At 58.6% G+C, this 56305-nt stretch carries 57 protein-coding genes (2 of these 57 only partly in view); 20 read left to right on the top strand and 37 right to left on the bottom strand.

Going from position 1 to position 56305, the window contains the following annotated elements; translation table 11 throughout:
* The 4 genes from HNR03_RS10835 to HNR03_RS10820 all read right to left on the bottom strand — a co-directional run.
* Positions 1-383, bottom strand: the start of a protein-coding gene (locus HNR03_RS10835) for an ATP-binding protein (RefSeq protein WP_259153460.1). The gene continues 1390 nt to the left of window position 1, outside the view; 383 of the gene's 1773 nt are visible here — the first part of the coding sequence; its start codon is at positions 381-383; its stop codon lies beyond the left edge, outside the window.
* A gap of 151 nt (positions 384-534) precedes the next feature.
* Positions 535-1413: a carboxylesterase gene (locus tag HNR03_RS10830; protein WP_259153379.1), complete on the bottom strand. Its 879-nt coding sequence runs from the start codon at positions 1411-1413 to the stop codon at positions 535-537.
* The gene (locus HNR03_RS10825) at positions 1410-2804 is read right to left on the bottom strand and encodes an aspartate aminotransferase family protein (protein ID WP_259153378.1); all 1395 of its coding nucleotides are present in this window, start codon (positions 2802-2804) and stop codon (positions 1410-1412) included. The genes HNR03_RS10830 and HNR03_RS10825 overlap by 4 nt, the downstream gene beginning before the upstream one ends.
* The gene (locus HNR03_RS10820; protein WP_259153377.1) at positions 2797-3519 is read right to left on the bottom strand and encodes an MtnX-like HAD-IB family phosphatase; all 723 of its coding nucleotides are present in this window, start codon (positions 3517-3519) and stop codon (positions 2797-2799) included. Before HNR03_RS10820 ends, HNR03_RS10825 begins: the two co-directional genes overlap by 8 nt.
* A gap of 217 nt (positions 3520-3736) precedes the next feature.
* Between HNR03_RS10820 and HNR03_RS10815 the strand changes: the two genes are divergently transcribed.
* The gene (locus tag HNR03_RS10815) at positions 3737-4489 is read left to right on the top strand and encodes a MipA/OmpV family protein (protein WP_259153376.1); all 753 of its coding nucleotides are present in this window, start codon (positions 3737-3739) and stop codon (positions 4487-4489) included.
* A 115-nt stretch (positions 4490-4604) separates the two neighbouring features.
* On the opposite strand, the gene HNR03_RS10810 is transcribed toward HNR03_RS10815, so the two are convergent.
* The 13 genes from HNR03_RS10810 to HNR03_RS10750 form a co-directional block, all read right to left on the bottom strand.
* Positions 4605-4988, bottom strand: a complete 384-nt coding sequence (locus HNR03_RS10810) for an EamA family transporter (RefSeq protein ID WP_259153375.1) — start codon at positions 4986-4988, stop codon at positions 4605-4607.
* A gap of 31 nt (positions 4989-5019) precedes the next feature.
* Positions 5020-5394, bottom strand: coding sequence for a transporter (locus tag HNR03_RS10805; protein WP_090188490.1), 375 nt, complete (start codon positions 5392-5394; stop codon positions 5020-5022).
* Positions 5395-5643: 249 nt separating this feature from the next.
* Entirely contained in the window at positions 5644-5982 is a 339-nt protein-coding gene (locus HNR03_RS10800; protein WP_222588274.1) for a GlpM family protein, read from the bottom strand.
* Entirely contained in the window at positions 5982-7310 is a 1329-nt protein-coding gene (locus tag HNR03_RS10795) for a sigma-54 dependent transcriptional regulator (RefSeq protein WP_259153374.1), read from the bottom strand. The genes HNR03_RS10800 and HNR03_RS10795 overlap by 1 nt, the downstream gene beginning before the upstream one ends.
* Positions 7307-9208, bottom strand: a complete 1902-nt coding sequence (locus tag HNR03_RS10790) for a sensor histidine kinase (RefSeq protein WP_259153373.1) — start codon at positions 9206-9208, stop codon at positions 7307-7309. Before HNR03_RS10790 ends, HNR03_RS10795 begins: the two co-directional genes overlap by 4 nt.
* 178 nt (positions 9209-9386) lie before the next feature.
* Positions 9387-10121: an amino acid ABC transporter ATP-binding protein gene (locus tag HNR03_RS10785; protein ID WP_090180665.1), complete on the bottom strand. Its 735-nt coding sequence runs from the start codon at positions 10119-10121 to the stop codon at positions 9387-9389.
* On the bottom strand, positions 10118-10789 hold the full coding sequence (locus HNR03_RS10780) for an amino acid ABC transporter permease (RefSeq protein WP_259153449.1): 672 nt from the start codon (positions 10787-10789) through the stop codon (positions 10118-10120). The genes HNR03_RS10785 and HNR03_RS10780 overlap by 4 nt, the downstream gene beginning before the upstream one ends.
* Positions 10789-11535 (bottom strand): amino acid ABC transporter permease, encoded by a 747-nt coding sequence (locus HNR03_RS10775; RefSeq protein WP_090180671.1) that lies wholly within the window; start codon positions 11533-11535, stop codon positions 10789-10791. Before HNR03_RS10775 ends, HNR03_RS10780 begins: the two co-directional genes overlap by 1 nt.
* Before the next feature lie 193 nt (positions 11536-11728).
* Positions 11729-12643, bottom strand: a complete 915-nt coding sequence (locus HNR03_RS10770; protein ID WP_259153372.1) for a glutamate/aspartate ABC transporter substrate-binding protein — start codon at positions 12641-12643, stop codon at positions 11729-11731.
* Between the two features lie 427 nt (positions 12644-13070).
* Entirely contained in the window at positions 13071-14609 is a 1539-nt protein-coding gene (glpD, locus tag HNR03_RS10765) for a glycerol-3-phosphate dehydrogenase (protein ID WP_259153370.1), read from the bottom strand.
* A 295-nt stretch (positions 14610-14904) separates the two neighbouring features.
* Positions 14905-15660: a DeoR/GlpR family transcriptional regulator gene (locus HNR03_RS10760; protein WP_208669689.1), complete on the bottom strand. Its 756-nt coding sequence runs from the start codon at positions 15658-15660 to the stop codon at positions 14905-14907.
* A 95-nt stretch (positions 15661-15755) separates the two neighbouring features.
* Positions 15756-17261: a glycerol kinase GlpK gene (gene glpK / locus HNR03_RS10755; RefSeq protein ID WP_259153369.1), complete on the bottom strand. Its 1506-nt coding sequence runs from the start codon at positions 17259-17261 to the stop codon at positions 15756-15758.
* A gap of 75 nt (positions 17262-17336) precedes the next feature.
* A complete protein-coding gene (locus HNR03_RS10750; RefSeq protein ID WP_090180680.1) occupies positions 17337-18188 on the bottom strand; it encodes an MIP/aquaporin family protein in 852 nt (283 codons plus the stop codon).
* A gap of 372 nt (positions 18189-18560) precedes the next feature.
* Between HNR03_RS10750 and ybaK the strand changes: the two genes are divergently transcribed.
* Positions 18561-19031, top strand: a complete 471-nt coding sequence (ybaK, locus tag HNR03_RS10745; protein WP_222588260.1) for a Cys-tRNA(Pro) deacylase — start codon at positions 18561-18563, stop codon at positions 19029-19031.
* A 90-nt stretch (positions 19032-19121) separates the two neighbouring features.
* Positions 19122-19904 carry a PhzF family phenazine biosynthesis protein gene (locus HNR03_RS10740; protein WP_259153368.1) on the top strand — a complete coding sequence of 261 codons (783 nt, stop codon included), beginning with the start codon at positions 19122-19124 and terminating at the stop codon, positions 19902-19904.
* A gap of 114 nt (positions 19905-20018) precedes the next feature.
* On the opposite strand, the gene HNR03_RS10735 is transcribed toward HNR03_RS10740, so the two are convergent.
* Together HNR03_RS10735 and argF are read right to left on the bottom strand one after the other, a co-directional pair.
* On the bottom strand, positions 20019-21128 hold the full coding sequence (locus tag HNR03_RS10735) for an ABC transporter ATP-binding protein (RefSeq protein ID WP_259153367.1): 1110 nt from the start codon (positions 21126-21128) through the stop codon (positions 20019-20021).
* Positions 21125-22045: an ornithine carbamoyltransferase gene (gene argF, locus HNR03_RS10730; RefSeq protein WP_222588257.1), complete on the bottom strand. Its 921-nt coding sequence runs from the start codon at positions 22043-22045 to the stop codon at positions 21125-21127. The genes HNR03_RS10735 and argF overlap by 4 nt, the downstream gene beginning before the upstream one ends.
* A 404-nt stretch (positions 22046-22449) precedes the next feature.
* On the opposite strand from argF, the gene HNR03_RS10725 reads away from it, so the two are divergent.
* The 3 genes from HNR03_RS10725 to grxD all read left to right on the top strand — a co-directional run bounded on the left by HNR03_RS10725 (position 22450) and on the right by grxD (position 25425).
* Positions 22450-22743, top strand: a complete 294-nt coding sequence (locus HNR03_RS10725) for a hypothetical protein (protein WP_222588256.1) — start codon at positions 22450-22452, stop codon at positions 22741-22743.
* Between the two features lie 134 nt (positions 22744-22877).
* Entirely contained in the window at positions 22878-24986 is a 2109-nt protein-coding gene (locus HNR03_RS10720) for a molybdopterin oxidoreductase family protein (RefSeq protein ID WP_259153366.1), read from the top strand.
* A gap of 97 nt (positions 24987-25083) precedes the next feature.
* The gene (grxD, locus tag HNR03_RS10715) at positions 25084-25425 is read left to right on the top strand and encodes a Grx4 family monothiol glutaredoxin (protein WP_090180701.1); all 342 of its coding nucleotides are present in this window, start codon (positions 25084-25086) and stop codon (positions 25423-25425) included.
* Positions 25426-25503: 78 nt separating this feature from the next.
* Here the strand turns inward: grxD and bfr are convergent, their stop codons facing one another.
* Together bfr and HNR03_RS10705 are read right to left on the bottom strand one after the other, a co-directional pair.
* Positions 25504-25980, bottom strand: a complete 477-nt coding sequence (bfr, locus tag HNR03_RS10710; protein ID WP_259153365.1) for a bacterioferritin — start codon at positions 25978-25980, stop codon at positions 25504-25506.
* 200 nt (positions 25981-26180) lie between these two features.
* Positions 26181-26399 (bottom strand): bacterioferritin-associated ferredoxin, encoded by a 219-nt coding sequence (locus HNR03_RS10705; RefSeq protein ID WP_090180756.1) that lies wholly within the window; start codon positions 26397-26399, stop codon positions 26181-26183.
* A gap of 314 nt (positions 26400-26713) precedes the next feature.
* Here HNR03_RS10705 and HNR03_RS10700 point away from each other — a divergent pair, with 314 nt between their 5' ends.
* Positions 26714-27316 carry a peroxiredoxin gene (locus HNR03_RS10700; RefSeq protein WP_222588254.1) on the top strand — a complete coding sequence of 201 codons (603 nt, stop codon included), beginning with the start codon at positions 26714-26716 and terminating at the stop codon, positions 27314-27316.
* 73 nt (positions 27317-27389) lie between these two features.
* Here HNR03_RS10700 and rnt read toward each other — a convergent pair whose 3' ends face one another.
* Entirely contained in the window at positions 27390-28067 is a 678-nt protein-coding gene (gene rnt / locus HNR03_RS10695) for a ribonuclease T (RefSeq protein ID WP_027922845.1), read from the bottom strand.
* Entirely contained in the window at positions 28064-29110 is a 1047-nt protein-coding gene (gene pyrC, locus HNR03_RS10690) for a dihydroorotase (protein ID WP_090180762.1), read from the bottom strand. The genes rnt and pyrC overlap by 4 nt, the downstream gene beginning before the upstream one ends.
* A gap of 158 nt (positions 29111-29268) precedes the next feature.
* Between pyrC and HNR03_RS10685 the strand changes: the two genes are divergently transcribed.
* Positions 29269-30177: an OmpA family protein gene (locus HNR03_RS10685; protein ID WP_222588253.1), complete on the top strand. Its 909-nt coding sequence runs from the start codon at positions 29269-29271 to the stop codon at positions 30175-30177.
* Between the two features lie 129 nt (positions 30178-30306).
* Complete coding sequence (locus HNR03_RS10680; protein ID WP_007898502.1) at positions 30307-31524, top strand: argininosuccinate synthase; 1218 nt, start codon at positions 30307-30309, stop codon at positions 31522-31524.
* A gap of 182 nt (positions 31525-31706) precedes the next feature.
* Here the strand turns inward: HNR03_RS10680 and HNR03_RS10675 are convergent, their stop codons facing one another.
* Positions 31707-32282, bottom strand: a complete 576-nt coding sequence (locus tag HNR03_RS10675) for a hypothetical protein (protein ID WP_259153364.1) — start codon at positions 32280-32282, stop codon at positions 31707-31709.
* Positions 32283-32871: 589 nt separating this feature from the next.
* Here HNR03_RS10675 and HNR03_RS10670 point away from each other — a divergent pair.
* Complete coding sequence (locus tag HNR03_RS10670) at positions 32872-33498, top strand: response regulator transcription factor (protein ID WP_007943575.1); 627 nt, start codon at positions 32872-32874, stop codon at positions 33496-33498.
* A 90-nt stretch (positions 33499-33588) separates the two neighbouring features.
* Here HNR03_RS10670 and HNR03_RS10665 read toward each other — a convergent pair whose 3' ends face one another.
* The 8 genes from HNR03_RS10665 to metG form a co-directional block, all read right to left on the bottom strand.
* Positions 33589-33768, bottom strand: coding sequence for a PA3496 family putative envelope integrity protein (locus tag HNR03_RS10665; RefSeq protein ID WP_007898493.1), 180 nt, complete (start codon positions 33766-33768; stop codon positions 33589-33591).
* A gap of 107 nt (positions 33769-33875) precedes the next feature.
* A complete protein-coding gene (gene nth, locus HNR03_RS10660; protein ID WP_090180771.1) occupies positions 33876-34514 on the bottom strand; it encodes an endonuclease III in 639 nt (212 codons plus the stop codon).
* Positions 34515-34539: 25 nt separating this feature from the next.
* Positions 34540-35049, bottom strand: coding sequence for an Rnf-Nqr domain containing protein (locus tag HNR03_RS10655; protein WP_222588250.1), 510 nt, complete (start codon positions 35047-35049; stop codon positions 34540-34542).
* The gene (locus tag HNR03_RS10650) at positions 35042-35653 is read right to left on the bottom strand and encodes an RnfABCDGE type electron transport complex subunit G (protein ID WP_259153351.1); all 612 of its coding nucleotides are present in this window, start codon (positions 35651-35653) and stop codon (positions 35042-35044) included. The genes HNR03_RS10655 and HNR03_RS10650 overlap by 8 nt, the downstream gene beginning before the upstream one ends.
* Complete coding sequence (locus HNR03_RS10645) at positions 35650-36639, bottom strand: RnfABCDGE type electron transport complex subunit D (RefSeq protein ID WP_259153349.1); 990 nt, start codon at positions 36637-36639, stop codon at positions 35650-35652. The genes HNR03_RS10650 and HNR03_RS10645 overlap by 4 nt, the downstream gene beginning before the upstream one ends.
* Positions 36626-37639 (bottom strand): electron transport complex subunit RsxB, encoded by a 1014-nt coding sequence (gene rsxB, locus HNR03_RS10640; protein ID WP_259153347.1) that lies wholly within the window; start codon positions 37637-37639, stop codon positions 36626-36628. The genes HNR03_RS10645 and rsxB overlap by 14 nt, the downstream gene beginning before the upstream one ends.
* Positions 37636-38205: an Rnf-Nqr domain containing protein gene (locus HNR03_RS10635; RefSeq protein WP_259153345.1), complete on the bottom strand. Its 570-nt coding sequence runs from the start codon at positions 38203-38205 to the stop codon at positions 37636-37638. Before HNR03_RS10635 ends, rsxB begins: the two co-directional genes overlap by 4 nt.
* A gap of 144 nt (positions 38206-38349) precedes the next feature.
* Positions 38350-40401 (bottom strand): methionine--tRNA ligase, encoded by a 2052-nt coding sequence (gene metG, locus HNR03_RS10630; RefSeq protein ID WP_259153343.1) that lies wholly within the window; start codon positions 40399-40401, stop codon positions 38350-38352.
* A 199-nt stretch (positions 40402-40600) separates the two neighbouring features.
* On the opposite strand from metG, the gene apbC reads away from it, so the two are divergent.
* On the top strand, positions 40601-41695 hold the full coding sequence (apbC, locus tag HNR03_RS10625; RefSeq protein ID WP_259153329.1) for an iron-sulfur cluster carrier protein ApbC: 1095 nt from the start codon (positions 40601-40603) through the stop codon (positions 41693-41695).
* Between the two features lie 131 nt (positions 41696-41826).
* Here the strand turns inward: apbC and HNR03_RS10620 are convergent, their stop codons facing one another.
* Positions 41827-42585 carry an SDR family oxidoreductase gene (locus tag HNR03_RS10620; RefSeq protein WP_222588243.1) on the bottom strand — a complete coding sequence of 253 codons (759 nt, stop codon included), beginning with the start codon at positions 42583-42585 and terminating at the stop codon, positions 41827-41829.
* A 165-nt stretch (positions 42586-42750) separates the two neighbouring features.
* Between HNR03_RS10620 and HNR03_RS10615 the strand changes: the two genes are divergently transcribed.
* The 4 genes from HNR03_RS10615 to groL all read left to right on the top strand — a co-directional run bounded on the left by HNR03_RS10615 (position 42751) and on the right by groL (position 46261).
* A complete protein-coding gene (locus tag HNR03_RS10615; RefSeq protein ID WP_259153326.1) occupies positions 42751-43482 on the top strand; it encodes a HugZ family protein in 732 nt (243 codons plus the stop codon).
* Between the two features lie 66 nt (positions 43483-43548).
* Complete coding sequence (locus HNR03_RS10610) at positions 43549-44025, top strand: FxsA family protein (protein WP_222588241.1); 477 nt, start codon at positions 43549-43551, stop codon at positions 44023-44025.
* Positions 44026-44273: 248 nt separating this feature from the next.
* Positions 44274-44567: a co-chaperone GroES gene (locus HNR03_RS10605; RefSeq protein ID WP_033057492.1), complete on the top strand. Its 294-nt coding sequence runs from the start codon at positions 44274-44276 to the stop codon at positions 44565-44567.
* Between the two features lie 50 nt (positions 44568-44617).
* Positions 44618-46261, top strand: coding sequence for a chaperonin GroEL (gene groL, locus HNR03_RS10600; protein WP_201120479.1), 1644 nt, complete (start codon positions 44618-44620; stop codon positions 46259-46261).
* Between the two features lie 132 nt (positions 46262-46393).
* Here groL and HNR03_RS10595 read toward each other — a convergent pair whose 3' ends face one another.
* Positions 46394-47137, bottom strand: a complete 744-nt coding sequence (locus tag HNR03_RS10595; protein ID WP_259153315.1) for a phosphatase PAP2 family protein — start codon at positions 47135-47137, stop codon at positions 46394-46396.
* A gap of 52 nt (positions 47138-47189) precedes the next feature.
* On the bottom strand, positions 47190-49139 hold the full coding sequence (locus tag HNR03_RS10590; RefSeq protein WP_259153314.1) for an LTA synthase family protein: 1950 nt from the start codon (positions 49137-49139) through the stop codon (positions 47190-47192).
* 205 nt (positions 49140-49344) lie between these two features.
* On the opposite strand from HNR03_RS10590, the gene colR reads away from it, so the two are divergent.
* The 5 genes from colR to HNR03_RS10565 all read left to right on the top strand — a co-directional run bounded on the left by colR (position 49345) and on the right by HNR03_RS10565 (position 53069).
* Positions 49345-50028: a two-component system response regulator ColR gene (colR, locus tag HNR03_RS10585; protein WP_090180812.1), complete on the top strand. Its 684-nt coding sequence runs from the start codon at positions 49345-49347 to the stop codon at positions 50026-50028.
* Complete coding sequence (locus HNR03_RS10580) at positions 50018-51292, top strand: HAMP domain-containing sensor histidine kinase (RefSeq protein WP_259153313.1); 1275 nt, start codon at positions 50018-50020, stop codon at positions 51290-51292. The genes colR and HNR03_RS10580 overlap by 11 nt, the downstream gene beginning before the upstream one ends.
* A 164-nt stretch (positions 51293-51456) precedes the next feature.
* Positions 51457-52122: a class I SAM-dependent methyltransferase gene (locus HNR03_RS10575; RefSeq protein WP_259153447.1), complete on the top strand. Its 666-nt coding sequence runs from the start codon at positions 51457-51459 to the stop codon at positions 52120-52122.
* Positions 52123-52125: 3 nt separating this feature from the next.
* Positions 52126-52839 (top strand): lipopolysaccharide kinase InaA family protein, encoded by a 714-nt coding sequence (locus HNR03_RS10570; RefSeq protein WP_259153312.1) that lies wholly within the window; start codon positions 52126-52128, stop codon positions 52837-52839.
* A gap of 2 nt (positions 52840-52841) precedes the next feature.
* Positions 52842-53069, top strand: coding sequence for a hypothetical protein (locus HNR03_RS10565; RefSeq protein WP_222588236.1), 228 nt, complete (start codon positions 52842-52844; stop codon positions 53067-53069).
* A gap of 95 nt (positions 53070-53164) precedes the next feature.
* On the opposite strand, the gene HNR03_RS10560 is transcribed toward HNR03_RS10565, so the two are convergent.
* Positions 53165-56200: a multidrug efflux RND transporter permease subunit gene (locus tag HNR03_RS10560; RefSeq protein ID WP_259153311.1), complete on the bottom strand. Its 3036-nt coding sequence runs from the start codon at positions 56198-56200 to the stop codon at positions 53165-53167.
* Positions 56201-56213: 13 nt separating this feature from the next.
* A protein-coding gene (locus tag HNR03_RS10555; protein WP_222588234.1) for an efflux RND transporter periplasmic adaptor subunit crosses the window boundary here: on the bottom strand, positions 56214-56305 show its final stretch. The gene runs 1057 nt beyond the window's last position; the window shows 92 of its 1149 coding nt (coding positions 1058-1149); its start codon lies off the right edge, out of view; the stop codon is at positions 56214-56216.

Here is a 56305-nt window from a genome sequence, read left to right as displayed (position 1 = left end):
GTGCTGAACACCACGGCATGGTCGCTGTTGCGCACCAGGGCAACCACGTCGATGCCCATGGAGTCTGCGATGTCGGTGGTCATGCGGTTGTGGCGCGACGAAAACCCACCAACCTGTGGGTGGGTGTAACGAAGAAACAACTGCGCAACCCTGGCGTTGTCTCGCAGGATTTCGCTGATTTCGTCTTCGACGATCTTGGTCGACTCTTTCAGCCAGATGCGCACGTTGCTGTCGAAGATCTGCGACAGGGTGGTGGCCGCGAGTTCGGCGGCGATCATGGTCGGGATCACGCTGACCAGCCAGAAGGCCAGGACCAGTTTGCGTTGCAGGCTCCAGCCGGAGAGGGCGAAGGGTCGGGCTTTGGCAGGTCGGTGTTTGGTCATCGGGTTTCGCTTGTCGAAAGCCATGGCGGTTCGGTTCGGTTCGAATCGATAAACAGATTCACTACAGGATATTGGGTATTACCTTGGTCAATACAGTAGCCGACATTGCCCCGCCAGTGGCGACCCGTCTACAACCGGGTTCGCCAGGCTGTCAGGCTAACTGCCGATACCCTTCTTGCAGGGGGGGCGGGGCGCAGCGTTGTTGCATGAAACGTTGTGCGATGAAGTCCACGCTCAGTTCGATTACCCGGCGGTATTGCAGGTCGACGGTGATCATGTGATAGCAGTCATCCAGCAACACTTTGACCACCGGCCCGCCGAGCTTGCGTTCGACGTAATCGGCGTTCCAGCGACTGGTGATGTCGTCTTCGATGGAGTGCACCACCAACGCAGGCGTGGTGATCGACGGCATGCGTTTCTTCACGACGGCGTTCAGACGATGCAATTCGCGCACTGTGACGCCTTCCATGGTCAGCAAACCGGCCTGGCTGCTTTCGCCTTCCTTCATCTGACGCTCGACGATCGCCCGCAGGCGTTCGTTCTTGATGCCGTATGGGGGTTTTTCTTCGAAGCTGCACAGGTTCACGCCGAATGGGATTCTCATCAGCAACGGGGTGAGGAACGCCAGTTTGTGGATGCTCCAGCCGTCATAGCGCAGGGTGGTCGAATACAGCATCAACCCTTCGATTTGCCCCGGATGCTCGGCGGCCATGTACATCGACATGACTGCGCCCATGGACAAGCCACCGACGAATACCCGCTCGTGCTTGCGCCGTACACCGACGAACGTGTTGCGGGCGCTCTCGTACCAGTCGCGCCAGCCAGTGGCTTGCAGGTCGGCGTTGCCACCGCAGTGCCCGGCCAGGGTGGGCACGTAGACCGTGTGCCCGGCTTTCGCCAGGCCCATGGCCACCCGACGGAGTTCCGTCGGGGTGCCGGTGAGGCCGTGGATCAACAGCACCGCGACCTCCCCTGTGCCGAGAACGAAACCGGCGTTGCCTTCGCCAAGATCGATCTCGTCGTGATTCATCGCTTCATGGCCCGGTGCAGCAGACGGTCGAGCAGGGCCAGGCCAAGGTCGATTTCCGGATAGCTGATTTCCAGCGACGGCGCCAAAGTGATCACGTTCTTGTAGTAACCGCCCACGTCGAGGATCAGGCCCAGGCGCTTGCCGTCGATTTCGATATCGCCCTTCATGCCTTCGTCGACCATGAAGTCCAGGGTGGCCTTGTCCGGAGTGAAACCATCCGGGCCACAAATTTCGCAGCGCAGCGCCAGGCCCAGGCCATCGACATCGCCGATGATCGGGTAGCGTTTTTGCAGATCTTTCAGGCCTTCCAGGAAGTATTTGCCCTTGGCCATCACCATCGCGCCGTAATCGACTTCGCTGGTCATCTTGAACATTTCCAGGCCCACCGCGGTGCCCAACGGGTTGGACGCGAAGGTGGAGTGAGTCGAACCTGGCGGGAAGATTTTCGGGTTGATCAATTCTTCTTTAGCCCAGATGCCGCCCAGTGGGTTCAGGCCGTTGGTCAGCGCTTTACCGAAGACGATCACGTCAGGTTTGACGTCGAAGTGCTCGATCGACCACAGCTTGCCGGTACGCCAGAAGCCCATCTGGATTTCATCGACGACCATCAAGATGCCGTGCTGATCCAGCACTTGCTTGAGTTCGCTGTAGAAGTTCATCGGCGGAATCACGTAGCCGCCGGTGCCCTGGATCGGCTCGACGTAGAACGCGGCATATTCGCTCTGGCCGACTTTCGGGTCCCAGACGCCGTTGTATTCGGTCTCGAACAAGCGGGCGAATTGCTGCACGCAATGGCTGCCGTACTCTTCCTTGGTCATGCCTTTCGGGCCGCGGAAGTGGTAAGGGAACGGAATGAAATTGGCACGCTCGCCGAAGTGGCCGTAGCGGCGGCGATAGCGGTAGCTGGAGGTGATCGACGAGGCGCCGAGGGTACGACCGTGGTAGCCGCCTTCAAAGGCGAACATCAGGCTTTTGCCGTTGGACGCGTTACGCACGACTTTCAGCGAGTCCTCGATGGACTGCGAACCGCCGACGTTGAAGTGCACGCGACCGTCGAGGCCGAACTTGTTCTTGGCATCGACAGCGATCATTTCCGACAGCTCGATTTTGCCTTTGTGCAGGTATTGGCTGGCGATCTGCGGCAGGGTGTCGATTTGCTGTTTCAGCGCGTTGTTCAGGCGCGGGTTGGCGTAACCGAAGTTAACGGCCGAGTACCACATTTGCAGGTCGAGGTAAGCCTGGTCTTCGGTGTCCCAGACGTAGGAACCTTCGCAACGGCTGAAAATACGCGGCGGATCGATGTAGTGAACGGTGTCGCCGTAGGAGCAGTACTTGGCTTCTTTATCCAGAAGCACCTGGTCTTCGGGAGTAGCAATTCGGATATCAGACATGATTGAAGAGTTCCTGATTGTTTGACGCGAAGTCAGAAGAGGTTTCAAGCGCGAAAGCGGTAGCGTTGGCTGCGCGGCCGGCCGGCAGTTGGGCCAGCAGGGCCGGAATCTCGGCGAAGCTGTCGAAGCGGGCGAAGGCAATGCCGTTACGCTCGCAGTGTTCGGCCAGGCGATCCTTGGCGAACACGAAGTCAGCGGAGGAGGCCACGCACATGTCGGACTGACCGTCGCCGATCACCAACACGCGTTTGGTCTTGGGCGTGGACTTGCACTTGCAGTTGCCGGAAGCGGCGCGGCAGGCGTCGCTGGAGTACGGAAAGTCGATGCGCCAGCTATCGTGATCGAGTTGACGCAAGCGGTTGGCGAGGATCGGCAACAGGGTCACGTAGTTGCGCGCGAGGATCCGCGCAATACCTTGTTCGATGCCGTCGCTGACCACTTCCAGGGACGCGCCGAGGCCGATCACGTGATCGACGAAGTCGGGGAAGTCCGGGTCGATTTCGATCGTGTCGAAAAAGGCGAGCAGTTCGGTCGGCGTGGCCTTGACCAGCGAGAGCTGGCGGCTGAGGCATTCACGAGAGCCAATGTCACCTTGCAGCCACTCATCTTCGATCGCTTCCCAACTGGGATCGGCGAAACGCTGGAGGATGCTGTCGATCACGTCGGTGCGGGTGATGGTCCCGTCGAAATCACAAACGATATGCCAATCATTCATCTGCATTACCTATTGAGCAGTGCGCGCTGTTTGCGCTTGCCAAGCGGGTAGAGCAGGGACTGTGCCAACCCTGTTCGGCCCAGTATTCGCGGGGGTGTGGTAGGGGAATGTGTCGGGCAAGCTACAATTTTTGTAGCTTGCTACAAACAACATGAGTGATTGCGCATAACGGCCAAACCGAGGATTGATGCGCGGATGTTCAGATAAGGAAAGCCTCATGGTGAGGATTACAGTTGTTCTATTCGCGGCGCTGACCAGCCTGTCGGCTCATGTGATGGCCGATGGCATCACGGGTGAAGCGGGTCTGGGCCTGAGTTATCAGCCTCACGACCCGACCGGCAGCCGCTATGAAACCCGGCCGGTGCCGTATCTGGATCTGGATTGGGGTGATGTCAGCCTCAGCACTGATGACGGGTTGACCTGGAGTGCCTTGAAAACCAATGGCTTCAGCGCCGGGCCATTCCTGAATTACCTGCCGGGGCGCACCGCCAACGGCGATTTGCAGGGCTTGCACGATGTGCCGGACATGGGCGTCGTCGGTGGGTTCGTGCAGTACGCGCCGGCTGATTTCTGGCGGGTGTTTGCCACGTTGGGCGAGGCCATTGGCGGGCCGGAGGGCGTGGTCGGGCGCTTGGGTGGCGAGATTGGTTATCCGCTCGGTGGCGGTGTGATCGGCAGCACTAATCTGACCGCGCACTATGCCGATGCCCAGCAGAATCAGGCGTTTTACGGTGTCGGCGCCCACGCGTCGCGGGCCTCGGGCATTGCCCGTTATAACGCCAGCGGCGGTTTTCAGAATGTCGCGCTGACCCAGAGCTTCGAGTTTCCTCTGACCCCGCGGTGGTCGCTGGTGACCAGCGCCAGCTGGATTCACCTGACCGGCTCGGCGGCGGACAGCAGCATCGTCAAAGCGGTCGGCGATACCAATCAGGGAGAGGTGCAGGCGGCGGTGGCTTACAAGTTCAAGTAGAAATTCGATGATCGTTCCCACGCTCTGCGTGGGAATGCCTATAGGGACGCTCCGCGTCCAGTGACGCAGAGCGTCACGGGCTGCATTCCCACGCGGAGCGTGGGAACGATCCGGGTCAGGTTTCTTCACCCTCGGCCAACAACGCAATCCCGCCAATAATCACCGCCACGCCCACCCAGTGCAGCAGGCTGATGTGTTCGCCCAGCCCCAGCCACGAACCCAACAACACCCCGACAAACACCAATGAGCTGAGCGGAAACGCCAGGGACAGACTGCTGCGGCGCAAAATCAGCATCCACACAAAGAACGCACCGATGCCGCAACCCACCGCAAACAGTACGCCTGGGTCGACCACGACCGACTGCAACCATTGCAAGGTGAAGGTCATTTGGCCGATTTGATCGCCGCCCACCTTGGTCGCGATTTGCCCGGCACTTTCCAGAAGAATCAACAGCGCCCAAAGCACTACAGTGCCGAATCGCCCGTGCAGCCAATCCATCGAAAGGTTCCTTTTGCTGATCAATTGAGCGTCAGGCATGGCCGGCACACACGAGCATCACGCCCACCGTAATCACCAGGGTCGCGAGCCAGCGTCGGCGGCTGACGGTTTCACCGAGCACCACTTTGCCCGCCAGCACCACGCCGCAATAGGCCAGGGCGCCAGCGGGGAACAACAGGCTCAGAGGCGCTCGGGATAAGGCTTCGAGCCAGACAAAAAACTCCAGCGCATAGGCGCCTATACCGGCCCACAGCAGCGGAGCGTTGAACACTTGGCCCCAGAATGCATTCAGCCGGAAACCGCCTTCCAGTTCCGGCAGTCGGTCCAGGCCGAGCTTGAAGCAAAGCTGGCCGATGACGTCCAGCACGATGGAAAAGGCGACCAGCAGCACGACGGTCAGCGTCAGGTCGGGATGTAGGAAGGTCACGGTCAGGATTCACCCTTTGGCGGGCGCTCTCAGACACCGGGGTTCATCACACATGAAGGCCGGCCGAGAGGGCTTTTGGGGTAAATGCAAGGGCCGGGCCAGCACCTGCTGCGCCGTCCCAGTGTGGGAGCGGGCTTGCTCGCGAAGAGGCCGGCACATTCAATATTGATGTCGACTGACACGACGCCTTCGCGAGCAAGCCCGCTCCCACAGGGGAATTGGCGTTGCTCAGGCGTGAAGGCGAACCCAAACCGAAACGAGCACGGTCGCGGCGATCAACCAACCTACGGCCGCTACCGCTAACGAAGCCTCCAGGCGCATGCGGTCGACCATCACGTACAGCGTCGCCAGATACACAAAGTATGGAATGATCGACCACATCCCGAACACGATGGTGGTCTTCAGGTCATCCAGCGAACGTCCCTTGCCGACGATGTAATGCGCGATCAGCGCAAAGGTTGGAAACAGCGGCACCAGGCCTGCGATGTAATAGTTTTTGGTCTTGGCCAGCGCCGCCAGAATAACCACGACCGCTGCACCCAGCGCGGCTTTGAGAAGCAGATCCATCAGTGGCTCAACCCGTATTTTTTAACTTTATCGAACAGTGTGGTCTTGGCCATTCCCAGTTCCAGGCTGGCTTGGGTCAGGTTGCCGCCGCTGCGCTGCAACGCGTCGCTGAGCAGATTACGTTCAAACGCTTCCACCGCTTCAGCGAAGCCCAGACCCTGATTGCTGCCGCTGGCACCTGACTTCTTGAAGGCTGGCAGGCCCAGGGCAAAGCGCTCGGCGACGTTGCGCAATTCCCGCACGTTGCCCGGCCAGTCGTGGCTCATCAGGTTCGACAGCGTCTGGTTGTCCAGCTCCGGCACCGCGCGGTCGAAGCGCAGGGACGATTGCTGCAGGAAGTGCTCGAACAGTTGCAGGATATCCTCGCGACGTTCGCGCAAGGGTGGCAGTTCGAGGGTCACCACGTTCAGGCGGTAATACAGGTCGCTGCGGAATTCGCCTGCCTTGCTTGATTGGTCCAGGTCGGACTTGGTCGCCGCGATCACCCGGCAATCCACCGCCACGCTCTGGTTCGAACCGAGGCGTTCGAGGGTACGTTCCTGCAACACCCGCAGCAGTTTGATCTGCAAGGGCAGGGGCATGCTTTCCACTTCGTCGAGGAACAGCGTGCCGCCGTCAGCGTGTTCGATCTTGCCGATCCGCCGTTTGCCGGCACCGGTGAAGGCGTTGGCTTCATGGCCGAAAATTTCGCTTTCGAACAGGTTCTCCGGCAAGCCGCCGCAATTGAGCGCGACGAACTGCTTGGTGTGGCGGCGACTGAAGTCATGCAGGCAGCGCGCAACCAGTTCCTTGCCGGTGCCGGTCTCGCCCTCGATCAACACGTTGGCCGACGTATCGGCGACGTTGGCGATCAGTTCGCGCAGGTTCTGCATGGCAGGCGAGCGGCCGATGATCCGGCCTTCGAGGGAATCGCGCTCCGCCAGTTGCCGACGCAACGACGTCACTTCCCGCGCCAGGCTGCGTTGCTCCAGTGCGCGGCGCACCACATCCACCAAACGTTCCGGGGAGAAGGGTTTCTCCATGAAGTCATAGGCGCCTTTCTGCATCGCGCCCACCGCCATCGAGATGTCGCCGTGGCCGGTGATCAGCACCACCGGCAGGCTGCGATCACGGGCCTTGAGCCGGGTCAGCAGTTCCAGGCCGTCGATGCCCGGCAGGCGGATGTCGCTGATGACGATGCCGGCAAAATCGTCGCCGACCCGTTCCAGCGCTTCTTCGGCGCTGCCCACGCCCACGCAGGGAATGTCTTCGAGGGTCAGCGCCTGTTGGCAGCCGAGCAGCACATGGGGGTCGTCTTCGACGATCAGCACACTAAGGTCGTTGTTCATATTGGCTCGGCGGGAGTGGGGCTTACCAACGGTAAACTGAGGACGAAGGTGGTACCACCGCTGGCCGGGTGTTCGACACCCAGGTGCCCGCCAGTGGCGGCGGCCAGGCTGGCGGACAGGGTCAGGCCGAGGCCCAGGCCCTGTTCACCAGGCTTGGTGGTAAAGAACGGTTCGAACAAATGCTTGCGCGCTTCGGCGTCGATACCGTGGCCGTTGTCGCGAACGCGCAGACGGTATTTACCATCGAATTCTTCGCCTTCCAGCCACAATTCCGGCAGCGGTTGGGCCTGCATGGCGTCGAGGGCGTTACCGACCAGGTTGACCAGAATCTGCTCCAGGCGCGTCTGGTCGATGCACACCTGCACATCGTCGAATTCGCGATGCACTTGCACAGGGGCACTTTCCATGCGGGCGCCGAGCAGTTGCAGCGCCGCGTCCACCGCTTTGCCCAGGCAAGCCTGGCCCTTGTCGTCGCCACGGCGGGCAAAGGAACGCAGGCTGGCGGTAATTCGGCCCATGCGGTCGATCAATTCGTTGATGGTCTTGAGGTTGGTGCTGGCGACGTCCAGTTGACCGCGTTCCAGAAAACGCACCGTGTTGCCGGACAACGTGCGCAGGGCCGCCAGTGGCTGATTCAATTCGTGGGCGATGCTGGTCGACATCTGGCCGATGGCCGCGAGTTTTCCAGCCTGCACCAGTTCATCCTGGGCGCGGCGCAACGTCTCTTCGGCCAGTCGCCGTTCGCGGATCTGGCTCTTGAGCCGTTCGTTGCTGGCGCGCAGGTCAGTGGTGCGTTCGGTAATCCGACGCTCCAGTTGATTGTTGGCTTCCTGCAAGGCTTCGCGGGCCGCGAGGCGGGTGGCGATGACCTTGCGCCGTTCGTTCCAGGCGATCAGCAGGAATGCCACGAGGGCAAATGCGACGGCCACCAGAATCCCCTGATTGATCGCTTCGCGACGCAAATCCTGGAGCGGCGTGAGCAGGGTGAAATTCCACGGGGTGTCACTCAAGGGGCGGGTTTGCGAGAGGTAGCTGATGTCCTCCTGGTCGGATTCCACTTCGCTGTTGGCGGGGAAGGTCAGTTTTTCCTCGCCTTCTGCCAGTTTTTCCCGGGCCAGCGGTTGCAGTTCGTTCAGCGGGAACCAGTAGTACTGAAGGCTGCGGGCGAGTTTTTCCTTGGTTTCGTCGCTCAACGGGACAACTGACTTCAGACGCCGTGCCGGATCGCTGGAGAGAATGATGATGCCGTTCTCGTCACTGACGAAGGCTTCCAGGCGTGCGCGCTGCCAGCGTTCTTCCATGGCTTCGAGGCGGACTTTGACTACCGCGACGCCGATGATCTTGCCGTGTTCTTCCAGGCCGTGAGCCAGGTAGTAACCGGGTTCGCCGCTGGTGCTGCCGATGCCGTAGAAGCGTCCCGGCTGACCGCGCACGGCGTTCTGGAAATAAGCGCGAAAGGACAGGTCTTCACCCAGGTAACTGTCGACATCGCGCCAGTTGCTGGTGGCCATCACGCGACCGGTGGTGTCCATCACATAGATAGCCCGACTGCGACTGCGCCGGTTCAGGCCTTCAAGGTAATCATTGACCGTTTGCCGGTGTTCCGGCGTTGGGTCGGCCAGCAGCGTTGAAACGCTGGATTCGAGTTCCAGCAGGCTGGGCAGGTAGGTGTATTTGCTGATCTCGCTCTCGACGGCGCGGGCGTGCAGTTCGAGCTGACGCTGACCGTTTTCGCTGAGGCTACGGATCCCGTAGTGCTCACTGACCCAGAAGCCGATGTAACCCAGTCCGATCATCAGGGCAATGATCAGCGGCGGCAGGAACAACTGGCGAATCAGACGGGGTTTCACGGCGAGTGATGGCGGCGCTGCGCGATAGAGAGTGGGGTCGCATTTCATCACAGATGCCTTGGGTCAACCACAACACTTGATCTCGAACCACCACCGTCCCCTGTGGGAGCGAGCTTGCTCGCGATAAGGTCAGTCCAGCCAACATTGATGTTGAATGTCAGTCCGCCATCGCGAGCAAGCTCGCTCCCACAGGTGATTTGTGTGGTATCGAGCGAGCGTCCGCTACTCAGTGCTGCAGAATCTTGTTGAGGAAATGCTGTGTACGTTCGGCCCGGGCGGTGATATCGCCGAAGAACTCTTCTTTCTTGCAGTCTTCGATGATTTTGCCTGCGTCCATGAAGATCACCCGGTCGGCCACTTTACGGGCGAAGCCCATTTCGTGGGTTACGCACATCATGGTCATGCCTTCGTGGGCCAGTTGCACCATCACGTCGAGCACTTCGTTGACCATTTCCGGGTCCAGCGCCGAGGTCGGTTCGTCGAACAGCATGACGATCGGGTCCATCGCCAGCGCACGGGCAATCGCCACACGCTGTTGCTGACCACCGGAAAGCTGGCCCGGATGCTTGTGCGCATGGGCAGACAGCCCGACGCGCTCAAGCAGTTGCAGGCCTTTCTTGGTGGCTTCTTCCTTGCTGCGGCCCAACACCTTGATCTGCGCGATGGTCAGGTTTTCGGTGATGGTCAGGTGCGGGAACAGTTCGAAATGCTGGAACACCATGCCCACGCGCGAACGCAGTTTCGGCAGGTTGGTCTTCGGGTCGGCGATGGAAGTGCCGTCGACCACGATGTCACCTTTCTGGAACGGTTCCAGGGCGTTGACGCATTTGATCAGCGTGGATTTACCGGAACCGGACGGCCCGCACACCACAATCACCTCGCCTTTTTTGACCTCGGTGCTGCAATCAGTCAGTACCTGGAAGTCCCCATACCACTTGTTGACGTTCTTGATAGAGATCATACGGCGAACCTTTTTTGCAGACGCTTGACCAGCTGCGAGGCGGCAAAGCTGATGATGAAGTATGTGAAACCGGCGAAGATCAGGAACTCATTGGAGCGGCCGATGATGTCGCCACTGGCGCGCGAAGCATTGAGGAAGTCCACCAGACCGACCGCATAGACCAGCGAAGTGTCCTGGAACAGGATGATGCTCTGTTGCAGCAGCAGCGGGGTCATCTTGCGGAACGCTTGCGGCAGGATGATCAGACGCATCATCTGGCCGTACGTCATGCCCAGCGCCTGGGCGGCACCCATCTGGCCCTTGGGAATCGACTGCACACCGGCCCGGACGATTTCGCAGAAGTACGCGGCTTCGAACATCATGAAGGCCACGATGCAGGACGCGAACGCGCCGATCGGGGTGTCTTCGCCGGTGATCCAGCGCAGCACGAACGGCACCGCCAGGTAGAACCAGGTGATGACCAGCAGCAGCGGGATGGAACGGAAGTAGTTGACGTAGGCGCCGGCAAGGTTCGACAGCAGTTTGCTGTGGGACAGACGGCACAGCGCCAGGATGGTGCCGAGGATGATCCCGCCGATCACGCCCAAGGCCATCAGCTGCAGGGTCATGACCATGCCGTTCCACAAACCCGGCAGGGACGGGATAATGCCCGAGAAGTCGAATTCCATCATTTACCCCCTACGGAGATCAGGCCCGGTACGGCGACTTTCTTCTCGACCAGGCGCATCAGCAGCATCAGGCTCATGTTCAGGGTGAAATAGATCAGGGTCGCCAGGGTGAACGCCTCGAACAGGTTGGCAGAGAACTCGGCAGTCTGTTTGGTCTGCGCGAGCAACTCCATCAGGCCGATCAGCGAGGCCACGGACGTGTTCTTGAACACGTTGAGGAATTCCGAGGTGAGCGGCGGAATGATGATCCGGTAGGCCTGGGGCAGCAGCACGTTCCAGTAGATCTGCGGCAGCTTGAAACCCATGGCACGAGCCGCGGATTCCTGGCCTTTGGGCAGGGCCTGGATACCGGTGCGCACTTGTTCACAAACGCGAGCGGTGGTGAACAGGCCCAGGCAGACGACGACGCTGAGGAAAGCCGAAGTGGTCGGGTTGAGGTCCTGTTTGTACCAGTCCTGCAGGTTTTGCGGCAGCAGGTCGGGCACCAGGAAGTACCAGATGAACAGCTGAACCAGCAGAGGCACGTTACGGAAGAGCTCGACGTAGCAGGTCGCGATGCCCGATACGATGCGGTTCGGCACGGTGCGCATGACGCCCAGAACCGAGCCCAGCGTCAGGGCAATGATCCAGGCCACGATGGCGATGGCAATGGTCCAGCCCAAACCGGAGATGTACCAGTCGAGATACGTCTCGCTGCCCACGCCGGTGGACTTGAAGAACACGCCCCAGTCCCAGTTGTAATTCATTAGGGTCTCCCCTCAGATCGATCGATGTACAAGTGCCCGCCTGGGGAAGCTCCGTTCCCGCCCTGATCGTGAAGATCGGGCACACACGAGCGGCTCGACAGCCACCGGTTCGAGTGTTTCCAAAAATGCCAGCAGGGAATGACAACCTCCCGAAAGGGCAGCGGCCCTTTCAGGAGATAAGGTTAGTCAGAAATCAGGACTTCTTGTCGTCAGCCGCTTTGTCGGTCGGGTTGGCAATCAGGGCCTTGAGCTCGTCGCTCATCGGGAAGTTCAGGTTCAGACCTTTTGGCGGAATTGGCTGCATGAACCACTTGTCGTAGATCTTGTTGATCTCGCCCGATTTGTAGGTCGCGATGATCGCGTCATCCACAGCCTTCTTGAACGGTGCGTCGCCCTTGCGGACCATGCAGCCGTAGATTTCGTAGGACTGTGGTGTACCGGTGACGGCCCAGTCATCGGCTTTCTTGGCCTTGGCTGCTTCGCCGGCCAGCAAGGCGTCATCCATCATGAACGCAACGGCACGACCCGATTCCAGCATCTGGAAGGACTCGCCGTGGTCTTTGGCGGAGATGACGTTCATGCCCATCTGCTTGTCGGCATTCATCGACTTGAGGATGCGCTCGGACGTGGTGCCCGCGGTGGTCACGACGTTCTTGCCCTTGAGGTCGTCGAAGTCCTTGTACGCGGAGCCTTTCTTGGTCAGCAGGCGGGTGCCGATTTCGAAGATGCCGACGGAGAAGTCAACTTGTTGCTGACGTTCCACGTTGTTGGTGGTGGAGCCACACTCGACGTCCACGGTGCCGTTCTGCACCAACGGGATACGGGTTTGCGAAGTCACCAGGTTGTATTTGACCTGGAGGTTGGGCATGTCCAGGTCTTTCTTGATGGCTTCGACGATTTTCATCTGTATATCGTGGGAGTAGCCCATCGGCTTGCCGGTGGCGTCCGCGATATAGGAAAACGGAATGGAAGCGTCACGATGCCCGAGGGTGATGGTGCCGGACTCTTTGATCTTCTTCAGTGTGCCGGTGAGCTCGGCAGCGAAAACTGGAGTGCTAATCAGAGCGGCAGCAATGGCTGCGCCCAGGAGATGGGGAACGATGCGCATCAAATTTTCCTCGACATTGTTTTTTTTATGGAGCCAGTTCATCGGCCCTTTTGTGCTTCGAATGACCGGCAGCTCTTGAAGAGCGGGGGCAACTGGCATTCGTCCAAGAGTGTAGAGCATGACTCGTGCCAGGCCAGGCGATATAGATCAAGCTATTGATTTATAGGGATAATAAATATTTATGGCAGGGTTTGTTCCGAAAGATAGTCCGGTTAACCGAATCGACTGGTGGGTCGCGTTCGGAAAACCGAATGCGATCTCGGGCCTATCCCAATCCCTGTAGGAGTGAGCCTGCTTGCAATGAGGTCGTCAGATCCAGTCGCTATCGCGAGCAGGCTCACCCCCACAAGAGAAGTGTTTGCCTGGGGGAATGCAAAAAGCCCCTGAATCGTGAGATTCAGGGGCTTGCGTTTAACCGGGCTACCGATCAGGCCGCTTCGATCTTGCTACGGTTCTGCTCGACCTTGCTCAGGTAATCCGCCAGTTTCTGCTGTTCTTCCGGTGTGGTGAACAAGCCCAGCTTGCTGCGGCGCCACAGAATGTCGTGCGCGGTCGTCGCCCATTCATCGCTGCACAGGTAGTCGACTTCACGGGTGTATAGACCACCACCGATGTGCTCGCCCAAATCGCTGAGGTTCTGCACACCTTCGAGCATGCGCCAGGTGCGGCTGCCGTAGGTGGTGGCCCAGCGGCGCGCTATCTCGGTCGGCACCCAGTCGTACTTGTCGCGAATCAAGGCGCACAAGGCCTGCGGGGTGGTCATGTCTTCACCGCCCGGCAGGGTGGCGGTGGCCGTCCAGCTTGGCTTGATGTGCTTGAAGTACGGCGCGAGTTGAGCCAGCGCCGACTCGGCCAGCTTGCGGTAAGTGGTCAGCTTGCCGCCGAACACTGACAGCAGCGGTGCTTCTTCGCCGGTACCCGACAGCGCCAGGGTGTAGTCGCGAGTGACAGCCGAGGGGTTGTCGGATTCGTCGTTGCACAGTGGGCGAACGCCGGAATAGCTGTGCAGGATATCGTCGCGGCTGATGCGTTTCTTGAAATGGGAGTTGACCACTTTCAACAAGTAATCAGTTTCGCCTTCTGTGATCGCCACTTTGGCCGGGTCGCCGGTGTACTCACGGTCGGTGGTGCCGATCAGGGTGAAGTGGTTCAGGTACGGAATCGTGAAGACGATGCGCTGATCTTCGTTTTGCAGAATGTGCGCGTGTTCACCTTCGTACAGCTTCGGCACGATCAGGTGGCTGCCCTGGATCAGGCGGATGCCATACGGCGATTCCATCTTCAGGTCGTCACGAATGAACTTGGCGACCCACGGGCCGGCCGCATTCACCAGTGCCTTGGCGCGAATCGAAAACAGGCTGCCATCGGCGCGTTCCAGGTGCAGGTGCCACAAACCCTTGGTACGACGAGCGCTGACGCAACGGGTCTGGGTGTGGACATGGGCGCCTTTCTCGCGGGCGGCCATGGCGTTCAACACCACCAGACGCGCGTCGTCGACCCAGCAGTCGGAATATTCGAAGCCCTTGGTGATTTCGCTTTTGAGCGGGCTGTCGGGACCGAACTTCAGGCTTTTCGAACCTTCCAGTTTTTCCCGCTTGCCGAGGTGGTCATACAGAAACAGGCCCGCGCGGATCATCCACGCCGGGCGCAAGTGCGGACGGTGCGGCAGCACGAAACGCATTTGCTTGACGATGTGCGGAGCCTTGGCCAGCAGCACTTCGCGCTCGGCCAGTGCTTCGCGCACCAGACGGAATTCGTAATGTTCCAGGTAGCGCAAGCCGCCATGGATCAGCTTGCTGCTGGCCGACGAGGTGTGGCTGGCCAGATCGTCCTTTTCACAAAGGAATACCGACAGACCGCGACCGGCGGCATCCGCTGCGATCCCCACGCCATTGATCCCGCCACCGATGACGGCAACGTCGTAGACCTCAGCGAGAGGGGGCGTAGGCAAGGTAGAAGTGGGCATCGGCAGGCCTCGGGCTTTTTTGATTTTCTGTATTGGAATTCGAACATTAATGTTCATTTGCGAAAATGGTAGCCCATAAAGCCGCCCACAGCCAGTCAACTTCGATTGAAAATACTGATCGAAGGGGCGTCAAAGGAAAATTTCCGAACATTTGTGTGCGCGAAAGGGCGCTAGAGGTGTGTCGCGCAGGTGACCGCCATCGCGAGCAAGCCCGCTCCCACAGGGGTTGCGCTGAACCTGTGGGAGCGGACTTGCCCGCGATGGCGTCGGTATGAGCGACGAGGATCTGAAGGGGTTAAACGACTTCCAGCCGAATCTTGTGCTGACTCAGCAACTGCGCCAGGGCTGGCGATGGTGGCTGATCGGTCACCAGGCAATCGATCAAGCTGATCGGCCCCAGGCGAATCATTGCGTTGCGCCCGAATTTGCTGGAGTCCGCGGCCAGAATGACCTGACGCGCATTGGCGATGATCGCCTGCGACACCCGCACTTCCTGATAATCGAAATCCAGCAGGCTGCCGTCTTCATCGATACCGCTGATGCCGACCAGCGCAAAGTCGACCTTGAACTGATTGATGAAATCGACACTCGCCTGACCGACGACACCACCGTCGCGCCGCACATTGCCGCCAGTGAGCAAGACGTCGAAGTCGTCCTTGGCGCTGAGCATCGAGGCGACGTGCAGGTTGTTGGTGATGATTTTCAGATGATTGTGATTGAGCAGCGCCCGGGCAATCGACTCGGTGGTGGTGCCGATGTTGATGAACAGCGAGGCGTGATCCGGGATCTGGGCCGCAATGGCTTCACCAATACGCTGCTTTTCATCGCGCATTTGATCGGCGCGCATGGCGTAGGCGGTGTTTTCGACACTGGAATCGTAGGCAGCGCCGCCATGGTAGCGACGCAGCAAATTGGCTTCCGCGAGCTGATTGATATCGCGGCGGATGGTCTGCGGTGTAACGACGAACAACGTAGCCATTTCCTCGATGCTGACGTAGCCGCGTTCACGGACCAGCTCGAGGATCTGTTGCTGACGGGGAGGCAGATTCATGGGGCTTCCTTTGGGCTGCCGTGCAAAATTTGCCCATGATGCCGCACGAATCCGCTCCCTGCCAGTTACATACTGATACGAGTCCTCAGCTTGGCTTATTCAGCACCCTCATGCGGTTCCCAGTCACGGGTGCGGCTGACGGCTTTTTTCCAGCCGGCGTAGAGTTTTTCCTTGGAGGTTTCGTCCAGGGTAGGTTCGAACTCGCGCTCGATGACCGCCTTGCCACGCAACTCGTCCAGGCTGCCCCAGAAGCCGCACGCCAGGCCGGCCAGGTAAGCAGCGCCGAGTGCCGTGGTCTCGCGCATTTGCGGGCGCTCGACTTGCGTGCCGAGGATGTCGGCCTGGAACTGCATCAGGAAGTTATTCGCTACCGCGCCGCCGTCCACGCGCAAGGATTTCAGGCGCTCGCCGGAATCCTGTTGCATGGCGTCCAGCACGTCGCGGGTCTGGTAGGCGATCGATTCCAGCGCTGCGCGAATGATGTGATCCACGCGTACACCGCGGGTCAGGCCGAACAACGCGCCGCGGGCATACGGGTCCCAGTACGGCGCGCCCAGACCGGTAAAGGCCGGCACGAGGTAAACGCCGTTGCTGTCCTTGACCTTGTTGGCGAAGTATTCAGTGTCGTGGGCATCGTTGATGATCTTCAGTTCATCACGCAGCCACTGCACGGTCGAACCACCGTTGAACACGGCGCCTTCGAGCGCGTAAGCCACTTCGCCACGTGGGCCGCAAGCGATGGTGGTCAGCATGCCGTGCTTGGATTTCACGGCCTTGTCGCCGGTGTTCATCAGCAGGAAGCAGCCGGTCCCGTAGGTGTTTTTCGCCTGGCCGGGCTCGACGCACATCTGGCCGAACAGGGCAGCTTGCTGGTCGCCGGCGATACCACCGATGGCGATGCCGCTTTTGGTGTGGCCATAGATTTCGGAGGAGGATTTAACTTCCGGCAGCATTTCGCGCGGAATATCCAGCACCTCCAGCATCTTCGTGTCCCACTCCAGGGTATGGATGTTGAAGAGCATGGTGCGCGAGGCGTTGGTGTAGTCGGTGACGTGCACCTTGCCGCCGGTAAATTTCCAGATCAGCCAGCTGTCGACGGTGCCGAACAGCAGTTCGCCATTGCGCGCACGCTCGCGGCTGCCTTCGACGTTGTCGAGGATCCACTTGAGCTTGGTGCCGGAGAAGTACGGGTCGGTGACCAGGCCTGTGGTGTCGCTGATGTATTGCTCGTGGCCGTCGCGCTTGAGCTGCTGGCAGATCTCGGTGCTGCGGCGGCACTGCCAGACGATCGCGTTGTAGATCGGGCGGCCAGTGGTTTTATCCCAGACCACGGTGGTTTCGCGTTGGTTGGTGATGCCGATGGCGGCAACCTGATCGTGATGCAGGCCGGCTTGAGCCAGGGCCTCGACCATCACGGCGCTTTGGGTGGCGAAGATTTCCATCGGGTCGTGTTCAACCCAGCCGGCTTGCGGATAGTGCTGTACGAACTCACGTTGGGCGGTGCAGACCACGTTCGCGTCGCGGTCGAAAATGATCGCGCGGGAGCTGGTCGTACCCTGATCGAGGGCAATGATGTAGTTCTTATTCTGAGTGTCGGTCATGTCGATTGCCTTGGACGAAAAAAGGGAGAGGGATCAGGCGCGCAATCAATTGGGCAGGATCACGCGCCTACGGTATCAAGAAGTTCTTGGTTTGCCGTCAATGGCCGGTGTTGCGTCCGTTGTAGCAGGGATGGCGCCGGGCAGATGACGGGCAATCAGCCCGCGATAAGCGGCAGCGCCGAGGCAGGCACCGACAATCGGTGCAAAAATCGGAATCAGGAAATACGGAATATCGCGGCCGCCAGTGAGGGAAATTTCACCCCAGCCGGTAAAGAAAGTCATTAGCTTGGGACCAAAATCCCGTGCCGGGTTCATGGCGAAACCGGTCAGCGGGCCCATCGAACTGCCGATCACTGCGATCAGCAGGCCGATCAGCAGCGGTGCCAGCGGGCCCTTTGGCAGACCGTTGTTGTCGTCGGTCAGGGACATGATCACGCCCATCAGGATCGCGGTGATGATCACCTCGACCAGGAACGCCTGCGCCGTAGACAGAGCCGGGTTAGGGAAGGTCGAAAACACCGACGCTAATTCAAGACTGGCCTGGGTGCCACGAACCATATGGTGAGTTTGTTCGAAATCGAAGAAGAGGTTGCTGTACAGCGTATAGACCAAAAAGGCCCCGCAGAACGCGCCGGCAATTTGGGAGAGGATGTAGAACGGCAGTTTGCGCTTTTCGAAATCGGCGAAAATGCTCAGTGCAATGCTGACGGCAGGATTGAGGTGAGCGCCGGAAACGCCGGCAGTCAGGTAAATCGCCATGCTCACGCCGACGCCCCAGATGATGCTGATTTCCCATAAGCCGAAGCTGGCGCCCGCGACCTTGAGCGCGGCAACACAACCGGTGCCAAAAAAGATCAGCAGCGCAGTGCCCAGAAATTCGGCCATGCATTGGCTGGAGAGCGACGGTTGTTGTAAAGCAGTAGTCATTGAAAACCTCGTTTTTTGTTGTTGTCTGGCGCTTCTTTCGTCATGGCCGAAGCGCGTTTTCCTCCGAGGCAGAATCCCCATTCTGTTCTCGGCCTGCTGCGGGTGCTGCTGTAAGACATTTGGTGCAGTATTCAGATTCGAAAAAATATAGACAAGAAACGCTGCTGTCAAAGGTCGAAAGTGAACCATCAGTCATATTTCAACTATTAGTCACGTGAATGATCGCAACGTTCATGTGGTGGACTGAGCGTGGACGAACGGCAAATCATGTGGCCAGCCCTATGAATGAGTGCCGCAATAGAGCCTTTTGCTGAGCGATGGCCTAGAATTCAGCGCAGTATTTTTCTACTGCCGCCCACGTCTGGAGTTGTCATGACCCCCGCATTGGATTTGTTGAAAAAAGTTCGAGCCGAACATCGCGTGCACAGTTACGAACATGATCCGAAGGCTGCGTCCTATGGACTGGAGGCCGCGGAAAAACTGGGATTGGACCCGGCACGGGTGTTCAAGACCTTGCTGGCCGCCAGTGAAAAAGGTGAATTGCTGGTGGCCGTGGTGCCGGTCGTCGGAAGTCTTGATCTCAAGCACCTGGCTCATGCGGCCGGCGTGAAAAAAACTGAAATGGCTGATCCTGCCGCGGCACAACGCGCGACGGGTTACCTGTTGGGCGGCATCAGTCCGCTGGGACAGAAAAAGCGCCTGCGCACCTTCATCGACAACTCGGCGCAGCCCTTCGACAGCATTTTTGTCAGCGCCGGTCGACGCGGGCTGGAAGTCGAGTTGGCGCCAACGGTGCTGGCTGAACATACCCAAGCGAAATTCGCCGACATTGGCCGAGCCTGAGCCGCTGTATGGCGAAAAATTGCCCGCTCTGTCACTGGTACGGATTGTCTGGCAACGACATGCTCGATGGCCGGACATAAGGAGAAGGTCATGCAGCTAGCGTTTCATCAGGTCGACGCGTTCAGCGATCGGCCATTCAGTGGCAACCCGGCGATGGTCTATCGGCTCGAAGCGTGGCTCGCCGATGAGTTGATGCAGAAGATCGCCGCTGAACACAATCTCGCCGAGACTGCCTTCGTGGTGCGCGAAGGGCAGGGCTGGCACATCCGCTGGTTCACTCCGACCACTGAAGTGCCGCTGTGCGGTCATGCGACCCTGGCGAGCGCTTATGTGTTGTTTGAGATCTACAAGGAGCCGGTCGAACGCCTGGACTTCATGTGCAAGTCCGGTCCGTTGAGTGTGAGTCGTGAAGGCGAGCGCTTGTGGCTGGATTTCCCGGCCATCGCGCCGTCAGAAGTGGGTGTGACCCTGGATGTCGAACGCGCCTTGGGCGTCGAAGTGGTCGATGTGTTGGGCTCCAATGAATTGTTCGTGGTGCTGGAGTCCGAGCAAGCTGTGCTCGATTGTCAGCCTGACATGGTCGCCCTGGCCAAACTGCCGTGGCCGGGCGCCATCGTTACTGCTAAGGGCAGTCGGCATGATTTCGTGTCCCGCTACTTTGCTCCGGCGATCGGTATCAACGAAGACCCGGTGACCGGTTCGACCCATTGCAGTCTGATTCCATACTGGTCGAAGCGGTTGGGCAAGACGAGTCTCACCGCCTACCAGTGCTCGAAGCGAGGCGGGGAGCTGTTCTGTCGGCTGGAAGGGGATCGAGTGAAGATTGGCGGGCAGGCAACGCTGGTTGCGAGCGGAACGCTCATTCTCGGTTGACCAAAACTTACTGTGGGAGCGAGCTTGCTCGCGATAGCTGTGGTTCAGTCAACATCTCTGTTGAATGTGAAATTGCTATCGCGAGCAAGCTCGCTCCCACAGGGATTGTGCTGGTCAGCTGGCGGTGCTGTAGCGGCGGACACCGGACTCTACAGTCGGAATCTGCGCGGCCGTGCTGCCGGACGCCTGGAACAACACCAGATGTTCAGCCGCGACACGAATGCCCACTTCTGCCCCGACCAGATGATCGGCGTGGCTGGGGAAAATCGACTCCAATTGCGCGCCGGTCGGCAGCTGCAAACGATAGAGTGTCGATGCACCCTGGAACGACTTGCCGACAATCCGCGCCTTCAATGCGCTGTCCGGCGCATAAACGATGTCGTCCGGGCGCAGCAATACGTCCACCGCGCCGCCCACCGGCCAGGTGTAGGCACGGTTGCCGCGCAACTCGCCCAACTCGGTCTGCACTGACTCCGGGCTGCTCAGCTGGCCGCGGATGAAATATCCCTGCCCGATGAAACTCGCCACATAGGGTGTCAGCGGTTCGTGATACAGGTTGTAGGGCGTGTCCCATTGCTCCAGGCGACCTTCCTTGAAAACCCCGACATGATCGCTGACCGCGAAGGCTTCTTCCTGATCGTGGGTCACCAGAATCGCACTGGTGCCACGGGCCTTGAGAATGTCGCGCACCTCATGGCTGAGCTTGCGTCGCAGTTCGCCATCGAGGTTGGAGAACGGCTCGTCGAGCAGCAACAATTGCGGTTCAGGCGCCAGTGCGCGGGCCAAGGCGACACGCTGCTGCTGACCGCCGGACAACTCGTGCGGGAAGCGTTTGCCAAGGTTTTTCAGGTTGACCAGTTCCAGCAATTCTTCGGTGACCCGTTCCTTTTGCGGATGCTTGCGGATCCCGAAGGCGATGTTCTCGGCCACGCTCAAATGCGGAAACAGCGCGTAGTCCTGGAACACCATGCCAATCCGGCGTTTTTCCGGGGCAAGGGTGAAACCGGGTTTGGACAGGGTCTCGCCCGCCAAGGTGATTTCACCTTCGTGCACCGGTTCGAAACCGGCAATCGCCCGCAGCGTGGTGGTCTTGCCGCAGCCCGAGGAACCGAGCAGGCAACCGATATCGCCGGCATTCAAATGCAGGTTGAGGTTCTGCACAACCCGCTGCTCTTGATAGCCGCAGGCGAGGTTGCGCAGGTTCAGCAGTAATGGATGGCTCATGCGTGATGGTACGAAGGCGGGACGAGAAACTCGAGCAAGGCCTTTTGTGCGTGAAGGCGGTTTTCTGCCTGATCCCAGGCGACCGAACGCTTGTCGTCGAGCAGGTCGAGGCTGATTTCCTCGCCACGGTGAGCCGGCAGGCAGTGCATGAACAGCACGTCTTCGGCGGCCAGGTCGAGCAGGGCGCGGGTGACCTGGTACGGCGCGAACAGCTTCAGGCGTTTGGCGGTTTCTTCTTCCTGGCCCATGGAGGTCCAGACGTCAGTGCTCACCAGGTGCGCGCCGCGCACGGCATCCTGCGGATCGCGGACGATGGTCACGCGATCGCCGGCCTTGGCCAGGAATTGCGCATTGGGTTCAAAACCTTCAGGGCAGGCAACGCGCAACTGGAAGTCGAACTGGATCGCCGCTTCTATATAGCTGTTGCACATGTTGTTGCCATCGCCGATCCAGGCCACGGTCTTGCCCTGGATCGAACCACGGTGCTCGAGGAACGTCTGCATGTCGGCCAGCAACTGGCACGGGTGCAGGTCATCGGACAGGCCGTTGATCAGCGGGACGCGCGAATTGGCGGCGAATTCGGTCAGCGTGCTATGGGAAAACGTGCGGATCATCACCGCATCGAGCATGCTCGACATGACAATGGCGGCGTCACCGATCGGTTCGCCACGGCCCAGCTGGGTGTCGCGCGGCGACAGGAAAATGGCCTGGCCGCCGAGCTGGATCATGCCCGCTTCGAAGGAAATACGGGTGCGGGTCGAGGATTTCTCGAAGATCATCCCCAGGACGCGGTTTTTCAGAGGCTCGAACAGTACGCCGCGGTTACGCAGGTCCTTGAGCTCAACGCCTCGACGGATCACGCTGACCAGCTCTTCGGGCGTGCAATCCATCAGGGAGAGAAAGTGCCTTGCGCTCATCATTGACTACCTTTTTGCAACAGACCGCAGATACTCAAAGCCTTGTTTAACTAAAAAAACGGGCGAGACCTGCGGCGTAAGCCGCACGGGGCGACGAAATAGGGGAAGGCGCGATCTTGACATTAAATGTCGCGTTTTTCCAATAGGCTACGGTGTTCGGGAATTTCAGAGGGGCTACGGGGTGACCGCAGTAGCGCATTTGAAGCCGGTTTCCTGACAGCAGCCCGTTATTTGTACACCGGGCTCGACGGGCTTGGCAATCAAGCGGGGCGGGGATGGCGCTCTTTCGGTCGCTTTTTGACCTGGCATTCGCTCGCTGCCGAGACATGTGTCTGCTCTGAAACATTTGCTAATGCAAGGTGCTGGGTTATAACTAAGTCACGAGCGACGCAGGAAGCATCGGAATGGAATCAAAAGAACAGTTGTTAATGGATTTACTGAGCCTCACGGCCCGCTCACTGACTCACCTCACAGCCTCCATGACGTCGATGTCCTTCGAATTGATGCGCAGTGACGACGAGGTGACCAAGGCTGCCGGTCGACGGATGATCGACCGCATGGCAACCATCAGCACCGGCCTTGATGAGCATTGGCGACTGATCGGCGAGCTCACGGGCGTGCATATCGCCCAGGAACAGATCGAAACCATTCAGGAGATCCAGTTGCAGGCGCCGCCCCCCGGGTTGCCGCCGAACTGATCGTGCGCGGCCATCGGCTGGCCTGATAGCCACCAATTCACGAGACGAACGTCGCTGGCGCAGGCGCGGGGCAGGCGCCATAGTTTTGTTCCCGCGGCCGACATTGCCCGCCCAGAACAAAACAGAGACTGGCCATGACCAAGACTCTCCATCACCGTGCTTGCCACCTGTGTGAAGCCATCTGCGGCCTGACCATCGAGACGTCCGAAATCGACGGCAACGGCGTGCAGATCACCTCGATCAAAGGCGATTCGCTGGACACGTTCAGCCGCGGGCACATCTGCCCCAAAGCGGTTGCCCTGCAAGACATTCAGAATGATCCGGATCGTCTGCGTCAGCCGATGCTGCGGGTCGGCAGCGAGTGGCAGCCCATCGAGTGGGAAGACGCGTTCAACCTGGTTGCCGAACGCCTCTCGGCGATTCAGGAGCGTCACGGGCAGAACGCGGTGGCGGTCTATCAAGGCAACCCCAGCGTACACAACTATGGGTTGATGACCCACAGCAACTACTTCCTGGGACTGCTGAAAACCCGTAACCGGTATTCCGCGACCTCGGTCGATCAGTTGCCTCATCACCTGACCAGCCATTTGATGTATGGCCACGGTTTGCTGTTGCCGATTCCGGACATCGATCACACCGATTTCATGCTGATCCTGGGCGGCAACCCGCTCGCGTCCAACGGCAGCATCATGACCGTGCCGGATGTGGAGAAGCGCCTGAAGGCGATTCAGGCCCGGGGCGGCAAAGTGGTGGTGGTCGATCCACGCCGCAGCGAAACGGCGGCGATTGCCGACCAGCATCTGTTCGTGCGCCCCGGTGGCGATGCGGCGTTGTTGTTCGGCTTGCTCAATACCTTGTTCACCGAAGGCCTGACCCGCGACAGTCATCTGCCGGTGGACGGCCTGGATGAAGTGCGTGAGGCGATTGCAACCTTCACCGCCGAAACCATGAGCCCCCTGTGCGCAGTGCCGGCGGAGCAGATCCGCCAACTGGCCCGGGATTTCGCGGCGGCACCGACAGCGGTCTGTTATGGCCGCATGGGTGTTTCGACCCAGGCCTTCGGCACGCTGTGCCATTGGCTGGTGCAACTGATCAACCTCGTCACCGGCAACCTCGACCGCATCGGTGGTGCACTGTGCACCGAGCCGGCGGTGGATCTGGTGGCTTCGACTTCGGGTGGGCATTTCAATCGATGGCAGAGCCGGGTGTCCGGGCGTCCGGAGTACAGCGGCGAGTTGCCGGTGTCGGCCTTGGCCGAAGAGATGCTTACCGGCGGAGAAGGGCAGGTCCGTGCGCTGATCACCGTGGCCGGCAATCCTGTCCTGTCCACGCCCAACGGCCGGCAATTGGAACAGGCGCTGGACGGGCTGGAGTTCATGGTCAGCGTTGACCTCTACATCAATGAAACCACGCGTTACGCCGACCTGATCCTGCCGTCGACTTCGGCGCTGGAAAACGATCACTACGACACCACGTTCAACATGTTCGCGGTGCGCAACGTGACGCGCTTCAACCGGGCGATCCTGGCCAAACCCGAAGGCGCGTTGCACGACTGGGAGATCTTCGTCGGCCTGGCCAAGGCGTTCGCGGCGAAGACTGGCAAGGAGTTGAAACCGACCATTGCTCCTGCGCAGATGATTGATCATGGCTTGCGGATGGGGCTTTACGGCGATGCCTCGCCACACAAGCTGTCGTTGGCGACGCTGTTCGATCACCCGCATGGCATCGATCTGGGCGCACTGAAATCCAACCTGGCGCCGCGTCTGAAAACCGCCAACCAGCGAGTTCAGGCGGCGCCTGACGTTATTCTTGCCGACCTGGCCCGCTTCGCCGCGCTGCAAGCACCCGCCGCCGACGAATTGCTGATGATTGGCCGTCGCCATGTGCGCAGCAACAATTCCTGGATGCACAACTATCATCGCTTGGTGAAGGGCAAGCCGCGCCATCAATTGTTGATGCACCCCGATGACCTGGCCAGTCGCGGGCTTGGCGACGGGCAGCGCGTACGGGTCTATTCGCGGGTCGGCGTGATCGAAGTTGAAGTGCTCGCCAGCCTGGATATGATGAAAGGCGTGGTCAGTCTTCCTCACGGTTGGGGCCATGCGCGCCCGGGCGTGCAAATGACGATCGCCAGCAGCCAGCCGGGTTCCAGCGCCAACGACCTGACGGACGAGTGCCAGCTTGACGAGTTGTCCGGCAATGCGGCGTTGAACGGCGTTCCGGTGACCGTGGTGGCGGCTTGATTGAGTCTGTCGGGGAGACCGAGCATGGCGCTCGGGTTTCCGTTACAATGCGCCACCGTGCCGACCTCTGAGTCGGAAAGTTCAGCCGAGGTGCTCCATGGATATCATCGAAACGATTAAAGAGCAGATTGCTAACAACACCATTCTGCTTTACATGAAAGGTTCGCCGAATGCCCCGCAGTGTGGCTTCTCCGCAAAAGCCGCGCAGGCCGTGATGGCATGTGGTGAAAAGTTTGCGTACGTGGACATCCTGCAGAACCCGGAAATCCGCGCGAACCTGCCAAAATACGCCAACTGGCCAACCTTCCCGCAATTGTGGGTCGGTGGTGAGCTGGTTGGCGGTAGCGACATCATGACTGAGATGGCTGCTGACGGTTCGCTGCAGAGCACGATCAAGGCCGCTGTTGAAAAAGCAGCTGCTGGCAAGACCGAAGCCTGAGCCCCGGTCATTAAAAAAGCCCCGCCTCTTTAAAAGAGCGCGGGGCTTTTTATTGTCTCGAGTTCAGCGGGCGCTAACTTACTCGTCTTCGCCCATCTGCGATTGCAGGTAGTTCTCAAGACCGACTTTATCGATCAGGCCCAGTTGGGTTTCCAGCCAGTCGATATGTTCTTCTTCGGATTCCAGAATGTCTTCGAGCAGTTCGCGGCTACCGTAGTCGCCAACGGTTTCGCAATGAGCGATAGCGACTTTAAGATCGGCATGGCCGGTGCGTTCGATGCGCAGGTCGCACTCAAGCATTTCCTGGGTGTGTTCACCGATCTGCAGCTTGCCAAGGTCCTGAACGTTCGGCAGGCCCTCGAGGAACAGGATGCGCTTGATCAGCTTGTCCGCGTGCTTCATCTCGTCGATGGATTCGTGGTACTCGTGCTTGCCGAGCTTATTCAGACCCCAATCTTCATACATGCGTGCATGCAGGAAGTATTGATTGATCGCGACCAGTTCATTGGCAAGGATCTTGTTGAGATGCTGGATGACTGTAACGTCGCCTTTCATGATGGGGTCCTGCCCTTTATTAGCTGTCTATAAGGCGGAGTTTGAGCCGCGCAACTAAGGGTGTCAAACCTAAGTAATTGAAACTTATATGAAAATTAATCGGAATAAGAATGTTTGTGTTCCGCGTCTTGCGTGTAAGCGATTGATTTTCAGCCATAAAAAAACCGGACATCAAGTCCGGTTCATTGAAATACGGGGTATCAGGCGGCGGTAAATTCTACTGGATAAGGAATCGCGGCCTGTGCCGATTGCAGTTTGCCCAGCGTTTCGCGAACGACTTCCTTGGCAAGGCAGGCGCATTTGCCGCATTGGCTGGCGACGCCGGTGGCGTTACGGACTTCCTTGTAGCTGCAGCAACCTTCATAGATTGCATCGCGGATTTGACCGTCGGTGACGCCAGTGCAGAGGCAGACATACATAAGTGAAAACCGTCGCTGGTTGAGACTCAATTGCGATGGATCTTAATGTTAACGAGAATGATTGTCAAAGTGCTTTCTGAAAGCTTCGCGTTATAAATCCGCATCACTGACGAACGGTTTCCAATAAGGCCATCGGCCAGTATCCAGGCAAGCGGCAATTTTTCCGTCACCTTGAAAAACCGTTAAGGACAGCTCAAATACGCCGTGTATGATGGTCGGTCCTTGCGAAGCGGGTTGTGTCACAGGGCTGTCGCCTGAGGGTGGCAGGCTGACGCGAACCCAGTTCTTCACGTTAATAGACCAGGAGATATTCAATGAGCGTACTCGTAGGCAAACAAGCCCCTGACTTCACCGTGCCGGCTGTACTGGGCAATGGCGAAATCGTAGACAGCTTCACCCTGTCCTCGGCCATCAAAGGCAAATACGGCCTGGTGTTCTTCTACCCACTGGACTTCACCTTCGTTTGCCCGTCCGAGCTGATCGCTCTGGACAACCGCATGGCTGACTTCAAGGAACGTAACGTTGAAGTGGTCGCGGTGTCGATCGATTCGCACTTCACCCACAACGCCTGGCGCAACACCCCGGTGAACAATGGCGGTATCGGCCAGGTTCGCTACACCATGGCTGCTGACATCAAGCAGGAAATCATGAAGGCTTATGACGTTCAGTCCGCTGACGGCGTAGCTTTCCGTGGTGCGTTCCTGATCGACGACAAAGGCGTTGTCCGCTCGCAGATCATCAACGACCTGCCACTGGGCCGTAACATGGAAGAGCTGATCCGTCTGGTTGACGCACTGCAATTCCACGAAGAGCACGGCGAAGTTTGCCCTGCCAACTGGAAAAAAGGCGACAAGGGCATGAACGCTTCGCCAGAAGGCGTTGCTGCTTACCTGACCGAGCACGCTGCTGCTTTGTAAGCGCGTTTGAGGCATAAAAAAACCGGCCGTTGAGGCCGGTTTTTTTATGGGCGGGATAAACCGGCGACAAGGATCAGTCGTTGAAGTCTTCCCAACCGCCCATTTGTTTCCAGCGATTGACGATGCCGCAGAACAGCTCGGCGGTCTTTTCGGTGTCGTAGCGAGCCGAGTGAGCCTCGCGACCGTCGAAGTCGATGTCGGCTGCCTGACAGGCCTTGGCCAGCACGGTTTGACCGTAAGCCAGACCGGCAAGGGTCGCGGTATCGAAACTGGAGAACGGATGGAACGGGTTGCGTTTCATGTCCAGACGCGCGACAGCGGCGTTCAGGAAACCCAGATCGAAGCTGCTGTTGTGCCCGACCAGAATCGCCCGTTTGCAGCCGTTGGCTTTCAGGGCCTTGCGGATGCCGCGAAAGATATCGGTCAAGGCGGCCTCTTCGCTCACCGCCATGCGCAGCGGGTGATCGAGTTTGATCCCGGTGAATTCCAGCGCGGCCGCTTCGATGTTGGCGCCTTCAAAAGGCTCTACACGAAAGAAATAGGTGTGATCGGGGTACACAAAGCCTTTTTCGTCCATGGCGATGGTGGTTGCAGCAATTTCCAGCAGAGCGTCGGTGGCCGAGTTGAAACCACCGGTCTCTACGTCGACGACGACCGGCAGGTAGCCACGGAATCTGGCAGCCATTGGATGACGAGGACCGCCTCCACCGCCTTGACCGTCCTGTTCGTCGTCGAAATGGTCTTCACTCACGCGTGTTCCTCCAGCAGGCGCCAGCGCAGTTTTTCACCGGCGCGCAGCGGGATGACAGTCAGCTCGCCGAAAGGCAGGCTGGTTGGGGCGGTCCACTCATCGCGGACCAGGGTAATGCGATCGGTGTTCACCGGCAGGCCGTAGAAACGTGGGCCGTTGAGGCTGGCGAACGCTTCGAGCTTGTCCAGCGCGTTGCGCTGTTCGAAGGCTTCGGCGTACATCTCGATGGCGGCATAAGCCGTATAGCAACCGGCACAGCCGCAGGCCGCTTCCTTGGCATGCTGGGCATGAGGCGCCGAGTCGGTGCCGAGGAAGAACTTGTCGCTGCCGCTGGTGGCGGCATCGAGCAGGGCTTCCTGGTGGGTATTGCGCTTGAGGATCGGCAGGCAATAGAAGTGTGGCCGAATCCCGCCCACCAGCATGTGGTTGCGGTTGTACAGCAGGTGATGTGCGGTAATGGTTGCGCCAACATTGGCCGAAGCCTCGTTGACGAACTGCACGGCGTCAGCGGTGGTGATGTGTTCGAACACCACTTTGAGCGTCGGGAAACGCTCGACCACACGACGCATGTGCTCATCGATAAACAGTTTTTCGCGATCGAAAACGTCGACATCGCTACGGGTGACTTCGCCGTGAATCAGCAAGGGCATCCCGACCTCGGCCATGGCCTCGAGTGCAGGGAAGATCTTGTCGATACTGGTGACACCAGAGTCCGAGTTAGTCGTCGCGCCGGCCGGGTACAGCTTGGCGGCGTAAACGAAACCGCTGGCCTTGGCCTCGCGAATTTCCTCGGGTTGGGTACGGTCGGTCAGGTACAGCACCATCAACGGTTCGAAGCGACTGCCAGCCGGGCGTGCAGCGAGAATCCGCTGTCGATAGCCATCGGCTTCAGCGGCGTTACGCACCGGAGGTACCAGGTTGGGCATGATGATGGCGCGGCCAAAGGTGCGCGCAACATCGGCAACGGTATTGGTCAACACGGCACCATCGCGAAGATGGATATGCCAGTCGTCGGGACGCAGCAGGGTCAGGCGGTCGGACATGAGGGGATTCCAGGCGGGTCAAACTGAGGGGAATGCTACCGGAAAAGACTCTTCCAGGCACTCGCTATCAAGTTTTGAAGGAAGCTTCCGATATCCAGTAGTACGCCGTAAACATGCGTGTGTCGGTCTTTTTGTTGTAGAAGCCAGTGGAGCCTCCCGTGCGCCAGCGTTATTTAGCCTTGCTCAGTGTGTTTGCCAGCCTTCCCGCAATGGCGCTCACTTTCCAGACGCGTCTGGAGAGCATCGAGTGGACGGTCGAAGGTGACAAGTTCGAATGCCGCCTGAGTCAGCCGATCACCGATTTCGGGTCGGGTGAGTTCGTGCGCCGTGCTGGCGAGCAGGCGACGTTTCGTCTCAAATCCTACAACGCGATGATCGGCGGCGGTTCCGCGACCCTGCTGGCAGCGGCTGCGCCTTGGCAGCCGGGACGTGGCGACATCAACCTGGGGTCGGTGCGAATCGGTAGCGGCAATGTGCTGTTCAACAGTTCGCAAGTTCAGGCCGGACGCCTGATCAGCGGATTGATGGACGGCCGCAGCCCGGTCATCCGGCATTCCTCCGGCGACGGTCGGGTGTCTGAGGTGCGCTTGTTACCGGTCAAGTTCAGCAAGGCCTTCAACGACTACCAGGGTTGCGTGGCAAAATTGCTGCCGAAGAATTTCGAACAGGTCAAACAGTCCGAAATCGGCTTCCCGGGTGAAGGTGTTGACCTCGATGCGCGGGGCAAGGCCCAGTTGCAGGTGATGCTGGAGTTCATGAAGGCCGATCCGACGGTCAATCACATCGAGCTCGACGGGCACTCCGACAACAGCGGCAATCGTCTGACCAACCGCGAATTGTCACGCCGTCGGGCGTTGGCGGTGATGGATTTTTTCAAGGCCAATGGCATTCAGGAGTCGCAGATCACCCTGCGTTTCCACGGTGAGCGTTATCCTGTGGCACCGAACACCAGCCCCGCCAACCGCGCGAAGAATCGCCGGGTCGCGGTGCGCCTGGAGCGGGTCGCCCCGACCGAGAAAGTGGCGCCTCAAGTCGCGACGCCCGGCAGCGCTGCCACGACCTCCTGAACCCGCTGAAATCGTCGCTCGCTCGACATAATCTGTCGCTTCGTCGTCATAAGCTGTCGCGCCTCTGTAAATTATTTCGTATGACCGGTAGACTTCACGGCTTTCCGTAGAACCCCGTGGAGTGATGGCATGGCGGACGTAAACAAGGTCGTTCTGGCGTATTCCGGCGGCCTGGACACTTCGGTGATCCTCAAGTGGCTGCAGGATACTTATAACTGTGAAGTCGTGACCTTCACCGCTGACCTGGGTCAGGGCGAAGAGGTCGAACCTGCACGCGCCAAGGCACAAGCCATGGGCGTCAAAGAGATCTACATCGACGACTTGCGCGAAGAGTTCGTGCGCGATTTCGTTTTCCCGATGTTCCGCGCCAACACCGTTTACGAAGGCGAGTACCTGCTGGGTACTTCCATCGCTCGTCCGTTGATCGCCAAACGCCTGATCGAAATCGCCAACGAAACCGGTGCTGACGCCATTTCCCACGGCGCTACCGGCAAAGGCAACGACCAGGTTCGTTTCGAACTCGGTGCCTACGCCTTGAAGCCAGGCGTAAAAGTGATTGCTCCGTGGCGCGAATGGGACTTGCTGTCCCGTGAAAAGCTGATGGATTACGCTGAAAAGCACAACATCCCGATCGAGCGTCACGGCAAGAAAAAATCCCCGTACTCGATGGATGCCAACTTGCTGCACATCTCCTATGAAGGCGGCGTGCTGGAAGACACCTGGACCGAGCACGAAGAAGACATGTGGAAATGGACCGTCTCTCCGGAGAAGGCTCCAGACAAGGCGCAGTACCTGGAACTGACCTACCGCAACGGCGACATCGTGGCACTGGACGGCGTCGAAATGACCCCGGCCACCGTGCTGGCGACCCTGAACCGTATCGGTGGCGAACACGGTATCGGCCGTCTCGACATCGTCGAGAACCGTTACGTGGGCATGAAGTCCCGTGGCTGCTACGAAACCCCTGGCGGCACCATCATGCTGCGCGCTCACCGTGCGATCGAATCGATCACCCTGGACCGTGAAGTGGCTCACCTCAAAGACGAGCTGATGCCTAAATACGCCAGCCTGATCTACACCGGTTACTGGTGGAGCCCTGAGCGTCTGATGCTGCAACAGATGATCGATGCGTCCCAGGCACACGTGAACGGCGTTGTGCGCCTGAAGCTGTACAAGGGGAACGTGATCGTTACCGGTCGCAAGTCCGACGAATCGTTGTTCGATGCCAACATCGCGACCTTCGAAGAAGACGGCGGCGCCTACAACCAGGCCGACGCGGCGGGCTTCATCAAGCTCAACGCCTTGCGTATGCGCATTGCTGCAAACAAAGGCCGCAAGCTGTTCTGAGACCTTTGAAGTCGCAATAGAAATGTGGCCTTGTCGATGACAAGGCCACATTGCTGAAAGGGGGGGATTTTCTGGCCGGACATGCGATTTATCGTTCTATTCGTTGTTGCTCATACCTCTCCTTCTGTGTTTCTCCACGATTGCTCTTCCAGAGCATCGCCTGCTGCTGTGGGAATAAATCCTCAGCCCACCGTCGTCACGTCACGTGAACTCAAATTGTAAGCAACGCAGAAGCCGTGACGCTTTCTGGTTTGCTTCGAGTGCTTGAGCGCGTTTTCCTTCAAAAATGCCTCCGAGTCTGCACTGGTGATAAACACGATCAGTTGCTCAGGCCTTTCCTGTTGTTGCTGGACCTTCTCCATCAGGTGGTTGAATTCCGTTTTTCTGCACATGACCCGCGCATCAATGATGTGCAGGTCCTGTGACCGCATGGGCAAACGCAGGTAGTGGTTCACCCAATGTTCGGGAGGGGCTTCGAAAGTGCTGCTTTGCGGTTGATCAGCGTTGCCCATGACTTTTATGAAGTGCTTTCCTTTCTCAAAGTCAGTGGGCGCATAAAGCGATCGGTAATTGAAGTTGAGTGTGGCAAAGAACAGAAAGAGCAAATAAAAGGGGAAGCTGATAAGGAACCAGATATAAATCTCTCGCTCCTCATTGTCGAGAAAGGGAAGGGAGACAGCTGCTGATGTTTCAGACAGTACTGCAAATATCGCAATGATTGTCATGGGGTTGGTAATTTTTCTCTTGGGTTTTATCATGTCGTGTGCTCATGAATGATGTCTTTTTCTCGAAGATTTAGAGGTTTTTTTGAATGGGTATAAGTGGGTGTTGTGTTGTTTATTAGTTGTGTGTGGGAACTCCTCGTTATATGGGTTTTTCAGTAAGTTGTTATAGTAGCTGTGTTCATGTTAAATCAGGTATAAGTGGGTGGTTGTTTTAGTCGTTGTTGAGTTTGTTTTTGTTTTCGGCGTGGCGCTGGTGTGAACTTTTTTTACTGAAAGTAACGCGGGTGCAGGCATGGGAGCATTGCGCTGAACCCAGGCGCCTCGCGGGCTGGTAGATTTCAAGCGTAGCTCAATCCTTGGCCGTTGGTGTGACAAATGGGCCCCGGCAGGTCGTTTGTTTTCAGATGTATATCGATACAAAAAAAATTGAAACGTAGCACGTGCACGGGTCAATAAAATTTAAGACACACAGTAATCGTAAGAATCTTGTAAGACTTCTCCTGCTTTTTTGTAGGGAATGTCTCTCGGTGTGGGTGGCCGAGGGGGGCGGCATGCCATGTCTGAAACGACTAGGCTATTGTGCGGGCTCTAAAAATTCGAACAGCGAAAATTGGACTTGCCCATGAATAAAGTGCTGATCGTGGATGATCACCCCGTCATTCGTCTTGCGGTGCGTATGCTAATGGAGCGACATGGCTACGAGGTCATTGCAGAAACAGATAATGGCGTGGATGCATTGCAACTTGCCCGCGAGCTGATGCCGGATATTGTCATTCTGGATATTGGAATACCGAAACTGGATGGATTGGAAGTCATTGCTCGTCTTACCTCGACGGCGATGCCTCTTAAAGTGCTGATACTGACTTCTCAGGCGCCTGGGCATTTTTCCATGCGTTGCATGCAGTCGGGGGCCGCCGGGTATGTTTGCAAACAACAGGATCTCACTGAGTTGCTCAGTGCAATAAAGGCAGTACTGTCTGGCTACAGTTACTTCCCCAATCAAGCGTTGCACACTGTGCGTTCAAGTCTTGGCAATGCCAGTGAGGCGGACATGGTGGATCGTCTGTCGGGGCGAGAGATGATGGTGTTGCAACAGCTGGCCCGAGGAAAGACCAACAAGGAGATCGCCGATGGCATGTTTCTCAGCAACAAAACCGTCAGTACTTACAAAACCCGCCTGTTGTTGAAACTCAATGCACGCTCCCTGGTCGATCTGATCGAATTGGCTCAACGCAATGGTCTGGTGTGAGTATGCCAGCGTTTGACGAACCATGCTGAAAGGACTGCCTGCAGGATCGGCACTTAGTAAAAAGCCTCCGTTTCGGGAGGCTTTTAGGTGTCATAGGTCAAAATCGTAATCGGCCAATTGCTTTTGCAGTCGGCGCTCCTCCAGCAGGTTGTCGATGGTACGGCGTTTGCTCAGGTTGGTCTTTGCCACTTCAACCACCGGTTCAGCATCATCGGCCTCAACAGGGGTGAAGTCGTCTTCTACGTCCAATTGCTCTTTGCCAGTGCTCATAAGGTTAACTCCAGGCTAAGACTGCCTTTGGCGCTCCTTATATCGACAATCGACCGGCGGGTAAAAAAGATTTTTTCAATCGGTATATCAATAAACTTAATAGTGCCTCAATCGTCCGAGGTCTTTGCCTTGTACTCGCATAAATCCTCGATACGGCAACTGCCGCAGCGAGGCTTGCGGGCCAGGCAGACGTAGCGTCCGTGCAGGATCAACCAGTGATGGGCGTCGAGCAGGTATTGCTTGGGCACGAACTTCATCAGTTTCTGCTCCACCTCGACAACGTTCTTGCCGGGTGCAATACCTGTGCGATTGCTGACGCGGAAAATGTGGGTGTCGACCGCCATGGTCAACTGACGAAACGCGGTATTGAGCACGACGTTGGCGGTCTTGCGACCCACACCGGGCAGCGCTTCCAGCTCCTCGCGGGTTTGCGGTACTTCACCGCCGTGGCGCTCTACCAGCAAGCGACAGGTTTCGATCACGTTTTTTGCTTTGCTGTTGTACAGGCCGATGGTCTTGATGTATTCCGAAAGTCCCTCGACCCCCAAGGCATAAATCGCCGCCGGTGTATTTGCCACCGGGTACAGTTTGGCGGTGGCCTTGTTGACGCCGACATCGGTCGACTGGGCCGACAGAATCACCGCAATCAGCAATTCGAACGGCGAGGAATACGCCAGTTCGGTCTTCGGTTCCGGGTTGTCTTCGTGAAACCTGCGGAAAATTTCCAGACGTTTTGCGGCATTCATGGGCGGTGCGTTTCCTCGAAGGCAATCAAAGTGAAGAGGTCGAGCGGAGAAAGGCCTGACGTGCAGCGATCAACAGTCCCAGCAGAATGAAGCCGCCGGGGGCCAGCGTCGCCAGGTGCAGGCCACTGTCGCCGATGAATCCGCGCAGTAGGCCAAGGCCCAGCATCAGCGCGCCAAACCATCCGCACAAGCGCAGGCGATCCCGCGGGGATTCCTGGAAAAAACCATTGTGTTCCAGCACGACGCATTGCAAGGCAATCAACCCTGCGTAGATTCCTGCGTGCTGATGCCATTGAAGCGACCAGACTTGCGCGCCAAGTTCCGCGCAAGCGGTCAGCGTGGCCGCCAGCACGACGCTGGCCAGCAAACGGGTGGATTGCTCCAGTCGTGGTCGCAGTACGCCCATCGCGAGGCCGTAGACGCAGGTCACCACGACAAACATCAGCCACAGGCCCAGAGCGTTTGCCCAGGCATCGGTGGCGCCGATCAGTGGCGCCAGCATCAGTGAGTTTCGCAGCGTCGATGACTTATTCATGAGCGCTACTTCCGATCAGCTGTTGTGCGTGTTCATCAAAGTAGCGCAGTGCCTCATGGATGGCGCTGATCACGGCCCTTGAAGTGATGGTTGCGCCCGCGATCTGATCGAATTGTCCCTGGTCTTTTTTCAAGGCCCAACCCGAGTCGCCAGGTTCGGTTCGAGACTTGCCGGTAAATCCCCCGAGCCAGGCATTGGGCCGGTCGGCGATTTTGCCGCCCAGTCCCGGGGTTTCCGATTGCTTGAGGGTTTTGACCCCCAGTAACCTGCCGTTGGTGCTGATCGCGATCAGCAACTCGATGGAGCCTTCGTAGCCCAATGTCTGGCTACGCAGCAACACTGCGCTCGGTTGACCGCCCTTGGTCGCCAGGTAGCCGCCCAAGAGCCTGCTGTTGCTCAGCTCGATGTTGTCGACGGGCAGCGGCTGTTCCAGCGGTTGATTGTCGTAGCTTCCCGGTGGCAGCAGGTCCAGCAGGTTGCGGCTGTCGATCAATCGCTGTGTAGCGGCTATGCGAGGTGCGCTGGCGTGTTGCGCGAGGTACGTCGCGCCAATCCCTAGCCCGGCCAGCAGCACCAGCATTACAACGCTCGTCGCTCGATTCATGGCGCAACGTGCTCCTGTCTGGACGCGACAAACCGCTCCAGCGCCGGTACGCAGAGGTTCATCAGCAACACCGCAAAGGCCACGCCGTCCGGATAGCCGCCCCAGGTACGAATAAGGTAGGTCAGTAATCCCGCACCGGCGCCGAACAACAAGCGCGCACCGGGGCTTTTCGCGCCGGACACTGGCTCGGTGACGATAAAGAATGCACCGAGCATGGTCGCGCCGGTCAGCAGGTGAAACAGTGGCGAGCCATGGGAGTCGGAGCCCGAACCGTTCCAGCACAACAGACTGATGATGAACAGGCTGGCGAGCATGCCGACCGGCGCATGCCAGCTGAATACCCGCCGTTGCAGCAGAAACGCGCCGCCGGCCAGAAACGCCAGATTGACCCATTCCACGCCACGACCGCCAAAATGGCCGAAGGCCGGGTTGCCGGCGAAGAGCTCGTCCATGGTCAGGCTTTTATTGATCCGCAGACTGTCCAGTGCAGTGGCCTGGACCCAGGCATCCGGCGTCTGGCTGAGGCTGAAACCGAAGACCTGTTGCAAACCACCGAGCAGGTCCATGCCGTGCGACGAGGGCCAAAGGGTCATCTGCTGAGGAAAGGCCACCAGCACAAAGGCGAAACCGAGCATGGCCGGGTTGAACGGGTTCTTGCCGACGCCGCCATACACATGTTTACCGGACAGCGCGAACGCTGCAGCACTGACCGTCAGCCACCACGGGCAGTAAGCCGGCAAGGCCACAGTCAGCAACGTCGCGCTGACCAGGGCACTGCCGTCGCTCAAGGTCGGTCGTATGGGGCGTTTACGCAGCTGCAACACCGCCGCTTCTACGGCCAGCGCCGCCACGCTCGCCAGGATCAGGTTGATCAACACGCCCCAGCCATACAGCCAGAACAACACCAGCAGGCCTGGCACGGTGGCCAGCAACACCAGCTTCATGGCCTGCTGAAGGCGTTCGTCCACCGATTCAAGGGGTGACATAGGCCTCCAGCTGACGCTCGGCTTCCTTCACCGCCAGTTCCAGCGTCAGGATCTGTTCAGCCGCTGCTTCGCCGGTTTGCGCTTTCTTGAGTTCGGCGCGGCGCATGGCCAACTGGATCTTTGCCCGATTCAATTCTGCATTTTTCGCTGGAATGACCGGCGTGACCGGGGCTGGCGGTGCCGTGCTTTCCAGCGTCGCCAAAGCCTGTTCCGCGGCCTCGAACTGTTGTTGCAGGACGATCAATTGCGACTGCTGCTCGAAGGTCGGTGGATGCCCGAATGCCTTGAGTGATTTGTTCAGTTGCGCACGACTCATCGCCACATCGATCTTGGCTTTTTTCACTGCCGCATCAATGTTCGCGGCTTTCTGTGCACGCACTCGCTCAAGCGCCGCCTGCACCGGATCAAGCGTTGCCACTTCACTTTGCGGCGCGGCGCGTTGAGCACGGGCCTGACGTTCAGCATGTTTGTGTTCTTCTTCGCGGCGCAGGCGGGCATTTCGCTGTTCGAAACGTTGGCGTGCGTGATTGCGCTTGGCGGCGCGGGCGCGCTGTTCATCAAGGCTGAACGCCAGGCCGCCAACAACCGGCAGCACCGTGGCGATCGGCAGCGGGTGCATCTCGATGCAGTCCACCGGGCAGGGCGCGACGCAGAGGTCGCAACCGGTGCATTCGTCGACAATCACCGTGTGCATCAACTTGGCCGCGCCAACGATGGCGTCCACCGGGCAGGCCTGAATGCACTTGGTGCAACCGATGCACTCGGCTTCGCGAATATAGGCGATCTGCGCCGGGGCCGAGCCGCGGCTGACGTCCAGTTCCAGCACCGGCACTTTCAGCAGGTCGGCCAGGGCCGCAATGGTTTCGCTGCCGCCCGGCGGGCACTTGTTGATCGGTTCGCCGCTGGCAATGCCTTCGGCGTAGGGCTTGCATCCGGGGTGGCCGCACTTGCCGCACTGGGTTTGGGGCAAGAGGGCGTCGATGCGTTGAATCAGACTCATGTTTTGATCAGTCCACTGAATCCGAGAAAAGCCACTGCCATCAGTCCGGCGCCGATCAACTCGATCGGCAGGCCGCGAAAGGGCAGGGGAACATCGTTATCGAGTGTGCGTTGGCGCAAGTCGCTGAACAGGCTCAGCACCAGCCAGAAGCCCAGTCCGGCACAGAGGCTCAGGGCCGTGGCGTGGAAAAATCCCTGGTCGGCCTGCGCGTTGAGCAAGGTCAGGCCAAGCACGCCGGCGTTACCCAGCAGCAAAAGCCAGAGGCCATCGAACGAACGCTTTGGAAGCAATCGTGAAAGCAGCTTCAGCAGCGGACCGGGCAGCAACACGCTCAACGGCAGGAACACGAACAGCTGCAGCGAAGTCAGTTCCAGCGGAACCAGCAGCCAGTGATAGGCCGAGTAGCCCAGGACGCCGACCATCAGCATCAGACACGTGGTCGCAATGCCCAGGGCATGAACTCTTTCACGCTCGCTGCCCAACAGCGGATCGACGCCCAGCGGCCAGTGCAACACGAGGTTGTTGATCAGTGCAGCGCTGATAAGCGTAAAAACAATTTCAGTCATGATCGTGCCGGCAAGAACGGGGCTTTTAAACGCGGCGGTCTAAAAAGCTTAGGCATTATCCGGCAAGGATGGAGGGTGGGCCAGATATGAAAATCCCACAGTCGCGTCACGCACGACTGTGGGATCGGTTTAGCCGATCAAACCTTACTTGATGCGCTGGCCCGGCTTGGCGCCGCTGTCAGGGCTGAGCAGGTAGATTTCTTCGCCGCCAGGGCCGGCAGCCATCACCATGCCTTCGGAAATGCCGAACTTCATTTTCCGTGGCTTGAGGTTGGCAACCATCATGGTCAGGCGACCATTGAGCTTGGACGGATCCGGGTAAGCGCTCTTGATCCCGGAGAACACATTGCGTTGCTCATCACCGATGTCCAGGGTCAGGCGCAGCAGCTTGTCGGCGCCCTCAACGTGTTCAGCCTTGAGGATCAAGGCAACGCGCAGGTCGACAGCGGCGAAGGTATCGAACTCGACTTCCGGCGACAGTGGATCCTTGGCCAGTTCGCCGTTGCCGGCAGGTGCAGCGTCGCCGGTGTCGGTAGCGCTGGCGGTCAGGTCTTCCTTGGAAGCGTCGCTCATGGCTTGCACTTTTACCGGGTCGATACGGGTCATCAACGGTTTGAACTCGTTCAGCTGATGGTTGCTGAGCAAGGTGGCGTGGTCGTTCCAGGTCAGCGGCGCGACGTTCAGGAACGCCTCGGCATCGGCGGCCAGCAACGGCAGGACCGGCTTGAGGAAAATCACCAGCTGGCGGAACAGGTTGACGCCCAGGGCGCAGATGGCCTGGACTTCATCCTGCTTGCCTTCCTGTTTGTTCAGCGACCATGGCGCCTTGTCGGCGATCCAGGCGTTGGCACGGTCGGCCAGGCCCATGATTTCACGCATGGCCCGGGCGAAGTCACGAGCCTCGTAGGCTTCGGCGATGCTCGGCGCAGCCGCCAGGAAAGCTTCGGTCAGTTCCGGCGCGGCGTTGCCGGCCACCAGCAATCCACCGTTGCCCTTTTGGATAAAACCGGCGCAACGGCTGGCGATGTTGACGACTTTGCCGACCAGGTCGGAGTTGACCTTCTGCACGAAGTCTTCGAGGTTCAGGTCGAGGTCATCGACGCCACGGCTCAGCTTGGCCGCGTAGTAGTAGCGCAGGTATTCCGGCGACAGGTGATCCAGATAGGTCCGGGCCTTGATGAAGGTGCCGCGGGATTTGGACATTTTCTGACCGTTGACGGTCAGGTAGCCGTGGACGTTGATGCCGGTCGGTTTACGGAAACCGGCGCCTTCGAGCATCGCTGGCCAGAACAGGGCGTGGAAGTTGACGATGTCCTTGCCGATGAAGTGGTACAGCTCGGCGGTGGAGTCCTTGCCCCAGAACGCGTCGAAGTCCAGCTCCGGCGTGCGGTTGCACAGGTTCTTGAAGCTGGCCATGTAGCCGATTGGCGCGTCCAGCCAGACGTAGAAGTACTTGCCCGGCTCGCCCGGGATTTCGAAACCGAAGTACGGCGCATCGCGAGAGATGTCCCACTGTTGCAGGCCGGCATCCAGCCATTCGGCGATTTTGTTCGCCACGGCTTCTTGCAGGGTGCCACTGCGGGTCCAGGTTTGCAGCATGTCCTGGAAGTCCGGCAACTTGAAGAAGAAGTGCTGGGAATCCTTGAGCACCGGGGTGGCGCCAGAGATCGCCGACTTCGGATCCTTCAGGTCGGTCGGTGCGTAGGTCGCACCGCATTTTTCGCAGTTGTCGCCGTACTGGTCTTCGGTGCCGCATTTCGGGCAGGTGCCCTTGATGAAGCGGTCGGCCAGGAACATTTTCTTTTCCGGGTCGAAGTACTGAGTGATCGAACGCTGGGCAATGTGCCCGGCGTCGCGCAGCTTCAGGTAGATCTGGCTCGACAGCTCACGGTTTTCTTCGGCGTGAGTGGAGTGGAAGTTGTCGAAGTCCACCAGGAACTCGGCAAAGTCGGCGCTGTGTTCAGCCTGGACGTTGGCGATCAGTTGTTCCGGGGTGATGCCTTCCTTTTCCGCGCGCAGCATGATGGCCGAACCGTGGGCGTCGTCGGCGCAGACATAGATGCATTGATTGCCGCGGTGCTTCTGGAAGCGCACCCACATATCGGTCTGGATGTATTCCAGCATGTGGCCAAGATGGATCGAACCATTGGCATAGGGCAGGGCGCTGGTAACGAGGATCTTGCGTGGCTCGGACATGGGGCTCGGCTACTTGATGAAACGGAGGTCGGCCACTATAAAGCGCCGGCGCATATTTTTCACCCCCGAGAACCTTATGCACCGTCCGGCAAATAGTGTGTGGTCATCGGATAATTGTCACATTCTGAAAGCATGCCGTCCGGCCTGTAGAACAGGTAGGATAGCCGCCTGATTTTCAGTCCTGCTATCGGAGTTGCCCATGAGCGCCGTCAATCGCGCAGCGGTGGAAGCCGTCCTTCGCCAATACACCGACCCTTACCTGAACCAGGACCCGGTCAGCGCCGGGTGTGTGCGCAGCATCGACATCCAGGGCGATCGCGTCAGCGTCCAGCTGGAATTGGGTTACGCCGCCGGTCTGTTCAAGAGTGGCTGGTCGCAGATGCTGCAAATGGCGATCGAAGGCCTCGACGGCGTGACGACCGCTCGCGTTGACATCACCAGCGTGATTGCTGCGCACAAGGCCCAGGCGCAAATTCCAGGCCTGGCCAACGTCAAGAACGTGGTGGCCGTGGCGTCCGGCAAGGGCGGCGTGGGCAAATCCACAACTGCCGCCAACCTTGCGCTGGCCCTGGCCCGTGAAGGCGCCAAGGTCGGGATTCTTGACGCGGACATCTACGGTCCGAGCCAGGGCATCATGTTCGGCATCCCCGAGGGCACCCGACCGAAGATCAAGGATCAGAAGTGGTTCGTGCCGATCGAGTCCCATGGCGTTGAAGTGATGTCGATGGCGTTCCTGACCGACGACAACACGCCGATGGTCTGGCGTGGGCCGATGGTATCCGGTGCGCTGCTGCAACTGGTGACACAGACCGCCTGGGGCGATCTGGATTACCTGGTCATCGACATGCCGCCAGGCACCGGTGACATCCAGCTGACCCTGGCGCAGAAAGTCCCGGTGGCCGGTGCGGTCATCGTCACCACCCCGCAAGACCTGGCGTTGCTGGATGCGCGCAAGGGCGTCGAGATGTTCCGCAAGGTCAACATCCCGGTGTTGGGCGTGGTAGAAAACATGGCCGTGCACATCTGCTCCAACTGCGGACATGCCGAGCATCTGTTCGGTGAGGGCGGTGGCGTGAAGCTGGCCAGCCAGTACGGCGTTGAGCTCCTGGCTTCATTGCCGTTGGCGATGGCCATTCGCGAACAGGCCGATGGCGGTAAGCCAACCGTGATCGCCGAGCCGGACAGCCCGATTGCGATGGTCTACCAGGAACTCGCCCGCCACGTTGGCGCGCGGATTGTGTTGCAGGAAGCGGCGACACCGGCGATGCCGAACATCACCATCAGCGACGATTGAGTCATAGAACAAACGCGATTCCCTGTGGGAGCGGGCTTGCTCGCGAATGCGGTAGATCAGTCAACTTATCTGTTGATTGACACACCGCTTTCGCGAGCAAGCCCGCTCCCACAGTTGTTTTGTGTGTAGCTTTAGATGCGCAACCCACCATCCATTTCCAGGATCCGGCCGGTGTAGTAATCGTTCTCGAAAATGTACGCCGCCGAATGGGCGATCTCGTCCGGCTTGCCCATGCGCTTGAGCGGAATACCGGACGTCATTTTCTCCAGCGCTTCAGGCTTCATGCCCAGGGTCATTTCGGTTTCGATGAAGCCCGGCGCAATGCCCGCCACACGGATACCGTAGCGCGCCAGTTCCTTGGCCCAGGTCACGGTCGCCGCTGCCACACCGGCCTTGGCGGCAGAGTAGTTGGTCTGGCCAACGTTGCCGGCACGGGAAATCGAGGAGATATTGATGATCGCGCCGCTGTTGTTCAGCTCGACCATTTTCGCCGCGACTTCACGGGTGCACAGGAACACGCCGGTCAGGTTGACGTCGATCACCGCCTGCCACTGGGCCAGGCTCATCTTGGTCATTTCGCCGTCCTTGACCTTCAACAGCAGGCCGTCGCGCAGGATCCCGGCGTTGTTGATCAGGCCATGAATCGCACCGAAATCTTCAGCCACCTGAGCGACCATGTGCGTGACTTGCTCTTCATTGGCGACGTTGCACAGGTAGGCACGGGCTTCGACACCCTTGGCCTTGCAAGCGGCGACGGTGTCGTCGAGCTTTTCCTGGTTCAAATCGACCAGCGCAAGCTTCGCGCCTTTGCCTGCGAAATACTCGGCCATGGAACGGCCTAAACCCTGGCAACCGCCAGTGATAATGATTACTTTGTCGGTGAGTTGCATTCGCATGCCCCAGTAGCAGGTTGAAGTGGTCTTCCTTCTAGAGAGCCTCTCGATCTGCACCGGATGTGGCCTGGTTGCACACGAGAACTGCCCCGATGGCGTACTGGAAACTATCCCCAGGCGCCTGTCCGTTTTTTCGACGGATTCTATTTAAGGAGTCATAAATTGAGCGTAGAAGCGGCCAAGAATGCCCGAGAATTGCTTCTCAAGGAATACCGTGGGGTGTTGTCGACACACTCCAAGTCGATGCCGGGTTTCCCGTTCGGTTCTGTCGTTCCTTACTGCCTGGACGAGCAGGGGCGGCCGCTGATCCTTATCAGCCGCATCGCACAGCACACCCATAACCTGCAAAAAGACCCGAAATGTTCGTTGTTCGTGGGTGAGCGCGAGGCCGATGACGTGCAAGCCGTTGGTCGCCTGACTTACCTCGCCGAAGCAGAAAAGCTCGAGGACGAGGCGGCCATCGAAGCGGCGGCGGAACGTTACTACCGCTATTTCCCGGATTCGCTGAGCTACCACAAGGCTCACGATTTCGATTTCTGGGTGCTCAAACCTGTGCGTCACCGCTACATCGGTGGTTTTGGCGCGATCCACTGGGTCGACCACCTGACCCTGGCCAACCCGTTTGCCGGCAAGGCCGAAGCGAGTATGGTCGAGCACATGAATGCCGATCACGCCAAGGCCATCGCCCATTACGTCGATCTGGCAGGCCTGCCGAAAACCGAGCCGGCGCAACTGGCGGGCATCGACAGCGAAGGCATGCACCTGCGCATTGGTCAGGCCCTGTACTGGCTGCCGTTTCAAGCGCCTTGTAATACGCCGACACAAGTGCGCGAAGCCTTGGTTTTCCTGGCTCACGCCGAGCATTGGCCGAAAAATGAAGTGGCCGGTGCTTGAATTCACGAATCGGCGACGTCATCTAGGGAAGACTGGCAAGGCATTCTTGCGTTGAGGAACCATTTGATGCGCCCTTTTTTATTGCTCTTTGTACTGTTTCCGGTGTTGGAGCTGTTCGTATTCGTCAAGGTCAGCGGGGCGATCGGGTTTTTCCCGGCCCTGCTGCTGATAATTCTCGGCTCGATGCTCGGCGTGTTTGTGCTGCGTATCGCCGGTCTGGCCACTGCATTGCGGGCTCGTGAAAGCCTGAACCGCGGCGAACTGCCGGCGCAAACCATGCTCGAAGGCCTGATGCTGGCCCTGGCGGGCGGTCTGTTGATCCTGCCGGGTTTCGTCACCGACGTGCTGGGCTTGATCATGTTGCTGCCGATCTCCCGTCGACTGCTGGCCAATAAAATGCGCCAGCGCGCCGAGGAGCAAGCCATCCGTCAGCGTGCGTTCGCCGATGATCTTCAATCCCGGGGCGGTCCTGCTCCGCGAGCGCCGCTGGGTCGCGAGCCCAATGTGATCGAAGGCGAGTTCGAACACCGTGATTCCAAGTAACACCTTTCAATGCCACGGCACCTTCGGGTGCCGTGTTCGTTTTTGGGGCGTCAAGGTGAAAATTTTTTGCTCCCCGCCCTTGTAATCAGCTTGTACGCCCTTATGTAACGGTCACCGCAAGGTTTCTGGCGATCACGCCAGACAGACTTCCGCGTCTCGCTTGTCGAGCCGCACCCGGCACCGCCGGATTTGTTAAACCCGCCGGGACTACACCGGCCGATGAAAACCACAATTAGGAGAGATCGACAATGAAGCTTCGTCCTCTGCATGACCGCGTCGTTATCCGTCGCAGCGAAGAAGAAAAGAAAACCGCTGGCGGTATCGTCCTGCCAGGTTCGGCTGCTGAAAAGCCAAACCAGGGTGAAGTCCTCGCTGTAGGCCCAGGCAAAGTGCTGGACAACGGTGAAGTGCGTGCACTGTCCGTGAAAGTGGGTGACAAGGTTGTGTTCGGCCCGTACTCCGGCAGCAACACTGTGAAAGTTGATGGCGAAGACCTGGTAGTAATGGCTGAGAACGAGATTCTCGCTGTTGTCGAAGGCTGATTCCCCCGCTCATTTTCCCGCTACTACAAAGTATTTAAGGAATATCGATCATGGCTGCTAAAGAAGTTAAATTCGGCGATTCCGCCCGCAAGAAAATGCTCGCCGGTGTCAACGTCCTGGCTGACGCAGTAAAAGCGACCCTGGGCCCTAAAGGCCGTAACGTGATCATCGAGAAAAGCTTCGGCGCTCCGACCATCACCAAGGACGGCGTTTCCGTTGCCAAAGAAATCGAGCTGAAAGATCGCTTCGAAAACATGGGCGCGCAGCTGGTCAAAGACGTTGCCTCCCGTGCCAACGATGACGCAGGCGACGGCACCACCACCGCTACCGTTCTGGCTCAGTCGATCGTCAACGAAGGCCTCAAAGCCGTCGCTGCCGGCATGAACCCGATGGACCTGAAACGCGGTATCGACAAAGCGACCATCGCTATCGTCAAAGAGCTCAAAGCACTGTCCAAGCCTTGCGCTGACACCCGTGCAATCGCTCAGGTCGGCACCATCTCGGCCAACTCCGACAGCTCCATCGGCGACATCATTGCCGAAGCCATGGAAAAAGTCGGTAAAGAAGGCGTGATCACCGTTGAAGAAGGCTCGGGCCTGGAAAACGAACTGTCGGTTGTTGAAGGCATGCAGTTCGACCGTGGCTACCTGTCCCCGTACTTCGTCAACAAGCCAGAGACCATGACCGCCGAGCTCGACGGTCCGCTGATCCTGCTGGTCGACAAAAAGATCTCCAACATCCGCGAAATGTTGCCAGTACTGGAAGCCGTTGCCAAAGCCGGCCGTCCACTGCTGATCGTGGCCGAAGACGTTGAAGGCGAAGCCCTGGCGACTCTGGTTGTGAACAACATGCGTGGCATCGTTAAAGTCGCAGCCGTCAAGGCTCCAGGCTTCGGCGACCGTCGCAAGGCCATGCTGCAGGACATCGCTGTTCTGACTGGCGGTACCGTTATCTCCGAAGAGATCGGTCTGAGCCTGGAAAGCACTACCCTGGAACACCTGGGTAATGCCAAGCGCGTGATCCTGTCCAAAGAAAACACCACCGTGATCGACGGTGCCGGCGTTGAGGCTGACATCCAGGCTCGCGTTCTGCAGATCCGTCAGCAAGTGGCCGACACTTCGTCCGACTACGACCGTGAAAAACTGCAAGAGCGTCTGGCCAAGCTGTCCGGCGGCGTTGCAGTGATCAAGGTTGGCGCTGGTTCCGAAGTAGAAATGAAAGAGAAGAAAGCCCGCGTTGAAGACGCCCTGCACGCTACCCGTGCAGCCGTTGAAGAAGGCGTGGTACCTGGCGGTGGCGTGGCACTGGTTCGCGCTCTGCAGGCTATCTCCGAGCTCAAAGGCGACAACGATGACCAGAACGTTGGCATCCAGTTGCTGCGTCGCGCTGTTGAAGCGCCACTGCGCCAGATCGTTGCCAACTCCGGTGACGAGCCAAGCGTTGTGGTCGACAAGGTCAAGCAGGGTTCGGGTAACTACGGTTACAACGCTGCGACTGGCGAATACGGCGACATGATCGAAATGGGTATCCTGGACCCGGCTAAAGTGACTCGTTCGGCTCTGCAAGCGGCTTCGTCGATTGCCAGCCTGATGATCACCACCGAAGCCATGATCGCTGAGATCAAGGAAGACGGCCCAGCTGGCGGCGGCATGCCAGACATGGGCGGTATGGGCGGCATGGGCGGCATGATGTAAGCCAGCCTTACCCTGTACGAAAAAACCCCGCTGGCGTGAGCCAGCGGGGTTTTTTATTGCGCGGATTTCGTGGGGTAGGGAATCGGTTCATTGCCGGAGCGAGCAACTCACTCCGGCATTTTGAACGGTGTATCAGGCGCGGGCGGGTACTGCTTTGGCCATTTGCCCGGCCTTTAAGGCGGGTCGATAGAGGATGTAGTAATACGACCCCAGGCAGATCAGCCAGCAGAAAATCGCCGTCCACACGTTGTGGGAGAAGAAGTGCGCGCCCTGCATCATCCGGCTGATCGAAAACACCGAGCCCAAGGCGAAAGCGAACACAAGCGCCTGGCGTGCCAGACGCGGACGACGGTCACGCAGGACAAAGAACAGCGCAAACAGTGTGAAGCCAGTGGCGGCATGACCACCCGGCCAGCAACGGCCCGGCTTTTCAGTGTGCGGGCGAGGGCTCAGGAGTTCGCTGTAGGTCTCATGCCCACCGAATTGCTCCAGGCTCCAGGGACATTGCACCGCTGTCACCGCTTTCATCGGCGTCACGAACGATGTCGCCAACGCCAGCGACAGCACCAGACAACCCAGTTCACGTTTGAACGGCTTGAGCCTGTCCATGAAAAAGGAGCCGATGAAGGCGAGGATGGCAAACACCGAAAACGCGATGACCACTTGCTTGGCGCGGTCATGCACGATGGTTTCCAGGAAGTAACTGTGGCGCCCGATGAAATTCCCGGCGACCGGGTCGTAGAACAGTTTGGCCAGGTCCATGTCCAGCGATGTCAGTTCGAGCAACACCAAAATGATCGCCGCAACGGCGGGGACACCCAGGCATACCCAGAAATTGAGCGGGCGAGGGGTGGGACGGACAGCGGATGATGACATGAGAGATCCTGCGGTTGAATAAACCCCGGGGCATCAGCCCGGGGCCATTCGATTAACGTTCGCTGACTTGGCCGGCACCCTCCATGGGCGCTCTCCAGCCAAGTAGCTGTTGCTTGAAGCCATAACTGGCGGTTTGGTAATACGTGATGGCGCGTGTGATCAAGGGATCGCTGTTGGTGGCACGTGACTCGCGACTTTCGGTCAACGCATCATCGTGGCGGCGCAATCCTTGCCGGGGGCTCAGGATCGCCAGATTTTTGCCATCGAACAACCCCAGATGCTGATAATTGCCAACCACCACGCGTGGCGGCAGCGGATTATCCTGCAACAGGTTGCGGCCGAAGAACGTCGACTGATAATCCAGATTCAGCAGGCCCAGCAAGGTCGGGGCGAGGTCGATCTGACTGGCCAGTTGTGCCGTTTCCCGAGCGTCAATCAATTTCGGCGCATAGACGAACAGTGGAATCTGATAGTTGCTGATCGGCAAGTCTTCTTTACCCGCGCTGCCGGCTGTGTGGTCGGCGACAAAGACAAAGATGGTGTTATCAAACCACGGCTTCTTGCGTGCCTGATCCAGGAACTGACCGATGGCATAGTCAGTGTATTTCACCGCACCGTCACGACCGTTGCCGGATTTGATGTCGATCCGGTTGTCGGGATAGGTATAAGGACGATGGTTGGAGGTGGTCATCAGTTGCAGCAGGAAAGGCTGTTGTTTGGCGTGGTCGGCATCGGCCAGCTTCAGCGTCTGGGCATACAGGTCTTCATCCGCCATGCCCCAGGCATTCTTGAAGTGGATCTCGGCTTCATCGACGCTGCTCTGGTCGACCACGCGGTAACCGTTCCCGCTGAAGAATGCGTTCATGTTGTCGAAGTAACCACGACCGCCATAGACGAACACGCTGTCGTAGCCCACGGCAGCAAGCTGCTGCCCGAGGCTGGCGAAACCGCTTTCACGGCCCACACGCTTGACGATCGAGCGTCCCGGCGTTGGTGGAATTGCCAGCGTGATGGCTTCCAGGCCACGATCGGTACGGGTGCCGGTGGCGTAGAAATTGTTGAAATACAGGCTCTGCTTGCGCAAGGCATCTAGATTGGGCGTCAGGTTGCGGTTGTCGCCATTGCTGCCCATGTACTTGGCGCTGAAACTCTCGATGGTCACCAGCACGATATTAGGCTTTCGCAACACGCCTGGGTTGTCGATCATGCGGCGGATGTCCTGCGGGTCTTCGCCAACGAAACGAGCATTGGGTTCGCTCAGTTCGGTACGAATCTGCTGGGCAACGACGGCCGGCGGCAGGCTGCTATAGAACTGCGGGTAATCCAGTTCATTGTTACGGAAGGCGGCGAAGAACTGGTAGGGGCCATTGCTCGCCAATTCGTTCTGATAGGCGTTCCCGCCTTGAGCGCGCGGCGCGTCCTGGCTGAGCAACTGCAGGCTCAGGCCGGCAACGAGCAACAGAGCCACGGCATTCAACAACCGATTGCGCAGAGGCGGCAGTGGTGCATCCAGTGCGCTATTGAATGGTTTGCGCAAGGCAAAGCTCAAGGCTACCGCCAGTACCGCGAGGATGCTCAGCAGCGTACCGATCGGATAGGATTCGAGCAGGTTGTTCAGCACTTCGTCGGAATACACCAGGTAATCGACGGCGATGAAATTGAAGCGCACACCGAACTCGTCCCAGAACAGCCATTCAGCTACCGAAACGAACAACATGGCGAACAGGCTGACGGTCAACAGCCCTTGAAGGAACCAGCGATGACCGCGGCGGCGCCACAAGGCGGGCGGACAGAGCAGCAAATACAGACCCATCGGCAGCGCCGCGTAGGCAATGAAGCCCAGGTCGTACAGCAAGCCAACGCCAAATACCGAGAGAAAGCCGCTGCCGGCCTCGTCCAGGTGCGTGAGCAGCAGGATCGTTCGGGTCAGTGTGAAAATGGCCAGCCAGGCGCCAGTTACGAGCAGCAGAAAGCGTATTGGCGCAGTCTTGAAGAAGTCCATTATGCGTATATTCCTTATTGCAATCGCGCGAGAGTCTCGCTCAGCCGCAGAGAGACACTCAGTAAATCGATAGAGAAAAGCTTTTTAAGCCGTTCATTTGGTTGAACGGATTGATTCTCGCACAGTTCGGCCCTAGCCCTGAATCACTCTTGGCCTTAAGCTGCGCGGGCCATGACGGCCGTTGCTGTGTACGGAGGAGGTGCTCATGCGAATTCTATTGGTTGAAGACAACCGCGATATCCTGGCCAATCTAGCCGATTACCTGGGGCTCAAAGGCTACACCGTGGACTGTGCGCAGGACGGTTTGTCAGGCCTGCATCTGGCGGCCACTGAACATTACGATTTGATCGTACTCGATATCATGTTGCCCGGGATCGATGGCTACACCCTGTGCAAACGCCTGCGCGAAGACGCCCGCCGTGATACGCCGGTGATCATGCTGACTGCGCGTGACCAGCTCGATGACCGGCTGCAAGGCTTCAAGTCCGGTGCCGACGACTACCTGATCAAACCGTTCGCCCTGTCCGAACTGGCGGCCCGCATCGAAGCCGTCATGCGTCGCACCCAGGGTGGCGGTCGCCGATCCTTGCAAGTGGGCGATCTGAGCTACGACCTCGACACCCTGGAAGTGACCCGTGAAGGCCGTCTGCTCAAACTCAACCCGGTGGGCCTCAAGCTGCTCGCCGTGCTGATGCAGAAAAGCCCCCATGTGTTGCGTCGCGAAATTCTCGAAGAGGCCCTGTGGGGCGATGACTGCCCGGACAGCGACAGCCTGCGCAGCCACGTGCATCAACTGCGTCAGGTGATCGACAAGCCATTCGCCAAGCCATTGCTGCAAACCGTTCACGGTGTGGGTTATCGCTTGGCCGAGGGCCGTGATGGAGTTTAAGCAGAGCCTTGCTCAACGGATCATCATCGCCTTTGCGTTGATGAGCGCGCTGGTGGCGGGAGCCTTTGCCATGGGTATTGTGGCGACCGTGCACCTGGTGGAAGAAAAGCTGATTTCGGCCGGGCTGGGCGGCGATTTGCAGCGCCTGTTGCTGATGGACAGTGTCTCGGACTGGAGCCATCGCCCCGAGCCAGACCAGTTGTTCTACTTCAGCGGCGGGCCGGGTGACTTTGCGCTACCCAAGGATTTGCGGAACCTTGATGCCGGTTTTCACGAGGTTTTTCGTGAGAATCTTTCATACCACGCGATGGTTGAAATCGTTGATGGCCGGCGTTACGTCCTGCTTCAGGACCAAAGCGATTTCGAAGAACGTGAGCGGGTGCTGTTTGCCGTGGTGCTGGTCGGCTTCGTGCTGAGCCTGGCGTTGGCGGTCTTTCTCGGCTGGATCCTGGCGCGCAAAGTGATGGCGCCGGTGGTACGACTGGCCCGTCAGGTGCGCCATCGCGATCAACTGCTGGGACTGGCCCCGCCTCTGGCGCCGGACTATGCCGCCGACGAAGTGGGCGAACTGGCCGTTGCCTTCGACGCCACACTTGGGCGTTTGCGCCAGGCACTGACCCGCGAGCGGTTGTTTACCAGTGACGTCAGCCACGAACTGCGCACACCGTTGATGGTACTGGCCAGTTCCTGTGAGCTACTGCTGGAAAATCCCCACCTTGACCCGCGCGGCCACGCCCAGGTCGAGCGCATTGCCCGCGCGTGCGAAGAGATGCGCGAGCTGGTGCAAACGTTCCTGATGTTGGCCCGGGCGCAACGTGAAGACGCCAGCATGTCGCCGCAGCAATCGGTCCGTCAGATCGCCGACGGCCTGCTCAATCTGTGGCGCGAACCGATCGAGACCAAAGGGCTGAAACTGATCTTCGAGCCGGGTGATCCGCAGGACACAGGCTACAACGCCACCCTCTTGCACGCGGTGATGGGTAATCTGCTGCGTAACGCACTGCATTACACAGAAGACGGTTTCATCCGCCTGACGCTGACCGCGACGGGGTTCATTGTCGAGGACAGTGGCGTGGGCATTCCGGAGGATAAGCGCGAGGCGATGTTTGAACCGTTCGTGCGTGGCAGCGAGAAACGCGGCGAGGGCCTGGGGCTTGGACTGTCACTGGTACAGCGGATCTGCGAGAACCAGGGGTGGAGTGTCAGCCTGACCAACATGGAACCCAATGGCTGTCGTTTTGAGGTGGAATTGAGCCAGAAGTAGTCTGGGTTTATGTAAAAAATCGTCGCTCCAAACCATCGTTGTTCTCGTGAAAGATCCTGAATTGATTGGGTGTCTACAGCACACTTTTTTCACAAAGGGATGACCTGAGACTCACACCGATCTACCTATGGTGGTGGTCATCTGAAGCTCAGGAGACCGCCATGATGGATGGCCCGATCAAATTTTTCTCTGAAAAATACGACGATCCGCACGCCCAACGGTTCTTGCCAAAGCAGCAGAACGGGCTGGGACGCCGATTGTCCCACTGGCGTGACGAGCAGTTGGCGCGTAAGGCGTTGGCACTGGCCGGCGAGCCTGGGCTGGTACTGGATCTGCCATGCGGTGCGGGGCGTTTCTGGCCAGTGCTGGCGGAAAAAACCAACCGCGCCATCATCGGGGCCGACAGTTCCGAGTCGATGTTGAAGGTCGCCGCCAAGGCGCAACCGGCTGACGTGATCAAACGGATAAAACGCTTGCAGGCTTCTGCATTCGATATCGGCTTGCCCGATAATGCCGTCGACTGCATTTTCTGCATGCGTTTGCTCCATCACATTGGTGAAGCCGAACACCGAATGACCGTTTTGCGCGAATTCGAACGTGTCACACGCGACAGCGTGATTATCTCGTTGTGGGTCGACGGCAACTTCAAGTCCTGGAAACGCAAGCGTGCAGAGAAGCAGCGTGGGCAGGAAAGTTACCAAAACCGGTTTGTCTTACCGGCGGCCACCGTAGAAAAGGAGTTTGAACAGGCGGGTTTCCGCATTCAGGAACAATTGGACTTTTTACCGCTCTATGCCATGTGGCGAGTTTACGTATTACGCAAGAGGTAACAGATGGCAGTGCAATGTGCAGCAGAAACGGAAGTCGCTCCCCAGGACCGCTTCGACTATTTCTGGAATCAGCGCGGTGAATGGGTAGAAGAACCCAACGTCCGTCGCGGTGGAGAAAGTGGCGTACAGCGAGTCAATGGCAGCGATGGCCAGCTGCTCTACACCAAGCGCCAGACTGGACATATTCATCGCAGTTGGTTGCACCCCTTTGGCCGACCGACGGTGTTGCGCGAGCGTGATGCTCTGATAGGGTTGCGGGAGCTGGGCGTGCGCGTGCCTGAAATGGTGTTCTGCGGCGCACAACGCGACCCTGCGCACAAATGGCGCGCCTTGCTGGTGACCAAGTCGCTGGACGGTTTCGAGGAAATCGAACATTGGTACGCCGGCGGCGGGCGTGAGCGTCATGGTGAAGCGGTCCATGAACGTGTATTGAAGGATCTGGCCGACAACCTTGCCCGTATGCACAAGGGCCGTTGGCAGCACAGCTGCATCTATATCAAGCACGTCTTCTTGCGTGTCACCGGCGAAGGTGACTCCGCCAAGGTTGAAATCGCATTGATCGATCTGGAGAAATGCCGCCAGCGTCTGACCGCTCAGCAGGCAGCGGCCCATGACATGAAACAATTGCGTCGCCATTCGTCGTTCAGCGATACGGACTGGACAAATCTCGTCTATTTTTATGAGACGGCGTTTGGCAGCGCTATCAAAGGTTTATAGCGATGAAACTCGAAATTGCACGAGGTTTGTTTTTAGCAGGAGCCTTGGCAGTTGCTTCGCTGGCGATGGCTGCCTGGGAGCAGCCCCGCACGCAGGTCATCAGTTCAGTGAGCGCTGATGCTCACTGTCCGTTGCCACGCATTGCCAAGGCATCCGTGGCGACTCATCCCGATCATGATTTACTGCTGTTCATGTTCGGACTCTCTCAAGGAATGAGGCCACAAAGTTGAACAGACTCAAGCCAAAATAAAAGGCCTCGATCATTCGAGGCCTTTTTTTTTGTGTCCTTTTTTGTTTTCAAAGTCGCCAGTCGCTCCCAAAGGGATCAGAGGCTTTTCTTGACGTCGGGTTTGGCCAGCAGCGTGTAGATGCATGGCAGCACGAACAACGTGAACAACGTCCCGATCGACATGCCGGTGGCAATCACCGTACCGATATCAAACCGGCTCACGGCGCCTGCCCCCGTGGCGATGATCAACGGCACCATGCCGAACACCATCGCCGCTGTGGTCATCAATACCGGGCGAAGCCGAATCGCCGCCGCTTGCTCGACCGCTTCGCGCGGTGTCAGACCCTTGTCCTTGCGCAGCTGATTGGCGAACTCGACGATCAGAATCCCGTGTTTGCTGATCAGCCCGATCAAGGTCACCAGTCCGACCTGGGTATAGATGTTCATGCTCGACCAGCCCAGGAACAGCGGGATCAGTGCGCCACAGATCGACAGCGGCACGGTGACCAGAATCACCAGCGGATCACGGAAGCTTTCGAACTGGGCCGCGAGCACCAGGAAAATGATCGCCAGTGCCAGGGCGAAAGTCACCCACAGTGCGCTGCCTTCCTGAACGTATTGGCGTGACGCACCGGCATAATCCACGGCATATCCTGCCGGCGCCTCTTCCCGTGTGATTTGACGCACGGTGTCGATGGCTTCACCCATGCTCACCAGCGGGACCCCGGACAGAATGGCCGAGTTGAGTTGCTGGAACTGGTTCAATTGCCGTGGACGCGCCCGGTCGCTCACCGTGATCAGGGTCGACAATGGCAGCAACTCACCCTTGGTGTTTCTGACGTAGTAGTTGTTCAGCCACTCGGGGTTATCCCGGAACGGTCGCTCGACCTGCGCAATGACTTTGTAACTGCGGCCTTCGATGGTGAAACGGTTGATCTCCGCCTCACCCAGCATCGTCGCCAGTGTTCCTCCCAGGTCCTGCATGGACACGCCCATCTGTGCCGCTTTCGCCCGATCGATGTCGACCACGACTTCAGGTTTATCGAAGGCCAGGTCGACGTTGACGAACGCGAACTTGCCGGAGTCCATCGCGCGTTTTTTCACCCGGTCCATCACTTGCAGCAACGACTCGTAATCGTTGGCCGAGTTGATCACGAACTGAAACGGCAACCCTTCACCGGTGCCGGGCAAGGAGGGCAGGTTGAAACCGAAAATCTGCAGTCCGGCGATGCTCTCCAGCTTGCGCTGGACCTCGGGCAGGATTTGCATCTGCGTGCGGTGCCGTTCGTTCCACGGCTTGAGCAGAAAGCCGCCAATCCCCGATTGCACGCCGTTGAAGCCATTGATCTGGAACGAAGAGTAATACTCGGGAAACGCTTTGAAGATCGAGATGAACTCGTCGGTGTAGGCGCTCAGATAGTCAAGGTTGGTGGGTTGCGGGGCATTGGCTATCATGAAAATGACGCCTTGGTCCTCGTCCGGCGCCAGTTCCGATTTAGTGAACTTGAGCAGCACTGGAATCAGGCACAGCACGATCAGCGCAAACACCAGCACCACCGGCCGGGTATTCAATGTTCCGTGCAGCAGGCTCTGGTAGCGGCGCTTGAGGCCTTCGAAAATCATGTCCAGCCGGTGCGCCAGACCACTGGGGTTTTCATCGTGACGCAGCAAAAAGGCGCACATCATTGGCGACAGGGTCAGCGCCACCACGCCGGAAATCACCACGGCCCCCGCCAGTGTCAGGGCAAACTCCTTGAACAGCGCCCCCGTCAGCCCCGTCAGGAAGCCGATCGGCGCATAAACCGCTGCCAGGGTAATGGTCATCGAAACCACCGGCATCGCGATTTCCCGCGCCCCTTCAATAGCCGCGTCGATAGGCGTCTTGCCTTCTTCGATGTGACGGTGAATGTTCTCGACCACTACGATGGCATCGTCCACCACCAAGCCGATGGCCAGCACCATCGCCAGCAGGGTCAGCAGGTTGATCGAATAACCCATCATCTGCATGAAGAACATTACGCCGATCATCGACAGCGGAATGGTCACCACCGGAATCACCACCGACCGTAGCGCACCCAGGAACAGGAACACCACGACGATCACGATCAACACCGCTTCGAACAGGGTTTTCACCACCTCGTCGATCGAAGCCTGAATGAACAACGTGGCGTCGTAGGCGATTTCACTCTTGAGGTTTGGCGGCAGCTGGGCTTCCAGCTCCGGCATGATCTTGCGCACTTCCCTGATCACATCCAGCGGGTTGGCGCCCGGTGTAGCCTTGATGCCGATGTACACCGACGGCGTACCACCGAAGGAGCTGATGGAGTTGTAGTTCTCCGCGCCCATTTCAACCCGCGCGACATCGCTGAGCAGGACCCGGCTGTCGCCGGCGACTTTCAGTGGAATCGCGGCAAAGGCTTCGGCGGACTTGAGCTCGGTATTGGCGTTAATGCTGGTGACCACGTACTCGCCTTTCACTTCGCCGGCGGCGGAGAGAAAGTTGTACTGGCGCACCGCGTTGGTCACGTCGCTGGCGGTCAGGCCGAACCCGGCCAGCTTCACCGGGTCCAGCCACAGGCGCATGGCAAACACCTGGTTGCCGAGAATCTCCGCCTCGGCCATGCCCGGCAGGGTGGCGAGTTTGGGTTGAATGACCCGCGACAAGTAGTCGGTGATCTGCGGGTTGCTCAGCTCCTTGCTGAAGAAACTGATGTACATGAGCGCCGAGGCGTCGGCGGCTTCCTTGCTCAGCACCGGATCTTCAGCGTCCTGGGGCAGCTGATTCTTGACCTCGTTGGCCTTGGCCAGCAGCTCGGTGAACAAACGGTCGCTGTTGGAGCCGATGCGCGCATAGACCGAGATCACCGAGAAGTTCTGGCGACTGACCGAGGTCATGTAGTCGATGCCTTCGGCGCTCGCCAGGCTCTGTTGCATCGGTTGGGTGATGTAGCCCTGAATGGTCTCGGCGTTGGCCCCTGGATACGCGGTGGTCACCGTGATCAAGGCGTTTTCCATTTGCGGGTATTGGCGCAGCGGCAGCTTGCTCCAGGCCTGAAAGCCCAGCAGCACAATCAACAGGCTGACCACGGTGGCGAGCACCGGGCGGCGGATGAACGGGTCAGTAAAAGCCATGGGGATTCCTTGATCAGTCCGCGCGTGGCGGGCTGTTCTTCTCGGCTAGAGTCTTGTCGTCGCTGATGGCAATGTGGGCGCCGTTGTCCAGTTTGATCTGACCGG

This window comes from Pseudomonas sp. JAI111 (assembly GCF_024809425.1).
Classification (GTDB): domain Bacteria; phylum Pseudomonadota; class Gammaproteobacteria; order Pseudomonadales; family Pseudomonadaceae; genus Aquipseudomonas.
Note: the sequence above shows the minus strand (reverse complement) of the source record. Positions and strands in the feature narration are given on the sequence as shown.

Coding starts and splice junctions, on each gene's coding strand:
- HNR03_RS10815 (WP_259153376.1), top strand. CDS start 3,737: ATGGTGAGGATTACAGTTGTTCTATTCGCGGCGCTGACCAGCCTGTCG.
- HNR03_RS10830 (WP_259153379.1), bottom strand. CDS start 1,413: ATGAATCACGACGAGATCGATCTTGGCGAAGGCAACGCCGGTTTCGTT.
- HNR03_RS10580 (WP_259153313.1), top strand. CDS start 50,018: ATGGAGTTTAAGCAGAGCCTTGCTCAACGGATCATCATCGCCTTTGCG.
- pyrC (WP_090180762.1), bottom strand. CDS start 29,110: ATGTCCGACCGCCTGACCCTGCTGCGTCCCGACGACTGGCATATCCAT.
- HNR03_RS10645 (WP_259153349.1), bottom strand. CDS start 36,639: ATGTCACCCCTTGAATCGGTGGACGAACGCCTTCAGCAGGCCATGAAG.
- HNR03_RS10560 (WP_259153311.1), bottom strand. CDS start 56,200: ATGGCTTTTACTGACCCGTTCATCCGCCGCCCGGTGCTCGCCACCGTG.
- HNR03_RS10810 (WP_259153375.1), bottom strand. CDS start 4,988: ATGGATTGGCTGCACGGGCGATTCGGCACTGTAGTGCTTTGGGCGCTG.
- nth (WP_090180771.1), bottom strand. CDS start 34,514: ATGAATGCCGCAAAACGTCTGGAAATTTTCCGCAGGTTTCACGAAGAC.
- glpD (WP_259153370.1), bottom strand. CDS start 14,609: ATGCCCACTTCTACCTTGCCTACGCCCCCTCTCGCTGAGGTCTACGAC.
- HNR03_RS10700 (WP_222588254.1), top strand. CDS start 26,714: ATGAGCGTACTCGTAGGCAAACAAGCCCCTGACTTCACCGTGCCGGCT.
- HNR03_RS10705 (WP_090180756.1), bottom strand. CDS start 26,399: ATGTATGTCTGCCTCTGCACTGGCGTCACCGACGGTCAAATCCGCGAT.
- HNR03_RS10620 (WP_222588243.1), bottom strand. CDS start 42,585: ATGCAACTCACCGACAAAGTAATCATTATCACTGGCGGTTGCCAGGGT.
- HNR03_RS10635 (WP_259153345.1), bottom strand. CDS start 38,205: ATGACTGAAATTGTTTTTACGCTTATCAGCGCTGCACTGATCAACAAC.
- rsxB (WP_259153347.1), bottom strand. CDS start 37,639: ATGAGTCTGATTCAACGCATCGACGCCCTCTTGCCCCAAACCCAGTGC.
- HNR03_RS10595 (WP_259153315.1), bottom strand. CDS start 47,137: ATGTCATCATCCGCTGTCCGTCCCACCCCTCGCCCGCTCAATTTCTGG.
- HNR03_RS10565 (WP_222588236.1), top strand. CDS start 52,842: ATGAAACTCGAAATTGCACGAGGTTTGTTTTTAGCAGGAGCCTTGGCA.
- bfr (WP_259153365.1), bottom strand. CDS start 25,980: ATGAAAGGCGACGTTACAGTCATCCAGCATCTCAACAAGATCCTTGCC.
- HNR03_RS10655 (WP_222588250.1), bottom strand. CDS start 35,049: ATGAATAAGTCATCGACGCTGCGAAACTCACTGATGCTGGCGCCACTG.
- HNR03_RS10720 (WP_259153366.1), top strand. CDS start 22,878: ATGACCAAGACTCTCCATCACCGTGCTTGCCACCTGTGTGAAGCCATC.
- HNR03_RS10675 (WP_259153364.1), bottom strand. CDS start 32,282: ATGATAAAACCCAAGAGAAAAATTACCAACCCCATGACAATCATTGCG.
- HNR03_RS10800 (WP_222588274.1), bottom strand. CDS start 5,982: ATGGATCTGCTTCTCAAAGCCGCGCTGGGTGCAGCGGTCGTGGTTATT.
- HNR03_RS10770 (WP_259153372.1), bottom strand. CDS start 12,643: ATGCGCATCGTTCCCCATCTCCTGGGCGCAGCCATTGCTGCCGCTCTG.
- apbC (WP_259153329.1), top strand. CDS start 40,601: ATGAGCGCCGTCAATCGCGCAGCGGTGGAAGCCGTCCTTCGCCAATAC.
- groL (WP_201120479.1), top strand. CDS start 44,618: ATGGCTGCTAAAGAAGTTAAATTCGGCGATTCCGCCCGCAAGAAAATG.
- HNR03_RS10665 (WP_007898493.1), bottom strand. CDS start 33,768: ATGAGCACTGGCAAAGAGCAATTGGACGTAGAAGACGACTTCACCCCT.
- HNR03_RS10760 (WP_208669689.1), bottom strand. CDS start 15,660: ATGAATCTGCCTCCCCGTCAGCAACAGATCCTCGAGCTGGTCCGTGAA.
- HNR03_RS10740 (WP_259153368.1), top strand. CDS start 19,122: ATGCAGCTAGCGTTTCATCAGGTCGACGCGTTCAGCGATCGGCCATTC.
- grxD (WP_090180701.1), top strand. CDS start 25,084: ATGGATATCATCGAAACGATTAAAGAGCAGATTGCTAACAACACCATT.
- metG (WP_259153343.1), bottom strand. CDS start 40,401: ATGTCCGAGCCACGCAAGATCCTCGTTACCAGCGCCCTGCCCTATGCC.
- HNR03_RS10610 (WP_222588241.1), top strand. CDS start 43,549: ATGCGCCCTTTTTTATTGCTCTTTGTACTGTTTCCGGTGTTGGAGCTG.
- argF (WP_222588257.1), bottom strand. CDS start 22,045: ATGAGCGCAAGGCACTTTCTCTCCCTGATGGATTGCACGCCCGAAGAG.
- HNR03_RS10780 (WP_259153449.1), bottom strand. CDS start 10,789: ATGGAATTCGACTTCTCGGGCATTATCCCGTCCCTGCCGGGTTTGTGG.
- HNR03_RS10785 (WP_090180665.1), bottom strand. CDS start 10,121: ATGATCTCTATCAAGAACGTCAACAAGTGGTATGGGGACTTCCAGGTA.
- HNR03_RS10590 (WP_259153314.1), bottom strand. CDS start 49,139: ATGGACTTCTTCAAGACTGCGCCAATACGCTTTCTGCTGCTCGTAACT.
- HNR03_RS10825 (WP_259153378.1), bottom strand. CDS start 2,804: ATGTCTGATATCCGAATTGCTACTCCCGAAGACCAGGTGCTTCTGGAT.
- HNR03_RS10775 (WP_090180671.1), bottom strand. CDS start 11,535: ATGAATTACAACTGGGACTGGGGCGTGTTCTTCAAGTCCACCGGCGTG.
- glpK (WP_259153369.1), bottom strand. CDS start 17,261: ATGACCGACACTCAGAATAAGAACTACATCATTGCCCTCGATCAGGGT.
- HNR03_RS10670 (WP_007943575.1), top strand. CDS start 32,872: ATGAATAAAGTGCTGATCGTGGATGATCACCCCGTCATTCGTCTTGCG.
- HNR03_RS10605 (WP_033057492.1), top strand. CDS start 44,274: ATGAAGCTTCGTCCTCTGCATGACCGCGTCGTTATCCGTCGCAGCGAA.
- colR (WP_090180812.1), top strand. CDS start 49,345: ATGCGAATTCTATTGGTTGAAGACAACCGCGATATCCTGGCCAATCTA.
- ybaK (WP_222588260.1), top strand. CDS start 18,561: ATGACCCCCGCATTGGATTTGTTGAAAAAAGTTCGAGCCGAACATCGC.
- HNR03_RS10750 (WP_090180680.1), bottom strand. CDS start 18,188: ATGACTACTGCTTTACAACAACCGTCGCTCTCCAGCCAATGCATGGCC.
- HNR03_RS10735 (WP_259153367.1), bottom strand. CDS start 21,128: ATGAGCCATCCATTACTGCTGAACCTGCGCAACCTCGCCTGCGGCTAT.
- HNR03_RS10820 (WP_259153377.1), bottom strand. CDS start 3,519: ATGAATGATTGGCATATCGTTTGTGATTTCGACGGGACCATCACCCGC.
- HNR03_RS10790 (WP_259153373.1), bottom strand. CDS start 9,208: ATGAAATGCGACCCCACTCTCTATCGCGCAGCGCCGCCATCACTCGCC.
- HNR03_RS10725 (WP_222588256.1), top strand. CDS start 22,450: ATGGAATCAAAAGAACAGTTGTTAATGGATTTACTGAGCCTCACGGCC.
- HNR03_RS10570 (WP_259153312.1), top strand. CDS start 52,126: ATGGCAGTGCAATGTGCAGCAGAAACGGAAGTCGCTCCCCAGGACCGC.
- HNR03_RS10650 (WP_259153351.1), bottom strand. CDS start 35,653: ATGAATCGAGCGACGAGCGTTGTAATGCTGGTGCTGCTGGCCGGGCTA.
- HNR03_RS10795 (WP_259153374.1), bottom strand. CDS start 7,310: ATGAACAACGACCTTAGTGTGCTGATCGTCGAAGACGACCCCCATGTG.
- HNR03_RS10680 (WP_007898502.1), top strand. CDS start 30,307: ATGGCGGACGTAAACAAGGTCGTTCTGGCGTATTCCGGCGGCCTGGAC.
- HNR03_RS10575 (WP_259153447.1), top strand. CDS start 51,457: ATGGATGGCCCGATCAAATTTTTCTCTGAAAAATACGACGATCCGCAC.